General features: G+C 66.1%; 49 protein-coding genes and 1 tRNA gene (1 of these 50 running past the window's edge). 22 read left to right on the top strand and 28 right to left on the bottom strand.

Features of this window, described 5'->3' with window-relative positions; translation table 11 throughout:
- The 12 genes from gspD to WFP78_RS06740 all read left to right on the top strand — a co-directional run.
- Positions 1-1,646: the 3' portion of a type II secretion system secretin GspD gene (gene gspD / locus WFP78_RS06795; protein ID WP_336960055.1), read on the top strand. It extends 571 nt beyond the left edge of the window; 1,646 of the gene's 2,217 nt are visible here — the last part of the coding sequence; its start codon lies off the left edge, out of view; its stop codon occupies positions 1,644-1,646.
- Between the two features lie 80 nt (positions 1,647-1,726).
- Positions 1,727-3,325, top strand: coding sequence for a type II secretion system ATPase GspE (gene gspE, locus WFP78_RS06790; protein WP_336960331.1), 1,599 nt, complete (start codon positions 1,727-1,729; stop codon positions 3,323-3,325).
- Complete coding sequence (gspF, locus tag WFP78_RS06785) at positions 3,318-4,532, top strand: type II secretion system inner membrane protein GspF (RefSeq protein WP_336960329.1); 1,215 nt, start codon at positions 3,318-3,320, stop codon at positions 4,530-4,532. The genes gspE and gspF overlap by 8 nt, the downstream gene beginning before the upstream one ends.
- Positions 4,533-4,563: 31 nt before the next feature.
- Positions 4,564-5,106: a type II secretion system major pseudopilin GspG gene (gspG, locus tag WFP78_RS06780; RefSeq protein ID WP_419722936.1), complete on the top strand. Its 543-nt coding sequence runs from the start codon at positions 4,564-4,566 to the stop codon at positions 5,104-5,106.
- Positions 5,090-5,581, top strand: coding sequence for a GspH/FimT family pseudopilin (locus WFP78_RS06775; RefSeq protein ID WP_419722935.1), 492 nt, complete (start codon positions 5,090-5,092; stop codon positions 5,579-5,581). Before gspG ends, WFP78_RS06775 begins: the two co-directional genes overlap by 17 nt.
- Positions 5,568-5,972, top strand: a complete 405-nt coding sequence (gspI, locus tag WFP78_RS06770; RefSeq protein ID WP_336960048.1) for a type II secretion system minor pseudopilin GspI — start codon at positions 5,568-5,570, stop codon at positions 5,970-5,972. The genes WFP78_RS06775 and gspI overlap by 14 nt, the downstream gene beginning before the upstream one ends.
- The gene (gene gspJ, locus WFP78_RS06765) at positions 5,972-6,646 is read left to right on the top strand and encodes a type II secretion system minor pseudopilin GspJ (RefSeq protein ID WP_336960328.1); all 675 of its coding nucleotides are present in this window, start codon (positions 5,972-5,974) and stop codon (positions 6,644-6,646) included. The genes gspI and gspJ overlap by 1 nt, the downstream gene beginning before the upstream one ends.
- The gene (gene gspK, locus WFP78_RS06760) at positions 6,639-7,658 is read left to right on the top strand and encodes a type II secretion system minor pseudopilin GspK (RefSeq protein ID WP_336960046.1); all 1,020 of its coding nucleotides are present in this window, start codon (positions 6,639-6,641) and stop codon (positions 7,656-7,658) included. The genes gspJ and gspK overlap by 8 nt, the downstream gene beginning before the upstream one ends.
- Complete coding sequence (gspL, locus tag WFP78_RS06755) at positions 7,655-8,776, top strand: type II secretion system protein GspL (RefSeq protein ID WP_336960044.1); 1,122 nt, start codon at positions 7,655-7,657, stop codon at positions 8,774-8,776. Before gspK ends, gspL begins: the two co-directional genes overlap by 4 nt.
- A complete protein-coding gene (locus WFP78_RS06750) occupies positions 8,773-9,267 on the top strand; it encodes a type II secretion system protein M (protein WP_336960042.1) in 495 nt (164 codons plus the stop codon). Before gspL ends, WFP78_RS06750 begins: the two co-directional genes overlap by 4 nt.
- Positions 9,264-9,986, top strand: coding sequence for a type II secretion system protein N (gspN, locus tag WFP78_RS06745; RefSeq protein ID WP_336960040.1), 723 nt, complete (start codon positions 9,264-9,266; stop codon positions 9,984-9,986). Before WFP78_RS06750 ends, gspN begins: the two co-directional genes overlap by 4 nt.
- Positions 9,983-10,738, top strand: coding sequence for a prepilin peptidase (locus tag WFP78_RS06740; protein WP_336960038.1), 756 nt, complete (start codon positions 9,983-9,985; stop codon positions 10,736-10,738). The genes gspN and WFP78_RS06740 overlap by 4 nt, the downstream gene beginning before the upstream one ends.
- A gap of 99 nt (positions 10,739-10,837) precedes the next feature.
- Here the strand turns inward: WFP78_RS06740 and WFP78_RS06735 are convergent, their stop codons facing one another.
- The 7 genes from WFP78_RS06735 to WFP78_RS06705 form a co-directional block, all read right to left on the bottom strand.
- Positions 10,838-11,137, bottom strand: coding sequence for an HNH endonuclease (locus WFP78_RS06735; protein WP_336960036.1), 300 nt, complete (start codon positions 11,135-11,137; stop codon positions 10,838-10,840).
- The gene (locus tag WFP78_RS06730) at positions 11,134-11,391 is read right to left on the bottom strand and encodes a hypothetical protein (protein ID WP_336960034.1); all 258 of its coding nucleotides are present in this window, start codon (positions 11,389-11,391) and stop codon (positions 11,134-11,136) included. Before WFP78_RS06730 ends, WFP78_RS06735 begins: the two co-directional genes overlap by 4 nt.
- A gap of 479 nt (positions 11,392-11,870) precedes the next feature.
- Positions 11,871-11,945 (bottom strand) — tRNA-Thr (locus tag WFP78_RS06725).
- 17 nt (positions 11,946-11,962) lie between these two features.
- The gene (locus WFP78_RS06720; RefSeq protein WP_336960032.1) at positions 11,963-12,838 is read right to left on the bottom strand and encodes a hypothetical protein; all 876 of its coding nucleotides are present in this window, start codon (positions 12,836-12,838) and stop codon (positions 11,963-11,965) included.
- Positions 12,835-13,179, bottom strand: coding sequence for an MmcQ/YjbR family DNA-binding protein (locus tag WFP78_RS06715; protein WP_336960030.1), 345 nt, complete (start codon positions 13,177-13,179; stop codon positions 12,835-12,837). Before WFP78_RS06715 ends, WFP78_RS06720 begins: the two co-directional genes overlap by 4 nt.
- 8 nt (positions 13,180-13,187) lie before the next feature.
- On the bottom strand, positions 13,188-14,504 hold the full coding sequence (locus tag WFP78_RS06710; RefSeq protein WP_336960028.1) for a replication-associated recombination protein A: 1,317 nt from the start codon (positions 14,502-14,504) through the stop codon (positions 13,188-13,190).
- Entirely contained in the window at positions 14,504-15,682 is a 1,179-nt protein-coding gene (locus WFP78_RS06705) for a glycosyltransferase family 4 protein (RefSeq protein WP_336960026.1), read from the bottom strand. Before WFP78_RS06705 ends, WFP78_RS06710 begins: the two co-directional genes overlap by 1 nt.
- Positions 15,683-15,772: 90 nt before the next feature.
- Between WFP78_RS06705 and WFP78_RS06700 the strand changes: the two genes are divergently transcribed.
- A complete protein-coding gene (locus WFP78_RS06700) occupies positions 15,773-16,006 on the top strand; it encodes a hypervirulence associated TUDOR domain-containing protein (RefSeq protein WP_336960024.1) in 234 nt (77 codons plus the stop codon).
- Between the two features lie 97 nt (positions 16,007-16,103).
- Entirely contained in the window at positions 16,104-16,748 is a 645-nt protein-coding gene (locus WFP78_RS06695; RefSeq protein WP_419722934.1) for an MOSC domain-containing protein, read from the top strand.
- A 35-nt stretch (positions 16,749-16,783) separates the two neighbouring features.
- Here the strand turns inward: WFP78_RS06695 and WFP78_RS06690 are convergent, their stop codons facing one another.
- The 12 genes from WFP78_RS06690 to WFP78_RS06635 form a co-directional block, all read right to left on the bottom strand.
- Entirely contained in the window at positions 16,784-16,972 is a 189-nt protein-coding gene (locus WFP78_RS06690; RefSeq protein WP_336960020.1) for a hypothetical protein, read from the bottom strand.
- Positions 16,973-17,238: 266 nt separating this feature from the next.
- The gene (locus WFP78_RS06685; RefSeq protein WP_336960018.1) at positions 17,239-18,168 is read right to left on the bottom strand and encodes a hemolysin family protein; all 930 of its coding nucleotides are present in this window, start codon (positions 18,166-18,168) and stop codon (positions 17,239-17,241) included.
- A gap of 67 nt (positions 18,169-18,235) precedes the next feature.
- Positions 18,236-18,751, bottom strand: coding sequence for an rRNA maturation RNase YbeY (gene ybeY, locus WFP78_RS06680; RefSeq protein WP_336960016.1), 516 nt, complete (start codon positions 18,749-18,751; stop codon positions 18,236-18,238).
- Positions 18,744-19,739, bottom strand: coding sequence for a PhoH family protein (locus tag WFP78_RS06675; RefSeq protein ID WP_336960013.1), 996 nt, complete (start codon positions 19,737-19,739; stop codon positions 18,744-18,746). The genes ybeY and WFP78_RS06675 overlap by 8 nt, the downstream gene beginning before the upstream one ends.
- A 109-nt stretch (positions 19,740-19,848) precedes the next feature.
- On the bottom strand, positions 19,849-21,210 hold the full coding sequence (gene miaB / locus WFP78_RS06670; RefSeq protein ID WP_336960011.1) for a tRNA (N6-isopentenyl adenosine(37)-C2)-methylthiotransferase MiaB: 1,362 nt from the start codon (positions 21,208-21,210) through the stop codon (positions 19,849-19,851).
- An 8-nt stretch (positions 21,211-21,218) separates the two neighbouring features.
- Positions 21,219-21,881, bottom strand: coding sequence for a lysophospholipid acyltransferase family protein (locus tag WFP78_RS06665; protein WP_336960009.1), 663 nt, complete (start codon positions 21,879-21,881; stop codon positions 21,219-21,221).
- 89 nt (positions 21,882-21,970) lie between these two features.
- Positions 21,971-22,393: a Fur family transcriptional regulator gene (locus WFP78_RS06660; RefSeq protein WP_336960007.1), complete on the bottom strand. Its 423-nt coding sequence runs from the start codon at positions 22,391-22,393 to the stop codon at positions 21,971-21,973.
- 120 nt (positions 22,394-22,513) lie between these two features.
- Positions 22,514-22,933, bottom strand: a complete 420-nt coding sequence (locus WFP78_RS06655; RefSeq protein WP_336960005.1) for a Ros/MucR family transcriptional regulator — start codon at positions 22,931-22,933, stop codon at positions 22,514-22,516.
- A gap of 117 nt (positions 22,934-23,050) precedes the next feature.
- On the bottom strand, positions 23,051-23,524 hold the full coding sequence (locus WFP78_RS06650; RefSeq protein WP_336960004.1) for a GNAT family N-acetyltransferase: 474 nt from the start codon (positions 23,522-23,524) through the stop codon (positions 23,051-23,053).
- Entirely contained in the window at positions 23,521-24,165 is a 645-nt protein-coding gene (gene tsaB / locus WFP78_RS06645; RefSeq protein WP_336960002.1) for a tRNA (adenosine(37)-N6)-threonylcarbamoyltransferase complex dimerization subunit type 1 TsaB, read from the bottom strand. Before tsaB ends, WFP78_RS06650 begins: the two co-directional genes overlap by 4 nt.
- A 57-nt stretch (positions 24,166-24,222) precedes the next feature.
- Positions 24,223-24,816 (bottom strand): malonic semialdehyde reductase, encoded by a 594-nt coding sequence (locus tag WFP78_RS06640; protein ID WP_336960000.1) that lies wholly within the window; start codon positions 24,814-24,816, stop codon positions 24,223-24,225.
- 73 nt (positions 24,817-24,889) lie between these two features.
- Entirely contained in the window at positions 24,890-25,465 is a 576-nt protein-coding gene (locus tag WFP78_RS06635) for a NifU family protein (RefSeq protein ID WP_336960326.1), read from the bottom strand.
- Positions 25,466-25,584: 119 nt separating this feature from the next.
- Here WFP78_RS06635 and WFP78_RS06630 point away from each other — a divergent pair, with 119 nt between their 5' ends.
- Both WFP78_RS06630 and WFP78_RS06625 read left to right on the top strand, forming a co-directional pair.
- Positions 25,585-26,802, top strand: a complete 1,218-nt coding sequence (locus WFP78_RS06630; RefSeq protein ID WP_336959998.1) for a low temperature requirement protein A — start codon at positions 25,585-25,587, stop codon at positions 26,800-26,802.
- Positions 26,803-26,887: 85 nt separating this feature from the next.
- Positions 26,888-27,358 (top strand): pyridoxamine 5'-phosphate oxidase family protein, encoded by a 471-nt coding sequence (locus tag WFP78_RS06625; RefSeq protein WP_336959996.1) that lies wholly within the window; start codon positions 26,888-26,890, stop codon positions 27,356-27,358.
- A 131-nt stretch (positions 27,359-27,489) separates the two neighbouring features.
- Here the strand turns inward: WFP78_RS06625 and WFP78_RS06620 are convergent, their stop codons facing one another.
- The 6 genes from WFP78_RS06620 to WFP78_RS06595 all read right to left on the bottom strand — a co-directional run bounded on the left by WFP78_RS06620 (position 27,490) and on the right by WFP78_RS06595 (position 40,086).
- The gene (locus WFP78_RS06620; protein ID WP_336959994.1) at positions 27,490-29,118 is read right to left on the bottom strand and encodes a S10 family peptidase; all 1,629 of its coding nucleotides are present in this window, start codon (positions 29,116-29,118) and stop codon (positions 27,490-27,492) included.
- Positions 29,119-29,179: 61 nt separating this feature from the next.
- On the bottom strand, positions 29,180-30,916 hold the full coding sequence (locus WFP78_RS06615; protein WP_336959992.1) for a DUF885 domain-containing protein: 1,737 nt from the start codon (positions 30,914-30,916) through the stop codon (positions 29,180-29,182).
- 23 nt (positions 30,917-30,939) lie between these two features.
- Positions 30,940-33,321 carry a glycoside hydrolase family 127 protein gene (locus tag WFP78_RS06610; protein ID WP_336959990.1) on the bottom strand — a complete coding sequence of 794 codons (2,382 nt, stop codon included), beginning with the start codon at positions 33,319-33,321 and terminating at the stop codon, positions 30,940-30,942.
- Between the two features lie 238 nt (positions 33,322-33,559).
- Positions 33,560-35,365, bottom strand: a complete 1,806-nt coding sequence (locus WFP78_RS06605; protein WP_336959988.1) for a DUF885 domain-containing protein — start codon at positions 35,363-35,365, stop codon at positions 33,560-33,562.
- Positions 35,366-35,389: 24 nt separating this feature from the next.
- Positions 35,390-37,012: an amidohydrolase family protein gene (locus WFP78_RS06600; protein WP_336959986.1), complete on the bottom strand. Its 1,623-nt coding sequence runs from the start codon at positions 37,010-37,012 to the stop codon at positions 35,390-35,392.
- A gap of 77 nt (positions 37,013-37,089) precedes the next feature.
- Complete coding sequence (locus WFP78_RS06595) at positions 37,090-40,086, bottom strand: TonB-dependent receptor plug domain-containing protein (protein WP_336959984.1); 2,997 nt, start codon at positions 40,084-40,086, stop codon at positions 37,090-37,092.
- Between the two features lie 244 nt (positions 40,087-40,330).
- On the opposite strand from WFP78_RS06595, the gene WFP78_RS06590 reads away from it, so the two are divergent.
- Positions 40,331-41,797: an amidohydrolase family protein gene (locus WFP78_RS06590; protein WP_336960324.1), complete on the top strand. Its 1,467-nt coding sequence runs from the start codon at positions 40,331-40,333 to the stop codon at positions 41,795-41,797.
- Between the two features lie 11 nt (positions 41,798-41,808).
- Positions 41,809-44,139: a glucosidase family protein gene (locus tag WFP78_RS06585; protein WP_336959982.1), complete on the top strand. Its 2,331-nt coding sequence runs from the start codon at positions 41,809-41,811 to the stop codon at positions 44,137-44,139.
- A gap of 96 nt (positions 44,140-44,235) precedes the next feature.
- On the opposite strand, the gene WFP78_RS06580 is transcribed toward WFP78_RS06585, so the two are convergent.
- Both WFP78_RS06580 and WFP78_RS06575 read right to left on the bottom strand, forming a co-directional pair.
- Positions 44,236-45,477 carry a hypothetical protein gene (locus WFP78_RS06580; protein WP_336959980.1) on the bottom strand — a complete coding sequence of 414 codons (1,242 nt, stop codon included), beginning with the start codon at positions 45,475-45,477 and terminating at the stop codon, positions 44,236-44,238.
- Positions 45,478-45,593: 116 nt separating this feature from the next.
- Positions 45,594-47,819: a glycoside hydrolase family 31 protein gene (locus WFP78_RS06575; protein WP_336959978.1), complete on the bottom strand. Its 2,226-nt coding sequence runs from the start codon at positions 47,817-47,819 to the stop codon at positions 45,594-45,596.
- 202 nt (positions 47,820-48,021) lie between these two features.
- Between WFP78_RS06575 and WFP78_RS06570 the strand changes: the two genes are divergently transcribed.
- The 4 genes from WFP78_RS06570 (at position 48,022) to WFP78_RS06555 (ending at position 57,283) form a co-directional block, all read left to right on the top strand.
- Positions 48,022-49,566: a hypothetical protein gene (locus WFP78_RS06570; RefSeq protein WP_336959976.1), complete on the top strand. Its 1,545-nt coding sequence runs from the start codon at positions 48,022-48,024 to the stop codon at positions 49,564-49,566.
- Between the two features lie 11 nt (positions 49,567-49,577).
- A complete protein-coding gene (locus tag WFP78_RS06565) occupies positions 49,578-51,863 on the top strand; it encodes a S9 family peptidase (protein ID WP_336959974.1) in 2,286 nt (761 codons plus the stop codon).
- 424 nt (positions 51,864-52,287) lie between these two features.
- Positions 52,288-55,350 carry a TonB-dependent receptor domain-containing protein gene (locus tag WFP78_RS06560; RefSeq protein WP_336959972.1) on the top strand — a complete coding sequence of 1,021 codons (3,063 nt, stop codon included), beginning with the start codon at positions 52,288-52,290 and terminating at the stop codon, positions 55,348-55,350.
- Positions 55,351-55,504: 154 nt separating this feature from the next.
- Positions 55,505-57,283, top strand: a complete 1,779-nt coding sequence (locus WFP78_RS06555) for a DUF885 domain-containing protein (RefSeq protein ID WP_336959970.1) — start codon at positions 55,505-55,507, stop codon at positions 57,281-57,283.
- A gap of 55 nt (positions 57,284-57,338) precedes the next feature.
- Here the strand turns inward: WFP78_RS06555 and WFP78_RS06550 are convergent.
- The coding region (locus WFP78_RS06550; protein WP_336959969.1) for a hypothetical protein at positions 57,339-57,671 on the bottom strand (333 nt) is incomplete at its 5' end.

Here is a 57,671-nt window from a genome sequence, read left to right as displayed (position 1 = left end):
AGATGGTCACGCTGAAAAATGCCGGCGCGCGCGAAATCGCGGCGTCGCTGCAGGCGCTGATCGGCGCGGGCGGCGGTGCGGATGGCGCGGCGCGGGCGGCGACCGTCGTGCCGTTCGACAGCAGCAACAGCATCGCCATTCGCGGCGATGCCGGCACGGTGGCGCGGCTGGCCGGCATGGCGCGCGATCTGGACCGGCAGGCGGCGAGCGGCACGGAAATCCGCGTCTACTGGCTGGAACATGCCGATGCGGAAAAACTGCTGCCGGTGCTGCAGCAGCTTGTCGGGCAATCGCCTTCCGCGGCCAGCATCGCCACAACCGCCGCCGCGAGTGACGGGCGGGGGAGCGGCGCAGCGCCGTCCGCGCCCGTATCGGCATCGTCACCGGCTGCCGCGGCATCCTCCAGCGGCTCCGGGACCGGGATCGCCACGCGCGGACCGGCGGTCGTGACCCGTTATGAGGGCGCCAACGCCATCATCGTCGCGGCCAACAGCGATGTGCAGCGGATGCTGGGCGAAACCATCCGCCAGGTCGACACGCGCCGGGAGCAGGTGCTGGTGGAAGCGATCATCGTGGAGATCAGCGATGCCGCCGCCAAGAAGCTGGGCGTGCAGTTCCTGATCGGCAGCACCCAGACGGGCTTTGCCGCGACCAACTATTCCAATGCCACGCCGAACCTGCTGACGCTCGCCGGCGCCTATGGTGCGACGAGACTCGGCAACCAGACCACGACCGTCGTCGCCGCGGACGGCACCACGACCACGACGACAGTGCCGCAAAGCGGAGACCTTGCGACCACACTTCAGCAGGCGGCGGTCGATTCGCTGATCTCTGCCACCGGCGGCGTGGCCGGGCTGGGCGGCCAGATCGGCAGGAACGGCATTTTCGGCGCGATCATCAACGCGGTGAAATCCGACACGGATTCCAACCTGCTCTCCACCCCGTCGGTCATGACGCTGGACAACCAGAAGGCGTCCATCTTGGTCGGGCAGGAAGTGCCGGTGACGACCGGCGAAGCGCTGAGCCAGAATTTCGACAACCAGTTCCGCACTGTGCAGCGGCAGAATGTCGGCATCCAGCTGGAGGTGAAGCCGCAGATCAATGCGGGCGGCGCGATCAAGCTGTTCCTGCGGCAGGAAGTATCCAGCATCGCCGGGCCGGTGTCCAACAGCAGCAGCGACCTCATCATCAACAAGCGTGAAATCGAGACGACCGTCACCGTGGACGATGGCGAGATCCTGGCGCTGGGCGGCCTGCTGGACGACAATGAGCGCAAGACCATCGAGCGCATACCGCTGCTGTCCGACATTCCGGGGCTGGGCGAACTGTTCAAGTCGCGCAGCAAGAGCCGCACGAAGACGAACCTGATGGTCTTCATCCGCCCCACCATCCTGCGCAGCAAGGAAGACGCGCAGCGGCTGACGGCGCAGCGCTATGGCTATATCCGCAACCAGCAGCAGTTGCGCGATCCGCAGGGCGAGCCGACCATCGACGAGCTGCTGCGCGATTATATGGGGGCCGAGCCGCCGGTGGCGCCGCGTGCGGACGATCAGGTGATCGACGGCCGGGTCATCACCCCGGAGACGAAGGCATCCTCTTCCGTGGTGCGACCAGTCGATGTTCCAGCCAGCGAGGCAAAGCCATGATGATCCGGCCAGGCGATCAGGGCGCGCGCGATCAGGAGATGGGCGATCGGGAAGGGGGCGGTCTGGAAGGCGCTGGCCCGATGGCGCCCGAAACCGGGGGCTTCGAGGTCGCGGCGCATATCTCCCCGCGCCTGGTCGACATCCCCTATGCCTTTGCGCGCAAATATGGCGTGGTGCTGCTGGGGGACGGGCTGGCGGGCGGGCGCCTGGCGGTCGCGCTGCGCGAGGGCGGCGATCCGCGCATCCTGCTGGAAGTGCGGCGGCACCTGGCGCAGAGTTTCGACATCCAGTTCGTGGATGCCGCGCAGTTCGACGGGCATCTGTCGGCGCATTATGCGATGGATGGCAGCGCGGCGGCGATGGCCGGGTCGATGGAGGTCGGCGCGGACGAGCTGGACCTGCTTGCCACCGATCTGCCCAGTGCCGACGACCTGCTGGACAGTGCCGACGATGCGCCGGCCATCCGCCTGATCAACGGCATCATCGCGGAAGCCGCGCGGCAGGGCGTGTCCGATATCCATATCGAGCCCTATGAGACCGGCCTTGTCGTGCGCATGCGCATCGATGGCGTGCTGCGCGAGACGCTGCGCATGCCGCCGCATGTCGCGCCCGTGGTCGTCAGCCGCATCAAGGTGATGGCGCGGTTGGACATCGCCGAGCGGCGCGTGCCGCAGGACGGGCGCATCGGCCTGACCTTGGGCGGCAAGCTGCTGGACGTGCGCGTCTCCACCCTGCCCAGCCGGGCGGGCGAGCGGGTGGTGCTGCGTATCCTGGACAAGGAAAATGCGGGCATATCGCTCGAACTGCTGGGCATGACCGGCACGGCCGACCGCATCTTCCGCGAGGCGCTGGCGGAGCCCAATGGCATCATCCTCGTCACCGGCCCCACGGGTTCGGGCAAGACGACGACGCTCTATGCCGGCATCCGGCAGCTCAACGACGGCAGCCGCAACATCCTGACCGTGGAAGACCCGGTGGAATATGCGATGGAAGGCGTCGGCCAGACGCAGGTGAATGCGAAGGTCGGCCTGACCTTTGCGGCCGGCCTGCGCGCCATCCTGCGGCAGGACCCCGATGTCGTGATGGTCGGCGAAATCCGCGACCGGGAAACGGCGGAGATCGCCGTACAGGCATCGCTGACGGGCCACCTCGTCTTCTCGACCGTCCACACCAATGACGCCGTGGGCGCCATCACGCGGATGCGCGACATGCGGGTCGAGCCGTTCCTGCTCGCTTCCACCCTGCGCGCCGTCATCGCCCAGCGACTGGTGCGCCGCCTGTGCCAGCATTGCCGCGAGCCGGTGCAGGCGGACAAATCGGCCAGCGCGCTGCTGGGCTTCGACCCCGGCACCATCGTCTATCAGGCGCGCGGCTGCCCGGAATGCAACGGCACCGGCTATAAGGGCCGCATCGGCGTGTTCGAGGCGATCCGGATCGATGACACCATTCGCCGGCTGATCAACGATGGCGGCGACGAATCCCTGATCGCGCGCCATGCCTTCCTGAATGCCGCGAACCTGGGTTCCGCCGCCCGCGCGCTGGTGCGCGAAGGGCAGACGACGCCGGAGGAGGCGATCCGCGTATCCCGGCGCGAGGCGGAACCCGAGCCCGTGCCCGAGCCCGTGCCCGTGCCCGTGCCCCCACCCGCATCGCTGGTCGGATCGGCGGATGATGCCTGATTTCGACTATCTGGCGATCGACCCGGCGGGCCGCGAGAAACGCGGCACCCTGCGGGCCGAGAGCATGGACGATGCCAGGGCGAAGCTGGACGCGCGGCGGATGTTCGTCGTCCGCATGGAGCCCGGACAGGCAAGGCCAGCCCGCCGCGCCGGCCTGTCGCTGGGCGCGAAGCGTCTGTCGTCCAAGGAGCTGACCCTGTTCACCCGCCAGCTTTCGACGCTGGTGGAAGTGAGCCCGCTGGAGGAATCGCTGCGCACCATTGTCCGCCAGAGCGAGCAGCCCCATGTGCGGGAGATCGTGGGGCATGTTCATGGCGGCGTGCTGGAGGGGCGCCGGCTGGCCGACGCGCTGGGCGCCGAGCCGCGCAGCTTCCCCGGGCTCTACCGCGCGATGGTTTCCGCCGGCGAAAGCTCGGGCAGCCTGCCGACGATCATGGAACGCCTGGGCGTGCTGATGGAGCGTCAGGCCGCGATCCGCTCCAAGGTCATCACCGCCATCGCCTATCCCAGCGTGCTCGCGGTGTTCGCCGTCTGCGTGGTGATCGGGCTGATGATGTTCGTGGTGCCCAAGGTGGTGGAGCAGTTCGACACTGTCGGGCAGAGCTTGCCGCTGCTGACCCGCATCGTCATCGGCATATCCAATTTCCTGACCGGCTATTGGTGGCTGCTGGCGATCCTGCTGGTCGTGTTCGCTATTGGTGCATGGCAGGCATTAAAGCGCGATGCCGTGCGCTATCGGTTCGACGGCATGCTGCTGCGCCTGCCGGTGATCGGCCGGCTGATCCGCGATCTGCATGCGGCGCGGATGGCGCGCACCCTGTCCACCATGGTCGCCAGCCGCATGCCGGTGATGGAAGGGCTCGCGCTGACGGCGCAGACGGTCCATAATCGCGTGCTGCGCAAGGCGTCCGACGAGATCGTGGAATCGATCCGCGGCGGCGGCAGCCTGTCGGCGGCGCTGCGGCGATCGGGCGTGTTTCCGCCACTGCTCGTCTATCTGGCGGCGAGCGGCGAGGCCGCCGGGCGGCTCGACACGATGCTGGAACGCGCCGCCGAATATCTGGAACAGGAGTTCGACACCTTCACCTCGACCGCGCTTGCCATGCTGGAGCCCATCATCATCATACTGATGGGCGGCATCGTTGCCGTCATCATCCTGTCGATCCTGCTGCCTATCCTGCAGCTTCAAAGCCTCATGGGTGCCTAGAATGTTCATTTTCCGCCGTACACATCCCGCCCTGCAGCGCGCCGGTACATCGGCACCCGCCGAACGGGGCTTCGTTGCTCCGAGGGGTTCCGCCGAAAACGGCTTCGGGTCTTCAAGACGTTCCGCCGAAAACGGTTTCGTTTCTTCGAAGCGCTCCGCCGAACACGGCTTCACGTTGATCGAACTGCTGGTCGTCATCCTCATCATCGGCCTGCTGGCGACGATCGTAGCGATCAACGTCATTCCCGCGTCCGACAAGGCGCGGATCGAAAAGGCGAAGGCGGACGTCTCGACCATCGAGCAGGCGCTGGAACAATATCGGCTGGACAATATGGTCTATCCGTCCGCGACCGACGGGCTGCAGGCGCTGCTTTCGGCGCCCGCCTCGCTGGCGCAGCCCGCGCGCTATCGTCGGGGCGGCTATATCAAGAAGCTGCCCAACGATCCCTGGGGCCGCCCCTACAGCTATGCCGTGCCGGGTAAGAAAGGCGCGTTCGACATCTATACGCTGGGCGCCGACGGCCAGCCGGGCGGCGAGGATGACAATGCGGACATCTATTCCAGCGAGCTATAGCCGCGCCGAACACGGTTTCGTTTCTTCGAAGCGCTCCGCCGAACACGGCTTCACGTTGATCGAACTCATGGTCGTCATCGCGATCATCGGTTTCGTGTCCGCGACGGTTATCCTGGCCATGCCCGATCCGCGCGGCCGGGTGATCGAGGATGCGGATCGTTTCGCCGCCCGCGTCGCGGCGGCGCGCGACAATGCCGTCATTCAGGCGCGGCCGATGAGTGTGTGGATTTCCGCCTCCGGCTATGGCTTCGAACAGCGCGGGCAGGGCGCCTGGCAACCGCTGGAGGACAAGCCCTTCGTTACCACCAACTGGCGCGAGGGAACCCATGCGCTTGTGGGGGAGGAAGGCCGCGCGCAGTTGAGCTTCGACAGCACCGGATTGCCCAGCGAACCCCTGGTTTTGCGGCTGATGCGGGAGGGGGAGCGGATTTCCGTGACGGTCGATATGGCCGGGAAGGTGCATGTCGGTGGCTGACCGGGCGACGACAAGCGGCACGCGGCAGGGCCGGGAAGCGGGGTTCACCCTGCTGGAAATCCTGGTCGCGCTCGCCGTGTTCAGCCTGGCGGCGCTGGCGCTGATCCGGCTGCAGGGCATCACCGTGCGCACCGCCGCCGATCTGGACGGCAAGGCGATGAGCCGGATCGTCGCCAACAACCTGATGGTCGAACTGCAGACCGACCTTACCCCACCGCCGATGGGCGACGCGGCGGGGGACGTGGAAAATGGCGGGCGAAGCTGGCACTGGACGCGCACCGTCGCGAAGACCGACGATGCGCGGCTGACCCGCATCGACGTGACCGTCACGGGCACCGGCATTGCGGGTGCGGCCAGCCAGACGCTCACATTCCTGCGGCCGAGCGAATGATGCGCGCGCGCGATCAGGGCAGGCGTTCCGCCGAAAACGGCTTCGAGTCTTCGAGACGTTCCGCCGAACACGGCTTCACGTTGATCGAACTGTTGGTTGCTCTGGTCATCTTCGCGCTGCTCGCGGCGGCGGGTGTCATGCTGCTTGCCAACAGCGTCTCGGCGCAGGCGGCGATCAAGCAGCGGCTGGACGAGATGACCGCGATGGAGCGCACCAACGGTATCATCGCATCGGACCTTGCCCAGGCGATGCCGCGCATCAGCCGTACCGAGGCGGGCACGCTGGCCCCGGCCTTTTTCGCGCAGCCGCGGGGAGAAGGCGCGCCGATCATGCAGTTCGTGCGCGGCGGCTGGAGCAACCTGAGCGATGCGCCGCGCCCCACCGTGCAGAAGATCGAATATTGGCTGCGCGCGGGAAAGCTGGAACGGCGCAGCTATCCGCTAGTGGACGGCGCAACCGGCAGCGATCCCGCCACCATGATCGAAGCCGTGGAGCGCACGACCCTGCGCTTTCGCGACGCAAGAGGGCAATGGCTGGACATGTGGATGCCGACGCAACCCGACTTGCTGCCCAGGGCCGTCGAAATCACGCTTGTCCGCATGGGTGAGGCGCCGCTGACGCTGCGCTATCTGGTCGGGCCCGGCCCCGTTGAAAAGGCGCAACCCGGTGTTTGACGGGCGATCGGGCAAGGCGCGCGGGAAGCCGGGCGAGCAGGGCGCTGCACTGCTGACGGTGCTGCTGCTGGTGGCGGTGATGGCGGTGATCTCCGCGACGGCGCTGGAGCGGTTGACGCTGGCCACGCGCCTTGCCGCCAATGCCGGGGCGATCACGCAGGCGCGCAGCTATGCGCAGGCCGCCGAAGAGCTGGTACGGCTGCGGATCGGCGACCTGGTCGCCGCGCGGCCGGGCCGCACCACGCTGCAGGGCGGCTGGCATGGCGTGCCGATGCCGCTGCCGATCCCGGAAGGCACCGCCACGGCCATGGTCACGGACGGCGCCAACTGCTTCAACCTGAACAGCGTCGTTGCCGGATCGAATGAAGAGCAACTTTCCATCCGGCCGGTCGGCGTGTCGCAGTTGGTGGCGCTGATGCAGCTGCTGGGCATCAACGGGCGCGACGCTGCGCAGGTGTCGGCTGCGCTGGCCGACTGGATCGATACCGATGGTATTCCCCAGCCCGGCGGCGCGGAGGACGAGACCTATGCGCGCGCGAAGACACCCTATCGCACGGCCAACCGCTTCATGAGCGATCCGAGTGAACTGCGCGCGGTGAACGGGGTGACGCCGGCGATCTATGCGACCTTGCGGCCATGGGTTTGCGCGCTGCCGACCAGCGATCTTTCGCCGATCAACGTCAACACATTGCTGCCCGGTCAGGCGCCGCTTTTCGCCATGCTGCTGCCGGGCAAGATGTCGATCGATCAGGCAAGGCAATTGCTGGCGCAACGGCCTGCCGATGGTTATGGCAGCCTCAGCAGTTTCTGGGCGCTGCCGGCACGCGCCGGGCTGACGCCTTTGGGGGAGGTCGGCGAGCAGACGCGGCTGACGACCCGGTGGTTCAATGTGGGGATCAGGGTGGATCTTGGGGGCACGCAAGTGACGGAAACCGCGCTCATCGACGCGCAGGACAATCCCGCCAGGCTGGTGCGCCGGCAATGGGGCGAACCCGATGGAGGCGGCGCATGAGCGTGCGCGACGGGTTGATCGTCACGCTGCCGGCGGCGGAAGGCGATGCGCCGACATGGATGCGTGTCGTGGACGGCGGCGTGACGCAGGCCGGGGCCGGCACCGGATGGCTGGCGGCCTGCGGCCTTGCCGCGCTGCCCGCCGATGGCACGGTCATGCTGGTCGCCCCGGCGGGGCTGACCGCGCTCCACTGGATCGCCTATCCCGACATGCCCGCGCGGCAGGGACGGGCGGCGGCGCGGCTGGCGGCGCTTTCGCAAAGCATCGACCCCGCCGACCGGCTGATCGCCGCGACGGACGAGAATGACGATCCGGCGCGGCCCCATGTGGTGGCCATCGCCGCGCGGTCGGACGTGCAGCACTGGCTGCTCTGGGCGCAGCATCATGGGCTCGATCCCGACATGATCGTGCCTGCCGCGCTGCTGCTCCCCGCGCCGGAGGAGGGGTTCATCTCCGGCAAGATGGGCGGCGAGCATGTCGTGCGGGGGGTGGCCATCGCCTCGCCCGCCGAAGACCTGTTGCTGCACGCATTGTTGGCGGGTGTGGCGCCGGTCGCGCTGCCCGATGATGCGGTGCGGGCGGGGATGCTGGCGGCGCTTGCCGAACCGCCGCTCAACCTGCGCCAGGGCGACTTCGCCAAGCGTGCCCGCCGCGCCGTCGACTGGCGGCAGGTGCAGCGGATGGCGGTGTGGTGCGGCTGCATTGCATTCATCAGCCTCGCCATTTCGCTGATCGCCATCGTCAAGCTCAACGCGGACGCCGGCAAGCTGGACGCAGAGGCTGTCGCCGCCGCGCAAAGCGTGCTGCCGGCCGCCAGCGACGCCGCGCTGGCGCTGGAGGCATTGGACGCAAGGCTGGCGGAACGCGGCGCCGGGGCATGGGGCTTCACCGGCCCCGCCTCCGGCCTGTTCGGCGCCATGCAGACCGCGCCGGGGGTCAGCCTGACGTCGCTGGGGCGGAGCGCCGACGGGACATTGCGCGCCACGCTGGCGGCGGCGCGGGCGGAGGAGATCAACGGCGTGCTGCTTGCAATCCAGGCCGCGGGGTTCACCATCACCGCGACATCGTCCCAGGACCCGGGCGGGCGGACGCTGGCCGACATCACGGTGCGGCCATGACGGCGTCTTTCAAGAGTTGGTGGGCGGAGCGCAACCCGCGCGAGCGCGTGTTGGTGGCCGTGGCCGGGCTGTTGCTGGCGATCGTCATCCTGTGGCTGGGCGTGGCGCGGCCGGTGGAAAGCGGCATCCGCTCCGCCGTGGAGGCCCACGATATCGCGCTGGATCGCAACGCGGCGATCCGCAGCCGGGTCGCCGTTCTCAAGGGGGTGCCCCGTGCGCCCTCCGGGGCTTCGCTCGGCCCGATCGATCAGTTTATCGGCCAGAGCGCGGGCGAGGCCGGGTTCACGCTTGAACGCAACCAGCCGCAGGGCGCCGGACGGGTGGAGATCGCCATCGCCAGCGCCCGGCCGCGTGCCCTGTTCGGCTGGCTGGCGGCGCTGGAAGGGCAGGGGTTGTCCGTAGAGACGCTGACGGTACAGCCATCGCCTTCCGGCGGCACGGTGAGCGTGCAGGCGACGTTGAAGGCGCCGGGGAGCGAGGGCGCGTCATGATGGGGCTGGCCTTGTCGCGGCGGGCGCGGCTCGTTTTGCTTGCCGTTTTTGTGATGGCGCTGCTGGTCTTGTTTCCGCTGCGGCTGGCCCTGGGCATGTCGTCCGCCGAGCGGCTGGGCGTTTCGGCGCGTGGCGTTGCGGGTAGCATCTGGTGGGGGCGTATCCAGCAGTTGATCGTCGGCGATGTGCCAGTGGGCAATGTCCATGCCGCGCTTTCGCCCGTGCAGTTGCCGCTGGCCCGCGCCCGGCTCGACCTGTGGCGCAAGAGCGGCCTGCCGGACGATATTGCCGGCGCGCTCACCAGCGGGCCGGGGCGGATCGGGGTGGATGACGTGACCGGCGCGCTTGCCATGGGCACGGCGCTGGCACCCTTGCCCATCGGTGCGGTGTCCATGGATGATGCCAGCGTCCGCTTCGCCAGCGGCGCCTGTGCCCATGCCGAAGGGCAGGTGAAGGCGCAGGTGGTGGGGCAGGTTGCCGGGCTCAACCTGTCGCAGGGGCTGTCGGGCGCGGCGCAGTGCGAGGGGCGTGACCTGCTGCTGCCGCTGGCCAGCCAGTCCGGCCTTGAAAAGCTGATCCTGCGCATATCGGCGGATGGGCGCTACAATGCGCGGATGGTGGTGACGACCAGCGATGCCGCGACCGCGCAGGCGCTGGGCAATACCGGCTTCACCCAGGCCGGCGATGGCTATGCGCTGACGATCGACGGCATGCTGTGAGCCCGGCGGCCTGGGCGCTGGCTGGCGTGGTGCTGGGGGCGATTGCGGGCAGTTTCCTGGGGACGCTGGCGCTGCGCTGGCCCGCTGGCCGGTCGATCATGAAAGGGCGTTCGGCCTGCGATGCCTGCGGCCGGACGGTTGGCACGCTTGAACTGGTGCCGCTGCTGAGCGCCATTGCGCTGCAGTGGCGGTGCCGGGGGTGCGGCGCCCGGATCGATCCCCTGCACTGGCGCATGGAACTGGCCATGGCGGCCATCGGCGGCATCGCGCTTGCCCTTGTGCCCGATATCGGCGGTCTTGGCTGGGCGCTGCTGGGATGGCTGCTGCTGACCCTTGCGGTGCTGGACTGGCGGCATTTCTGGCTGCCCGATGCGCTGACCCTGCCGCTGGCCTTCCTTGGCTTCACCATCGGCCTGTGGGCCTCGGACGTCGCGATGACCGACCGGATGATCGGGGCCATTGCCGGCTATGCTGCGCTGCTGGCGATCTCGCTCGGCTATCGCGCGCTGCGGGGGCGTGAAGGGTTGGGGCTGGGCGATGCCAAGCTGCTGGGCGCGATCGGGGCATGGTTTGGCTGGCAGGCGCTGCCCTTTGTGCTGTTGGTGGCGAGCGCGGTTGCCCTGCTCATGGTCGCCCTGGGGAGCATGCGCGGTGGGGCGAGGCTTTCGGGCAGCACCAGGATTCCCCTGGGGACATTCCTTTGCATCGCGGCGCTGCCCGGTTGGCTGCTGATGCGCGCGCTGATCGGGTAGATCGGCCCTAGAGCGCTTTCACTATGAGTGAAAACGCTCTCGTCCTTTGTTGTCGCATTTTCCGAGCCATTGACCGTAAACGGTCAATTTGAAAATGCCCTAACGGCCCTGGCGCTGGGTGGGGGCATAAAAATCAGGCGGTTTCCGTTCCACCCATGCGATGAACCGCGCGATGCCTTCCTGGGCACGCAATGCCGCGATCGTGTTGAATTTCCGCGCGATCTCGGCGTTGGACAGCGTTGCGTGGATCGTCTTGTGGCAGATCGGATGCAGCGCGACCTTCTCCTTGCCGCCGCGATTTTTCGGGACGAGATGGTGCCACTCGACCTGCTCCCCCAGCGGCCGGCCGCACAGGGCGCACAGTTCCAGCGGGGCGGGCTCGTCGCTTTCGTCGATCATTCCTCATGGGCCTCCATCGCTTCCATGAAATCCCTGGCGGCATCCCGATCGGCAGGATCTTTGAAGGCAACGTCCAGATCGGGGGCGTCACCCAGCATGAACAGAAACGTCCAAAGCGCAAAGCGCCGCCCGCGATCCGTCTCCAACCCAAAATCCACGCGCAGCCGCTCGATGCCGGAGATCAGCGAATCGGGCGTGATTTCGGACAGGTCCGAAGTGCCGAAATAGCGCAGCAACTGATCGTCGAGGTTCATGGCACCACCGTAGCGGCCAGCGGGGCGCGCGCAAGGCATGCGCCTTGATCGGGAAATGGCGCCGGCGAATCTCCGGTTGTGAGGCTCCGCCGGCATACTGAGTATTTGTGGTGACGCGCATTACAAATCACAAATATTCCCCGTGCGTCGGTGGACGGTCAAGCTCCCTCATGACGGCTGTAAACGGGTCTCAATGACGCGCTCATGCCGGGTAGCGAAAGAGAGATGGACCGTGATGGACAATGTAATTTGGAGGGCAATCATTGCAGTATGGGCGAGCAAGCCGACCACAGGCGCAATTGTGGGGCTAATCATTATAGCATTCATCTGGCGCGTTCTTGGCCCTTTGGCGGACCAGCTTCCTCAAATTATACGGGAGTTGCGGTGATAGCTTGTGTGCAGGTTGGCCTATCGCAGCCTGCCCATCAAATGAGGATAGCGCCGATAATAACAGGCTGCGCACAGAAGAGGGGTATCAATGGTGCCGGCTGAGGGATTTGAACCCCCGACCTTCGGTTTACAAAACCGCTGCACTACCACTGTGCTAAGCCGGCGCGCGCACGCCTTTGCCTCAGATGACGCCGAAGGTCCAGCCCTCTGTATGCGCAACCTCGGCTGTCAGCAATGCGGGGGACCAGAGCGCCGGGTTCGCCGCGGCCCGCCGCATCCAGGCGGCCGTGACGATGGCGTCGGTCAGGTGATCGTCATAGCGGGGCAGGGGCATATGCGGTCTGCTGGCAAGCGCCCGCAAGGCTTCGTCCAGCGACACCGCGTCACGCATCTTCGTGCGGCCCTTCGGTCGCCCGGCGGCGCGCGCGGCAATGCTGGTGTAGATTTCGACCACCGCCGATCCATGGCCGGGCAGCGGATCGAACGGCCAGATCGGCACCCTGCCATGCAGCCCGTTGAGCAGCCGCATGCCGGCAAAGCTGGCCTTGGCGACCTGCGCCGCGCCGATGGCGTCATAGACGGTGGAGGGCTTGCCGCCACCGCCGGCATTATAATGCGCTTCGCACAGCCGATTGTGCATGAAGTCGGCCTTCACGCCATCGGCCGCACCGAAGTAAAAATGGCGACGATGCGTGGTTTCCAGGAAGCTGGCGGCCCCCAGGTCCGCGTCGTCGCAGCATTGCTCGACATAGGCCCAGAAGGCCGGGCCGGTGATGGGCACGTCATCGCCCGGCAGATAGCTGCCCCGGCCGACCAGCGGCGGCGCGAAGCTGAAATCGAAACCGAAGAGCGTGGGCATTTCTGCCGCCTGTTCGAGCAGCCACTCGCCCACGGCGGCGCGCGACCAGATCCCGCCGGGTGGTGCGACGGGAATCGGCGCTTCATCCCCGACGCCGCACAGCGCGACGGCGATGCCCCGATGGCGATGGCCCTTGGCGCCAGACCAGTCGATGGCGGCAAAGGCGGTGAAGCCCGGATGCCCCGGCGGACCGCTCATGAAGATGCCGCATCGCGCTCCGCACGTTGCGCCTTGGACGCCCGCGCCGCCCACGCGCTTTCGATCAGGCCGCGCAGCATCTCGTCATCGCCATGCCCCTCCCGCGCCAATATCCAGCGGGTGCCCTGATAATGGGGCGATTGCCAGAAGGTGTCGGGATCGATCTCCTGCAACAGCGCCACCTTTTCGGCACTGTCGCAACAGATGGTGAAGCTGCCGGGCTCATGGCTGCGGGATATGAAGGCCTTGCCGCGCACCTTGGGCACCACGGCATCGTAGAATTTCTCCATCGCCGTGCCCGGCAGCGTGAGCGCGAATGCCACAGCCTCAGCCCATGTCATGGCGGTTCCTATCCCTGCCTGCCCTTGCGCAGATCGTCCCACCAGGCGAGCCGTTCGGCAATCCGTTTTTCAAAGCCGCGGTCGGTCGGCCTGTAGAAATGCTGCGGGCTCATTTCCTCGGGCCAGTAATTGTCGCCGGAAAAGCCATGTTCCGTATCATGATCATAGGCATAATCCTTGCCATAGCCGATCTCCTTCATCAGCTTTGTCGGGGCATTGAGGATATTGGCCGGGGGCATCAGCGATCCGGTGTCGCGGGCGGATTTCCATGCGGATTTCATCGCGGCATAGGCGGCGTTGGATTTGGGCGCGGTGGCGCAATAGAGCGTGCATTGGACGATCGCCAGTTCGCCCTCCGGACTGCCCAGGAAATCATAGGCATCCTTGGCGGCGAGGCACTGGACCAGCGCCTGCGGGTCGGCAAGGCCGATGTCCTCGCTGGCAAAGCGGACCAGGCGGCGCAGCAGGTAGAGCGGCTCTTCCCCCGCCACCAGCATCCGCGCCAGATAGTAGAGCGCGGCCTGCGGATCGGAACCGCGCAGCGCCTTGTGCAGGGCGGAAATGAGATTGTAATGCCCCTCCCGATCCTTGTCATACACAGCGACGCGGCGATGGAGCAGGTTGGAGAGCCCGGCGGGATCGAGCGGCGCGGGCAGATCGACGGAAAACAGCGTCTCCGCCTGATTGAGCAGGAAGCGGCCGTCGCCATCGGCGCTGGCCACCAGCGCTTCGCGTGCATCGGGATCGAGGGGCAGGGGCCGGCCCATCAGCGCCTCTGCCCGGTCGAGCAGCAGCAGCAGCGCATCGCTGTCCAGCCGGCGCAGGATGAGCACCTGCGCGCGGGACAGGAGCGCCGCGTTCAGTTCGAAACTGGGGTTTTCCGTGGTAGCCCCGACCAGCGTCACCGTGCCGTCCTCGACATAGGGCAGGAAACTGTCCTGCTGGGCGCGGTTGAAGCGGTGGATTTCGTCCACGAACAGCAATGTGCGGCCGCCGATGCGGGCATGGTCGCGCGCGGTGGCGAATACGCGCTTCAAATCCGCGACGCCGGAAAACACCGCCGAGATCGGCTCGAAACGCATGCCGACGGCATCGGCCAGCAGCCGCGAAATGGTGGTCTTGCCGGTGCCCGGCGGGCCCCAGAAGATGATGGAGGACAGGCGGCCCGCGCTCACCATCCTATGGATCGCGCCTTCCGGCCCGGTCAGATGCTCCTGCCCCACCACCTCATCCAGGGTGGTGGGCCGCAGCCGATCGGCAAGCGGCGCATCATCGCGCAGCGACGGAGCCCCGTTTCCCGGCCCGATGCCGAACAGGTCGGCCATCAGGGGACGGGGCTGTTCATGACGAACGCGCCACGCTCGCGCTGGCGAATGATCCGCAAATAGGTGTCGACCAGCGCCTGATTGACCTCGTCCCAGCCGAAGCGCTGGGCCATTTCCAGCCCGGCATGGCCCGCACGGTGACGGGTTTCGGTATCAAGGCAATAGCGTTGCAGCGCATCGGTGAACTGATGCACCGCGCCCGGCCGGATCAGCGCGCCGTTCACGCCGTCCGTGACCAGGCATTCGCTGCCCGTGGCCCGCGCCGCGACGGTGGGCAGGGCGCAGGCCATGGCCTCCAGCGTCACATTGCCGAAGGTTTCCGTGACGGAGGGGTTGAACAGCATGTCCATGCTGGAGACCGCGCGGCCAAGGTCGGGGCCGGACTGAAAGCCGGCGAATACCGCGTCGGGCAGGCGGTTCTCGAACCATTCCCGCGCCGGGCCGTCACCCACCACCAGCACCTTGTGCTTGACCTGCCGGTGGCGCAGCTGGTCGATCGTGTCGGAAAAGACGTCCAGCCCCTTTTCCATCACCAGGCGGCCGACAAAGCCGATGGCCGGAGCGTCGTCATCGATGCCCATGGAACGCCGCCAGGCAGGATCGCGGCGGCCGGGGTTGAAGATCTCCCGGTCGATCCCGCGCGTCCAGATGCCGACATCGTAATTCATCCGCTGGTCGCGCAGCAACTGCGCCATCGAATCGGAGGGCGCGACGATCGCGTCGCACCGGCGGTAGAAGCGCCGCAGCAGCGCCTCGATCGCGGGCTCCAGAAAGGCGAGGCCATAATAGCGCGGATAGGTTTCAAACCGCGTATGCACCGACGCGACCTTGGCGATGCCATGGCGGCGGGCGTAGGACACCGCGCGATGGCCCAGCGGATCGGGGCTCGACACATGGATCATATTGGGCGCGAACCGGGCAAGATCGCGCCGCAGCCGGGCCGGCAGGCTGTAGGGCAGCCGATATTCCGCCCGCCCCGGAATCGCCACGGAGGGCGCGCTCACCAGATCGCCCGCCGGCGCGAAGGCCGGCGTATCGGTGGTGGGGGAATAGACGCGCACAGCCGCGCCCTGACGCAACAAATAGCCGACCAGCCGGTTGAGGGCCTGGTTCGCGCCGTCGCGCACATAATTATAGTTACCGCTGAAAAGGGCGATACGAAGTCCGGTGGCGTCCATCCGCTGCCCCTTAGCCCAGACCGATGGAAGAACCAAGGGAACCGCGCGCCCGCATCCTGCATTGCTGCAATGAAGGAGAGGAGGTGTGACATGAGTGAGACGGTTGTGATGCACGGCTTCCGAAAGGGGAGCCGCGTGCGGTGGAACCGGGGCACGGGCATTGGCATGGGCGTGGTGACGGACCGGTTCGAAAGGCTTGTCGAACGCACGATCAACGGCGCGAAGATCGCCCGCATCGGCAGTACGCACGATCCCGCCTATCTGATCGCGCTGGACGATGGCGGGGAAATTCTGAAGCTGGAATCGGAATTGACCGCATTATAGGCGCGTGACTTTGGGCCCGTGGGCGGCAGGGGCCATCCGCCCATGGCCGGCCCTTTTCGTGTGTCGCCGTTTCTGCCATCAGGATGCGATGCCAAGCATGTCCATCAAGGCGATCCTGACCGGCGTTGCGATGCCCTTTCGCGATGCGGAGATGAGCGCCATCGCGAAACAGCCTGTGGACGGCCCCGTGCGAGTCGGCCTGCTCGGGCTGGAGGGCGACATGCAGGCCGACCGGGTCCATCATGGTGGGGCGGACAAGGCGATCCACCTTTATTGCCAGGATCATTATGACTGGTGGCGCGCGCGCAAGCCCGGCCATCCCCTGCTGGAAGCGCCGGGCGCCTTTGGGGAGAATATCGCCTCGCTGGGCATGGTGGAGCGCGACCTGTGCGTGGGCGATCGTTTCACCCTTGGCTCGGCGCTGGTCGAGGTGAGCCATGGCCGGCAGCCCTGCTGGAAGCTGGACCATCGCTTCGGCGCGCGAGACGTGATGGCGACCATCGTCAAGACCGCGCGTTGCGGCGTCTATTTCCGCGTGATCGAGGAGGGGGCGGTCCAGAGCGGCGATGACATGGCGCTGGTTGCGCGCACCCATCCGCAATGGACGGTGGAGCGGGTGTTCGGCCTGCTCATCGGCGGCGGGCACAAGCGCGAACCGGAGGCGGTGCGCGCGCTGGCCGATCTGGCGCCGCTGGCCGAAGCGTGGAAGGCGCGCGCCCGGAAGCTGGCCGAGGGGCTATAGCGCGGCGGCGACAGGCCGCCGTTCGATCATGAAAATCAGCCGATCGCCATGCTCAGCGCCATGAAGGCGAGGATGAGCGCCGCGCCCCCGGACATGCCGCACAGCACATAGCCGAGCGCCTGGAGGACGGCGGGGCTCTTCCGGCTGCTCTTGTGATTGCGCGCCAGGGCCGACAGCACGAAGCTGACCAACAGCCCATAAGTGAGCGCCGCGAATTCGATCATTCTGTCACCCCGACATGGGCGCGGTCGATCCGACGGCATCGGGCCAATCGCGCCATATTTCCGGCTGCACGCATGTTCCGCGCCGTCAGGGGGCTCCGCCTGGCGGGAACATGCGCTGCCCCGATGCGGCGATCATGCCAGCGCGGGCGTGACTATGCCATCAATGCCGTTCGCTTATGCGGCAGGGCGAGGCAATTGCCCGCCGATTTGCGGAAATTTTCCGATGCTGCACCGCCATATATCGCCAGGCATATGTCGCCAGGGGTTCAATGCGCCTCGCCGGCCACGCTGCCGACCGGGGGGTGCAGGCGCAGGCGGGTGACGCGACGATTGTCGCCGTCCAGCACCTCCAGCTTCCAGCCGCTCTGCTCATGCTCCAGGATTTCGCCCGCTTCGGGCACGCGGCCGGCGATCACGAAGGCAAGGCCGCCCAGCGTGTCGACATCTTCCTCGACCTCGCCCAGCCTGGGGTCGATTTCCTCGGCGACATCGTCCAGCTCCGCGCGGGCATCGGCTTCCCACATGCCGTCGTCCAGCGGCACGAGCATCGCCTCCGGCGCCTCGTCATGCTCGTCCTCGACCTCGCCGACGATTTCCTCGACCAGATTTTCGAAGGTCAGCAGGCCCTCGGTGCCCGAATATTCATCCAGCACGATGGCGAGATGGGTGCGTTTCGCCCGCATTTCGGCGAGCAGGTCCAGTGCCCCCATGCTTTCCGGCACATAGAGCGGCTGCCGGATCAGCGGCGCCAGCGTGTCGGGCGGCGGGGCCTTGCCGGCCAGGATCGCAAAGGCATCGCGGATGTGGATCATGCCGACAATGGTGTCCAGCGTCTCGCGATACACCGGAATGCGGCTGTGCCCGGCCTCGGCAAAGAGCGCGGCCAGTTCGGCGAAGCTCGCCTTTTCCTCGATGGCGACGATATCCGCGCGGGGCACGGCGACATCGTCCACCGTATGTTCGCTGAAATGCAGCAGGTTGCGCAGCATCTGCCGCTCGATGGCCGACAGGTCGCCCTTGCTTTCGGGCGCGCCGTCTCCGGCTTCTTCATCATATTCGTCGATGGCCTCCTCGATTTCCTTGCGGAGGCTATGTTCGCTTTCTTCGCCGAAGATCAGGGTCTTGAGGCCCTGCCACAATCCGCCTTCGCTGCTACTGTCCGCCTCTTTCGAAGGCGTCGGGCTGTCGTCAGCCATGGTGGTCGTTCTTCCCCTGTATCCGCTGATGATTACGGCCCCTCATACCGGGCGGCGGGCTCTGGCGCTAGTCGTCGTTCGCATGGGCATAGGGATCGGCGATGCCGAGGCTGGCCAGCGCCCGGATTTCCAGCGATTCCATGGCTTCCGCCTCCGCCTCTTCCATATGATCGTGGCCCAGAAGATGGAATGTGCCGTGGACGATCAGATGCATGGCATGGTCGGTGATCGAAATGCCTTTTTCCGCCGCCTCATGGGCGCACACCCCGGCGGCGAGCACGATATCGCCCAGCAGGACCTCGCCATCGTCGGTATTGCCGAGCGTTTCGAGCAGGTCGGGCTGCACCATGGGGAAGGAGAGGACGTTGGTCGTCTTGTCCTTCCCCCGATAGTCGCGGTTGAGGGTGTGGACTTCCGTGTCGTCGGTCAGCTTGACCGCGATCTCGAAGGTCGCCGACTGCGTTTCGAAGTCCGCGTTCAGGCTGTGCCGCACGGCGGCGGTGACGGCCGCGCGGGCCAGGTCTTCCCAATCGACGCCCTCGGGCCATTTCCCCTGTTCAAGCAGCAAGGCGACGTCAAGCATCCGGGCCCTCATAGGCCTGCACGATCCGGCCGACGACAGGGTGGCGCACCACATCCGCGACGCCGAAGGGCACCACCGCGATGCCTTCGATCCCCTCCAGCTTGTTCACGGCATCGGCAAGGCCCGACACGCCCGGCTGCGGCAGGTCGACCTGCTTGGGATCGCCGCAGATGACCATGCGGCTGCCTTCGCCAAAGCGGGTGAGGAACATCTTCATCTGGGCGGCGGTGGTGTTCTGCGCCTCGTCCAGGATGATGAAGGCGTTGGCCAGCGTGCGCCCGCGCATGAAGGCCAGCGGCGCGATCTCGATTTCGCCGCTGGCGATCCGGCGCTCGACCTGTTCGGCGGGCAAAGTATCGTACAGCGCATCGTAGAGCGGGCGCAGATAGGGGTCGACCTTCTCCTTCATGTCGCCGGGCAGGAAGCCTAGCCGCTCGCCGGCCTCGACGGCGGGACGGGAAAGGATGAGCCGGTCGACGCTGCCGGTGATGAGCTGGCTCACCGCCTGCGCCACCGCCAGATAGGTCTTGCCCGTGCCTGCCGGCCCAAGCGCGAAGATGATGTCGCGCCGGGCCAGTTCCTCCATGTAGCGCACCTGCGTCGCGGAGCGCGGCACGATGGTTTTCTTGCGCGTGCGGATCATCACCTTGGGCGGCTCGGCGACATCGGTGCGGATGATGCCGTCCAGCATCGGCTCGCTCGACATCGCGATTACGGCCTCGACTGCGCCGGTGTCGATCTCCTGACCGGCGACGATGCGGTTGTAGAGGCCGGTCAGCACGTCGCGGGCACGGGCGGCGGCCTGGGCGTCGCCCTCGATCTGCAACTGGTTGCCCCGCGCCGCGATATAGACGCCCAGCCGGTTTTCGATGGCGACCAGATTCTGGTCATATTGGCCGAACAGGGCGCCCAACAGATGGGGCCGCTCGAACGTGATTTCCAGCCGGGCGCGCTCCCCGGTTTCCACGCGCGGATTTTTCTTCGCCATCAGACCTTCCCCCCCATCGTCGCAAGCGCTGCCGGTTTCGGTTGCCACCCAATCCGATCCTCCATGGAGCGCTGATACCCGGCAATGGCCGGAGCGACGGATGTTTTGGTCAAGCGGCTTTCCTCCTCGATGGTTCCCCGGCCAGGCTGTTCGGCCCGGCACTCACGATATCGACGTCTATCATGTCGCCGATGGCGGCGCCCTCCGCCACGACATGCACCGATTGCAGCCAGGGCGATTTGCCGATGAGCTGCCCCGGATGGCGCCCCTTGCGCTCCAGCAATATCCGGGTGCGCTTGCCGACGCTGGCGGCATTGAACGCGGCCTGCTGCGCATTGATGAGCGCTTGCAGGCGGGCGAGGCGTTCGTCCATCACCTCCGGCGCGATCTGGCCGTCCATCGTGGCGGCGGGGGTGCCGGCGCGCGGGCTGTATTTGAAGGAATAGGCCTGGGCATGGCCGACCTGATCGACGATGCGCAGCGTATCGGCGAACTCCGCGTCCGTCTCTCCGGGGAAGCCGACGATGAAATCGCCGGACAGCGCGATATCCGGCCGGGCGGCCCTGACCCGCTCGATCAGCCGCAGATAGGATGCGGTGTCGTGGCTGCGGTTCATGGCCTTGAGGATACGGTCATTGCCCGACTGTACTGGCAGATGCAGGAACGGCATCAGCTTTTCGACATCGGCATGGGCCGCGATCAAGCCATCGCTCATGTCGTTGGGATGGCTGGTGGTGTATCGGATGCGGGCAAGGCCGGGCAAGGCATCGAGCGCGCGGATCAGGCCGTCGAGCCCCTGCGCATGGCCCCTGGCGTCCTCGCCGGTCCAGGCGTTGACGTTCTGGCCGAGCAGGGTGATCTCCCGCACGCCGCCGTCCACCAGCGCGCGCGCCTCGTCCATGATCGCGGCCATGGGCCGGCTGATCTCCGCGCCGCGCGTATAGGGCACGACGCAATAGGTGCAGAATTTGTCGCACCCCTCCTGCACCGTCAGGAATGCGGTGGGGCGGGGCTGTTTGGGCCGGGCGGGCAGGGCGCCGAACTTGGAGATGGCCGGCATGTCGGTGTCGATCGCGTCTTCACCGCGCACGGCGCGCTCGATGAGGTCGGGCAGGCGATGATAGGCCTGCGGGCCGACGACGATATCGACGCTGGAGGCACGGCGCGGGATTTCCGCGCCCTCGGCCTGGGCGACGCAGCCGGCGACCGCGATCATCGGGCGGGTGCCATCCTCGCGGCGCAGGCGGCCGATGTCCGAATAGACCTTGTCCACCGCCTTTTCGCGGATGTGGCAGGTGTTGAGGACGACGATGTCGGCGTCCAGCCCGTCGGCGGCCGGCGTCATGCCCTGCGCGCCAAGCATCTCCGCCATCCGTTCGCCATCATAGACGTTCATCTGGCAACCGAAGGACTTGATGTGGAATGTCGCCGGGGTGATCCCGCGTGTCTCGGCGCGTTTTTCGTGAGTCATTGATGCTGCTATACAGGTGCCGCCACATCCATGAAAGGCGGCAGGCACGCCGCGATCCGATTTCTTGCTTCATTGGCCAGCGCCTTGCGATCCGGCAGGGCGCGCGGGTCGAAGGGATCGAGCAGATGGATGGTCACGTCCAGGCGCCCCTTGCGGGCGAGCAGGCGGGTGGCGTTGCCGGCGCTGCCTTCATTGCCATGCCATGCGATCTCGCAGGCGGCGGGGCCGTAATCGATGAAGACGGGCTGCACCACCATGTCGCGCGGCGGCGGTGACATCACGGCGAAGAGCGCGGGCTTGAAGGGCAGCAGCGTGTGGCCGTTGCCCGTTGTCCCTTCGGCGAACAGGGTGATCGGCTGATGCCCGTCCAGCGCGCGCCTGAGCGTTTCCAGTTGCTCGGCAACGCCATGGCGCTGGCTGCGCGCGATGAAGATCGTGTTGTTCTGGGCGGCGAGCCAGCCGATCAGCGGCCAGCCCGCGACATCGTCCTTGGAGATGAAGGCCGTGCCGGTGGCGCCGCCCAGTGCCAGGATGTCGATCCAGCTGACATGATTGGCGACCAGGAAGCAGTCGCGCGCCGGCCGGGCGCCGCGCAGATGCACGCGCGCGCCGCAGGATCGCGCCGCAAGGCCCAGGAAGATGCGCGGCCATGGCGATCGTGCCCGCGCCACTTTCCAGAGCAGATGCAGCGGCAGGCAGAGCAGCAGGGACGCCAGCAGTCCCGCAATGCGGCGCCAGCGGCGAAATGTGGCGCGCAGACTCAGCTCTTTCGGTCGATCGAGACGCCGTAAAGCTCCATGCGATGGTCCACCAGGCGGAAGCCCAGCTTCTCGGCGATCTGTTTCTGGAGCTGTTCCAGCTCCGGGTCGACGAATTCGATGACCTTGCCGGTCTCGACATCGATCAGATGATCGTGGTGCGACTCGGGCGCGGCTTCATAACGGGCGCGTCCGTCGCCGAAGTCATGGCGCTCCAGGATGCCCGCCTCTTCGAACAGGCGAACGGTGCGATAGACGGTCGCGATGGAAATGCCGGAATCGATGGCTGCAGCCCGTTCGTGCAGCTTTTCGACATCAGGATGATCTTCCGCATCCGACAGAACCTTGGCAATCACCCGGCGTTGCTCGGTGATGCGCAGTCCCTTTTCGGCGCACAACGCCTCGATATCGATCTTGCGGCCCATTTGCGCCCTTCAATAAGTGATTCACCGGATGACCGGCTTAGCGTCTTTTCTCATGACGCGGAAGGGCGAGGCACGCCATAGCGCCTCGCCCTTCCCAAAATTCTGTCGTTTGCCCTAGACTTATTTGGCCCGGCTGCGACCCTTGCTCCCCAGGCCGATCTTCTTCGCCAGCGAACGGCGCTGTTCGGCATAGTTGGGCGCGACCATCGGATAGTCGGCGGGCAGGCCCCACTTGGCGCGGTAATCGTCCGGCGTCATCTGATAATGGGTCATCAGGTGGCGCTTGAGCATCTTCAGCTTCTTGCCGTCTTCCAGGCAGACGATGTAGTCCGGCTTGATCGAGGAGCGCACGGAAACGGCCGGTTCCGGCTTGACTTCAGGCGCAACCTTGGGGTTCGAAAGGCCGGCCAGCGCAGAATGGACATTCTGAATCAGAATCGGCAGATCGGTCACTGCGACGCTATTGTTCGAGACATGTGCTGCCACGATGTCCGATGTCAGCGTGATGAGCATTTCGGCCTGTGCCGCTTCTTCTTCCATTTTTAGACTCCGTTGATGCCTTGACTGTGCGACCCGATATCGGAGTTTGCACCGATCTGTCGGTGGAGGCTCGTTAGAACCGAATATGCCTATTTTCAACCCGCGGCGACAAATTTTTCAAATGTCGCGCTGAAAACTATAGGCGTCGAATAATTTACCATCGCCGCCGCGATAATAACCGGGGCGGGTATTTACATGCGCAAATCCCAATTTCTGATAAAGTTCAACGGCGTTGTTCGTGGACCGGACTTCAAGGTGCATAGTTTTTGCGCCTTCCCGACGTGCCGAAGTGATACAATGATCGACAAGGATGGACCCGATGGATTTGTTCCGCCATTGCGGTGCGACCGCAAGCAGCAGCAATTCGCTTTCATCCAGGACGAGGCGGGTCAGGGCGAATCCAAGAGTCGCGGCGTCGAGCGAGGCGATGACGAGCGTCATGCCGGGAAGGGACATCATCCCGCCCAGCTGCGCCGCCGTCCACGCCTCGCCAAAGGCCGGGTCGAAGGCCTGGACCATCACCTCCATCGCCGCAGCTTCGGCCTTCCGGTCGGGCCGATCGTAGCTGACGAGCTTCATATTGGGTGTCATCGCGCAACGGCCATCGGCTTGGCATCCGCGCCGCGACCGTAGATCGGGCGGGGCGGCAGGGTGGCGGCGTCCGGCGGCAGCAGCGCGAACCATTGGGCGTCGGGGTGCATCGGCACGGCCTCGCCATAGCCGCGGGCCTCGACCAGCGCGGGTGCGCCGCTACCATGGACGACGGCGTCTTTCAGTGTCAGGACCAGATCGGCAATGGGCGTGGATGCGACATTGCCCATGGGCGCGAGCGTATCGGCCGCGAAATATTGCCAGAAAAGCTCGCCATGACCGCCGGTGATCGCGACGGCGATGGTCTCGCCGGCCTGCCCCTGTCCCTGTCCTTGCCGCTGCGCGCGGGCGCCGGCCGCGATCATGGTCAGGGCGCTATATCCCGCCAGCGGCACGCCCCAGGCAAAGGCGAGCGCGCGCGCGGCGGCCAGGCCGATCCGCACGCCGGTGAAACTGCCGGGGCCGATATCGACGGCGATGCGATCCGCTTTGCCACCATCGGGCAGCGCGGCGATCGCCGGCAGCAACGCTTCGGCGTGGCCGCGACCGGCCAATGTTCCATGATGGGCGACCATCTGTCCCTGGTCGAACAGCGCAACCGAGAGACGCTCGGTCGCGGTATCAATCACCAATGTCCGCAACGATTGCCCCTGCGCTCTTCCTATCGGCCCGCCTCGGCGGGCGGGCCGTGGGCAGCGTTAGTCGATCCTGTTGAATTTGCCAAATTCGGGGCGCGGCAGCCGACCGAAAATGGTGGAGGGATCGCCATAGCCCAGCGTCGAGATGAAATTGGACTTCACATTGGGCGTGTCGGCAAAGAAGGCGGCGTCCACCGCGGCATTGTCGAAGCCGGACATCGGGCCGGTATCCAGGCCCAGCGCCCGGGCCGCGACGATGAAATAGCCGCCCTGCAGCGAGCTGTTGCGCAGCGCCGCGATTTCGCGGGCCGCAACATCGGGGAACCAGTGCTTCGCGTCGGGCGCATGCGGGAACAGTTCGGGCAGCTGCTCGTGGAAATCGACATCCATGCCGATGATCACCGTCACCGGCGCCTTGCGGATCTTTTCGCCATTGGTGCCGCTGGAAAGCGCCGCCAGCTTGTCCTTCGCTTCCTGGCTGACGCACCAGACGAGCCGTGCGGGCAGCATGTTCGCCGATGTCGGCCCCATCTTCATCAGATCCCAGATCGCATGCAGCTGGTCTTCGCCGACAGGCGTGTCGAGATAGCCATTATAGGAGCGCGCGCTGTTGAAGATCTGGTCGAGAGACTGCTGGGGAAGAGGCGACGACATGCAGGATCGTTCCTTTATACGAAGGGGGAAGGTGGTGACAGTCCGGCGGTCCGGCCCTGTCGGGAAGGTGAAATCAGACCGCCCGGACTTCGGTCACTTCCGGCACATAATGCTTCAGCAGCGATTCGATGCCGTTCTTGAGCGTGGCGGTGGAAGAGGGGCAGCCCGAGCAGGCGCCCTGCATCCGCAGGAACACCTTGCCCTTGTCGAAGCCGCGATAGATGATGTCGCCGCCGTCATTGGCGACGGCGGGGCGCACGCGGGTCTCGATCAGCTCGCGGATCTGCGCGACGATTTCGGCGTCGGCAGGGTCGTCCTCGAAATCCTCTTCCTCGACCGGCACCGAGATGCCCGAGGCCGTGCCGGCCCTGAACAGCGGCATATCCGCCGAGAAATGATCGAGCAGGATGCCGATGACGTCCGGTTTCGTCTGCGCCCAGCTGCCCGTGGGTGCAAGCGTGACGGAAATGAAGCTGCTGCCGAAGAAGACCCCCGTGACATCGCCCAGCGTGAACAGCGCTTCGGCCAGCGGCGACTGCTCGGCCTCTTCGGCGCTGGCAAAATCGCGGGTGCCCGCCGTCATGACCGTGCGGCCGGGCAGGAATTTGAGCGTGGCCGGATTCGGCGTGGTTTCGGTTTCGATCAGCATGGTCGTTATGTGGGGCTGCATCCTCCAGAGATCAAGCGCGGCTTGTGCGGCGCAACGCAGTTGGCCATGGTCTTGTGGAGGCTATGGCCCGATCGAGGCATTTCAGGGGGATGAACGGCATGACGGACAGCGGCGGCGCGGCGCATGGAAGGCAGAAGGGGCTTGGCGATATCCTGCGCGGGCGCGGCGAGGCGGATGCGCGCGTGGGCTTTATCGAGCTGTTCTTCGATCTGGTGTTCGTATTCGCCGTCACCCAGCTTTCGCATTATCTGATCGCGCATCTTTCGCCGACCGGCGCGCTGGAAGGGGCGATGCTGTTTGTCGCGATCTGGTGGGTGTGGGTCTATACCATCTGGTGTACCAACTGGCTGAATACGGAAGTCTGGCCGGTCCGGCTGATGCTGTTCGCCATGATGGCCGGCGGGCTGGTGCTGGCCATGGCGATCCCCAATGCCTTTGGCAGGGCGGGGCTGGTGTTCGCGCTGGCCTATGCCGTGCTGCAGGTCGGGCGCAGCCTGTTCATGGTCGCGGTGTTGCGCGGGCGCGATTCCGGCAATCGGCTCAACTTTCTGCGCATCATGATCTGGGCGCTGGCCGCGTCGCTGCTCTGGATCGGCGGCGGCCTTGCCGCGCCGGCGTTGCGGCTGCCCCTGTGGCTGGTGGCGCTCGCCGTGGATGCGGCAGGGCCGCCGCTGCGCTTTTTCGTGCCCGGCCTGGGCGCGTCGCGCATGTCCGATTGGAATGTGGAGGCGCATCATATGTCGGAACGCTGCGGCCTGTTCGTCATCATCGCGCTGGGCGAATCCGTGCTGCTGACCGGATCGACATTTTCGGGAACGGATTGGCAGGGCGCGGGGATTCTGGCCTTTGTCAGCGCTTTCATAACCATCGTGGCGATGTGGTGGATTTATTTCCATCTGGGCGCGGAAGAGGCAACGCATCATTTCGCGCATGCGGCGGATCGCGGCAGGATCGCGCGCTTCGCCTATACCTATCTGCACATGCCGATCATTGCCGGGATCATCGTGAACGCCGCGTCGGATGAAATGGTGATCGCGCATCCCGTGGGGCATTTCGCGCCGGGCGTCGCCATGCTGCTGGTCGGCGGACCGGCCCTGTTCCTTGCCAGCGTGATGCTGTTCAAGCGGGTGACGGCGGGCGGATGGCGGTTGTCGCATCTGGTGGGGCTGGCGCTGCTGGGCGCGCTGTTCGCCGCAGGCTGGTCGGCGCATCTCGCGCCGCTGGCACTGGGCATCGGCGTGTCGGCGGTGCTGGTGCTGACGGCGTTCTGGGAAACCGTATCGCTGGGGACCGCGCCGCGCGTGGCGAATGGCTGAGATGTCGCTACGAAAGCGATAGAAACGGGAACTCTGGATCGTTCTGCGGATTGGCAAGGGACAATGGAACGGAAGGAGCCCCGCGATGACCAGCGAAACCGAAATCAGGCAGCGTTTCTGGAGGGAATTGTCGGAATCGCCTTTTCTCATGGTGGGCCTTGAGGGCGATCCCCATCACAGCCTGCCGATGACGGGTCAACTCGACCCCCATGCCAATCACTGCTTCTGGTTCTACACGACGCGGGACAACCGGCTGGTCCCCGGCGGTGCCGCCATGGCGCAATATAGCGCGAAGGGGCACGGCCTGTTCGCCTGTATCGACGGGACGCTCAGCGAAGAAAGCGATCCTGTCGTCATCGACCGCTATTGGACGAAGGACGTGGCGGCCTGGTATCAGGGCGGGCGGACCGATCCGAACCTGCTGATGCTCCGTTTCGACCTTGGGCGGGCGGAAATCTGGCTGACGGATTTAAGCGTGAAGGGCGTTTTCAGGATGCTGTTCGGCGGGAAGATCGCGGATGAAATGAAGAACAAGCATGTGGAGGTCGCACTCTGATCGACGGGCGCCGGCATTGGTCGCCCGGAAGCGATCACCCCCGGCGGCCATCCGACGCGTTGCGCCTGGGGCTGCGGGCGATGACCGGTGCCGGCGCGCCTGGAGCGATGGTCTCCGGCCTGGCGGCCGGTCTATCCGCCCGGTCGGCTCGCCATGTCGATAAAGGCGTCGATGTCCTGCTTGAATTGCTGCCGCACCTCTGGGTTGATGTACACCATATGGCCTGACTCATAATATTTGAAGGTCAGGTTCTTCCTGAGGGACGGGTCGATCTGCATGTGCTTGAGATCGAATTCGGCGCCGAAGAAGGGCGTCGCCATGTCGTAATAGCCGTTGAGGGACAGCACCTTCAGGTTCGGATTTTGCCGCATCGCGGCGGACAGGTCGAGCGCGGTGTCGGCCAGCGCCATCTGGCCGCCGGAGCCGCGCCCGCCCGGCGCGCGATGCTTCTGGTCCCACTTGTTGCCGCCGATCTGGCTGTAGAAGTTGGGCCGATAGCTGAGCTTGGTCTTGTAGCCGAGCGTGCCGAACAGATATGCGTTCTGCGCGGTGATGTAGGCGCCGCTGATCGATGTGTCGGTCGCGTCATATTCCGGGCCTTCGCCGGCATTGTCGACATCGAAGCCGGTGAAGCGTGAATCCAGGCGGCCGACCGTCTTGCTCTGGTCGCGCAGCAATTCCTTGCGGAACCGCGAGAGATCGACGCGCAGGTCGGACTGAAGGAGATATTGCACCGACAGGCCGGTATAGGCGCTCATCTGCTGGGCGATCCGGCTGCGCTCCTCGGGCGTGATGTCGCTGCCCTTCTGCAGCGCCGTCATATAGGGCCCGCGTGCCCATTCCCGCACCTCGGTGAGGAAGGGTTCCAGCGCAGCCGGGCGGTTCTGCAGCTTGTTGTGATACCAGGCGGTGGCCGCATAGCTGGGCAGGTAGGTGACGAAAATCTGGTCGAAGCCCGGCTGGCGCACGCCATAGTTCAGGATCGAGGACAGGAGCACGACACCGTTCATCTGCACGCCGCGCTCCTGCAGCGCATGGACGAGGCCGGCGGAGCGGAGTGTGCCATAACTTTCGCCGAACAGGAATTTAGGGCTGTTCCAGCGGTTGTTGATCGTCAGGTAGCGCATGATGCCGCGCGCGAAGGCGTCGATATCCTGGTCGACGCCCCAGAATTCCGGCCCCTTGGCCTTGCCGATCGGGCGCGACAGGCCGGTGCCGATCGCGTCGAGGAAAATGACGTCGCTATGGTCCAGGATCGTGCCGGGATTGGGGCCGATCGGGAAGGGGGCGTTGGGCTGGCCGGCGGCGGTCGGCGTTTCGACATGGATGGGGCCGATCGAGCCCATGTGCAGCCACATCGAGGAGGACCCCGGGCCGCCATTATAGGCGAAGGTGATCGGCCGCTCGGCCGCGCCCTTCGCCCTGTCCGCGACATAGGCGACGTAGAACATGCTCGCGACCGGCTCGCCTTCGTCATTGCGGATGGTGAGCGTGCCGGGGGTGGCGGTGTAGTTGATCGCCTTGCCGCCGACCGTGACGCTGGCGTGCTTGGGCTGCGCATCCTCGACCGCGGTGGCGCGGGCGATGTCGGCATCGCCGCCCTTGTCGGCGCGGCCGCGCGGCTGCGCCTCGCCGGCGGCGGGCTCATCCGGTTCGGCGGGGGTGGCGCCGTCCGGGCGGGCGGGCTGGCGCTGGGCGGCGAGGGGGGCGGCGGTCAGCAGGGCGGCGGTGGCGCCGAGGAGGAAGGTGCGGGCGATCATGGCTGCTCCGGAAAGATCGAGGGGGCGGAAGGGTGGACAGGCGGAAGGGCCGGGCGGGCGCTCAGTGCGCGGTCGGGTAGGGATTTGGCCCACCACGCGCGATCCAGTCGTCGAGCACGGCTTCGAGCGTCGGCAGCGGCACCGATCCCAGGCCCAGGATCGTGTCGTGGAACCAGCGCTGGTCGAATTTGGACCCGAGCGCCGCTTCGGCCTTGGCGCGCTCGCGCCGGATCAGCATCTCGCCCAGCTTGTAGGCGAGCGCCTGGCCCGGATCGTTGATGTAGCGATCCACCTCTATCGTCACCTCATGGTCGGACAGCGCGGTGTGGGTCTTGAGATAATCGAGGGCCTGGTCGCGGGTCCAGCCCATATGGTGGAGGCCGGTGTCCACCACCAGCCGGGCGGCACGCCACATTTCGTAGGTTTCGCGGCCGAACTCGTCATAGGGCGTCTCATAGATGCCCATCTTGGTGCCCAGCCACTCCATGTAGAGCGCCCAGCCCTCGCCATAGCCGGAGAAATAGGTGGTCTTGCGGATCTGCGGGCGGTTCGGGCCTTCCAGCGCCAGCGCCGCCTGGAAGCTATGGCCCGGCACGCATTCATGCGCGGTCAGCGGCGGGATGGTGTAGAGCGGACGGGCGGGCAGGTTGTAGGTGTTCATCAGGCAGCTATCGAGCCCGCCATTGCCGCCGGTGCCGAACGGCGCGACATTGGCCGGCGTCGGCACGATCGTGAAGCGGAAGCGCGGCAACAGGCCGACCGTGTATTTGAGCTGGCCGTTGATGCGGTTGGCGACATAGGCGGACTTGGCGACCAGTTCATAGGGCGTCTTGGCGTAGAATTGCGGATCGGTCTTCAGGAAGTTCAGGAAACCCTGGAAGTCGCCCGTCCAGCCGGCCTGCTTCATCGTCGCCTTCATGTCGGCGTCGATCCGCGCCACTTCCTTCAGGCCGATCGCGTGGATTTGCTCGGGGGTCAGGTCGGTGGTCGTATATTGCCGGACCCGGGCGGCGTAATAGGCCTTGCCGTCGGGCAGCGCCTCGGCCGCGGTGGCGGTGCGGGTGTTGGGGATATAGACGTCGCGGACATAGGCGAGCAGCCTGGCGAAGGCCGGGGCCGCCGCCACCACTGCCGCCTTGCCCTGCGCCGCCAGCGCATCCTGCTCGGGGGCGGCGATGCTCGCCGGCATCATGGCGAAGGGCGTATAGAGCGGGTTGGTGGCGATGTCGGGGGAGGAGAGCGGCTCGATCGGCCGCCAGCGCTCGCCCAGCGATATCTTCGGCCGGGTGAAGCCGCGCGCCGCGCCCGCCTTCATGTTGGCGATCTGCTCGTCGATGAAGCGCGGCATCTCCGACATGCGGCTGAGATAGTTGCGATAGGCCTCGACCGTGCCGAACCCCTGGCGTGGGGCGATCCATGTCCAGAAGCCGAACGGGTCCTCATATGCCTTGAAGTGCAGCTCCATGACGAAGCCTTCGAGCGCGGTGCGGAACACGGCGGCGTTGATCTTCTCTTCGGGGGAAAGCTGATCGACCGGAATCGTGTCGAGCTGCTTCAAGGCGTTCGACCAATAGGCATAGCGCCGCTGCTGGCTGGCGGCATCGACATGCTGCAGATGGGGGCCGGCGCCGCGTCCGCCTTCCGCATCGCTGCCCAGTTCCTGCGTGCGCCACGCCCATTCAGCGTCGTAGAGCGCCTTCAGCCGCGCATCGGCGGAGCCGGCGACCGGCTGCGCGGTGGCGGGAACGGCAAGGGCCATGCTGCCCAGCAGCAGCGCGAGACCGGTGATCTTTCTCATATTTCCCCCCTTATCCAGTGATATCAGGCCGATTTTGGCGACGATGACGGTGTGAAGATGCGGATGCCGAACACCGGGCCGCATCGGCTATGGTCGTTGGCCGGCTGGAAACGGACCGTCACGGCATCCTTGCGCCGGGTCAGTTCGGCCGGGATCGGATAGTCGATTTCGAAAAAGTCGCCGGGATGGCTGCCCGAAAGCGCCTGCGTCGCGATCTTGTGGCCGTCGATCAGGATGTCGAACAGCTTGTCGCGCTCGTCGCCCCAATAGGTCGCCTGCAGGATCAGCGGGCCGGGCTTCACCTTCGCCCGATATTTGAAGAAACCGAAGGTGCGCGCGTCGCGCCCGTGCCGGCCGCGATAGGTGACGGCATAGCTGTTCTTGGCGACCAGGCCATGGTCGCGCTCCGGCTGCATCTCGCCCAGGTTCATGATATCGACCGAGCGCGCCGCCAGATCCCGCAGCTGCGCCTGCTCGGCGGCGTAGCGGGCCTGCTCGCCTTGCCATCCGGCCTTGTCGAAGCTCTTGAAATAGACCGCCGTGCGCCGGTCGCGCTGCTGGAAGAACGGCGCAAAGCTCAGCGCGGCGGGTTGGGCGGTCGCTGTCTGGAAACGGCCGTTCGCCGCGTCGACGGGCACGAATCCGGCCAGGATGTCGCTGGCGACCAGGGCCGGGGCGGGGCCGTCATAGGGCCGGTCGGACGGCCCCAGGTCGGCCGCCAGCACCACCGGCCCGTGCAGCAGGGCGATGGTGGCGGGATCGTCGACCGTCGGCTCGCTGCGCAGCTGCATCGGCAGCGTCAGGGCGATGCGGTCGCCCTTGTGCCAGACGCGGCGGACGATGGCGTAACCGTCCGGCGCGTCGACCGGCACGGCGTCGCCGTTGACCGTCAGCGTCGCGCCCTGACACCAGCCGGGGATGCGCAGCGCCACGGCGAAGCTGCGCGGCCGCCCGAGTGCCTCGACCGTGATCGCGACATGCTCGTCAAAGGGATAGCCCGTCTCCATGCGGAGCGTGGCCTCCTGTTCCTTCCACGTCGCGATGGACGGGATGTAGAGATTGGCGATCAGCGTGTCGCCGCTCTGCCACCAGACGGAATCGCCATGCTTGGCGTGGCTTTCCATCCCGGTGCCGACACAGCACCAGAAATCGTCAAAGGGCCTGGAGAAGCGCCGCGCCGCGCCCGACATCAACGGCACCATATAGGCGAACATGCCGGTCCCGGGGTCTTGCTGCGCCAGGATATGGTTGATGTGCGCACGCTCATAATAGTCGAACAGGCGCGCCTCGGGCTGCCAGCCGTAGAGATGCCGCGTCAGCTTCAGCATGTTGTAGCTGTTGCAGCTTTCGCAGGTCTGCTCGGTGATATGCTTGGAAATGCTGTGGGCGCTGGGGAAATATTCCCGGTCCGCATTGCCGCCGATGACATAGCTGTAGTCGCGGGTGACTGTTTCCCAGAAGAAATGCACGGCGATCGCCTGGTCGGCCTTGCCGGTCAGTTCGTGCAGCCGCGCCAGGCCGATGACCTTCGGGATCTGGGTATTGGCATGTATCCAGGGCAGGACGTCCTGCCTGCCGCTGAGCGGGTCGAGGATCTTGCGGTGCCGGAGCCGTTCGGCAAGGCGGAGCCAGCGATCGTCGCCGCCATGGGCATAAAGTTCCGCGAAGCTTTCGTTGATGCCGCCATGCTCGCAATCCAGCACGGTCTGGACCTGCCCGTCGTCCAGCGCCGCGAAAACCCCGTCGATATAGCTGCCGAGCGCGATGGCGATGGCGAGCGCCTTTTCATTGCCGCAATGGGATTGCGCATCGAACAGGCCGGCGAACAACTTGTGCCAGTTGTAGAAGGGCACCCAGCAGCCGTTGAGATCGAAGCCCATCGACCGGATGTCGCCCCGTTCCAGTTCCGCGAAGATCGGCTTTCCGTCCTCCACGATATCGCCGCGCTTGCGCGTGAAGCCGGCGACATAGCCGTCGCCATGCGCCGCCTGGCACAGCGCCAGCTCATCCACGATATGGTCGACCCGGCGCTTGCATTCGGCATCGCCGGTTTGCGCGTACATCAGCGACAGGGCCGTCAGATAATGGCCCAGCGTATGGCCGGCGATGGTATCGCTTTCCCATCCGCCATAGACCGTGCCCCTGGGCGGCAGGCCGGCGCTGGTCCGGAAGTTGTGCAGCAGCCGATCCGGTTCGAGCGCGTGCAGATAGCGGCGATTGCCCTCCACCGCGTCGGCCCAGGGGGACGGCAGCAGCCGTATGGCGGCGAGCGGAAGGGGGGTGGGATGCGCGGGCAGGCGGGTTGCCGCCATCGGGATGGCGCGGAGCGCGGACGGCACCATCACGACCGAGGCAGCCCCCGCCAGAAACGTCCGCCGCTTCATCCGCTGCTTCACATCCGCCACGCTCAGCTCCTGTTTGGCAAAGTCTATTATACGGTATACGATATAGCAAGCCCAGGGACATGCGCGACGGGGCCCTTCACCCGCGCCGAACTGTCGTCCTATGCCATGGCCGGGCACTCTCGTTGGGCAGCGCGCGTGCGGGCCTTTCCCCCTCCATGTGAACGCGCCTGTCGGGATGGGAGAGGCGACGCGGGCCGGGGGGGCGATCGCTTCCCCGGCCCGCGACATGGTCGGATCTTCAGTCCGGCTGCTTCTCGAATTCCGGCAGCGCCGGGTTCCAGCCGGGCGGGTTGACGCCGCCATCCGCGATGAACTGATCGAGCCGCGCTTCCAGCACCGTCAGCGGCACCGAGCCGAGGGCGAGGATCGCGTCGTGGAAGTTGCGCTGGTCGAACTTCGCGCCCAGCTTCGTTTCCGCCTCCACACGCTTCTGGCGGATCACCATCTCGCCGAGCTTATAGGCCAGGGACTGGCCCGGCCAGGCGATATAGCGGTCGACCTCGGTCTCGATCTCATGCTCGCTCAGGGCCGTATGGTCGCGCAGATATTGCTGCGCCTGCTCGCGCGTCCAGCCATAATGGTGGATGCCGGTGTCGATCACCAGCCGGCATGCCCGCCAGATCTCATAGGAAAGGCGGCCGAAATTCTCATAGGGCGTGTCGTACATGCCCATCTTGGTGCCGAGCCATTCCATGTACAGCGCCCAGCCCTCGCCATAGCCGGAGAAGCCGGTCGCGCGACGGAAGGCCGGCCGGCGGATCGCTTCCTGCGCCACCGCCGCCTGGAAGGCGTGGCCGGGGTTGCATTCGTGCAGGGTCAGCGCGGTCAGCGTGTAGAGCGGCCGCGAGGGCAGGTCATAGGTGTTCATCATGCAGGATTCGAGCCCGCCGCGCCCGCCAGTGTAGATCGGCGCGAGGCTGGCCGGCACGGGGATGATCGAGAAGCGCCGGCGCGGCAGGAAGCCGATCGTGTCGGCGAGCTTCCCGTCCGCCCGCTTGGCGACATAGGAGGAGAAGCCGAGCAGTTCCCGCGGCGTCTTGGGATAGAATTGCGGATCGGTGCGCAGGAATTTCAGGAAGGCGGGCATGTCGCCCTGGAAGCCCGTCTGCGCCTTTGTCGCCTCCATCTCGGCGGAGATGCGCGCCACTTCCTTGAGGCCGATCTGGTGGATCTGTTCGGCGGTCAGGGAGAGGGTGGTGAAGGCTTCGATCTCGGCCTGGTAATAGGCCTTGCCGTCCGGCTCCGTCTCGGCGGCGAGGGTGGTGCGCGCCTGCTTCATATATTCGTTCTGGATGAAGGCGAGCAGCTTGGCATAGGCGGGGATCACCGCCTGCTGGATCGCCCGATCGCCCTCGGCCTTCAATGCCGCCTGCTGGTCCGCCGGGATGGTCGCGGGCATGGCTTGGAAGGGCGTATAGAAGGGATTGTCCTGACCGGTGGCGACATAGGGCTCGATGGTCTTGTCGCGCCCCGTCACCACCACGCGCGGCACGCTGAAGCCGCGCTTCAGCCCGGCGCGCATATTGGCGATCTGCTCATCGAAATAGCGGGGCACGTCCCGCATGCGGGCGATGTAGTTCTGATAGGCCTTGACGCTGCGGAAGCCGCCGGAACGCGGACTGAGGCTCGACCAGAAGAAGGTGTCGGCGTTGAACGGTGCCTCATAGGTCTTGAAGCGCGCGTCGTCGGCAAGCGTCTGGATCGCGCGGCGGAACACTGCTGCGTTGACCTTCTCCTCGGGTGAAAGCTGGTCGAGGGGGATCGTGTCCAGCTCGGCCAGGGCCTGCCGCCAATAGGCAAGGTGGCGTGCCTGGGTGGCGGCATCCACTTTGGGAAGATGATCCAGCCCGGCCTCGTCCCCGCCGCGCCCGCCGCGCAGCCCTTCGGCCTGCCGCCACGTCCATTCGCGCTCATAGAGCGCCTTGAGCCGGGCGTCGGCAGGGCCCGCCGCCTGCGGCGCGGGGGCGGCCTGCTGTGCCGATGCCTGACTTGCGGTCAGCGCAAGCGCAGCCGTCAGCATGGGCATGATCCGAATAATCTTCATCTAACTGCTCCTGGCTTTATCTTGTCAGTGGGTGCTGTCGCTCGCCTCGATCGGCATCGGCCCAGGGGGCAGCCCGCGATCGGCCTTGATGTCGCGCAGTTCCTTGCGGAGCTGGCGCGCGTCGTAGAGGATGCCGTCCTTGATGGTCCAGGCGACGCCGCCGATCCGCTCCACCTTGCCGGTCGCGTCATCCAGGTGGAGGGTGCCGGTGCCGAACAACAGCTTCAGGTTGGCGAGCGGATTGCCCTTGATCACCACAAGGTCCGCCTTGCGGCCGACGCGGATCGTGCCGATCTGGTCCTCATGGCCCAGCACCCGCGCGCCCTGCTGGGTGGCGGCATGGATCACTTCCAGGGGGGAGAAGCCCGCCTCGCGCAGCAGTTCCAGCTCCTGGATATAACCAAAGCCGTACAGATTGTAGATATAGCCCGAATCCGACCCCACGGAGACGATGCCGCCGCGGTTCTTATATTCGTTCACGAACTGCATCCAGAGCCGGTAATTCTCCTTCCAGGCGACCTCGTCCTCGGTCGTCCAGTCATACCAGTAGGAGCCGTGGTTGACGCGGCTGGGCCGGTAATAGTCCCAGAGGCCGGGCATGGTATAATCCGCATGCCAGAGGGCGCGGCTCATCCGCATGAAGTCCCGGCTGGTGAGATAGGCGGTGAAGGTGGGGTCGATCGCGAAGTTGCGGTCGAGCAGGGTCTGCATCACCTCCTCCCATTTCCGCGATCCGGGAGCGGCGGTCTGCGCCCATAGCCGCCCGGACTGGCCGAAGCGCATCTGCTCGTCATTGTTGATGAAGTCGCCCGGCCAGCGCTGGCTGCGCCGATCGGTGAACATCGCCTCGGGCAGGCCGTACCAATGCTCCATCGACTGCATGCCATGGGCGGAGGTGGTGAGCACATTGGCCCATGCGACGCTCTGCTGCGAATGGTGCATCGTCGTGTGCAGGCCCAGCTTGCCCGCTTCATCGAGCGCGGCCCACAGCACATCCTCGGGCACGAAGTTGATGAACTTGACGCCGTCGGCGCCGCGCCGCCTGGCGTCGCGGATCGCCGCCCGCGCTTCCTCGGGCGTGTTCGGCTGCTGCTTGGCGATCGCCGAGAAGAAGGGGTAGATGTCGATGCGTGGCGCGACGATCTCGTTGCGTGCGCTGCGCGCCTTGATGTCCGCCAGCCACTCGATCGGTCGTCGGCTGCCCAACTCGCGCACGGACGTGATGCCGTTCGCGATCCACAGTTTCAGGACATAGTCGGCCGGGACATGCTGCTCGTCGTCATCGTCGTGGAGATGCGCGTGCGCGTCGATGAAGCCGGGCATGACATAATAGCCGGTCAGATCGAGCTCATGATCCCCCCCGGCGGCGCGCGCCTTCGGATTGATCGCTCCGGGCGCCCCGATGGCGCGGATTTCGGCGATGCGATCGTTGACCAGCACGATATCGACGGGCCCCTGCGCGGGCGCGCCGGTGCCGTCGACGATCGTCACATTGCGTAGCACGGTCCGGGCGAAGGGGCCGATGCCTTCGGTTCTCCGCGGAATGGAGGATGCCTGCGCGGGAACCGCCGGAAGACTGCCGGCGGCGGTCCCGATGGCCAGGATCAGAGCTGTGACACAGATGGACAGTCGATTGCGCCGCTTCATGCCGAAATTCTCCCCGCCTGTTGCGGGAGGCGCCGGGCGCGCCTCCCGCCCCGTGATCAGAACTTGCCGCTCCGTGATCAGAACTTGATCGTCGCGCCGGCGAAGTAGCGACGGCCGGCCACGTCGTAGAGCGACACGTCGACATTGGCGTCGCCGACCAGGGTGCTGCCGAGGATCGGCGGCTGGCGGTCGCCGATATTGTTCACGCCGACGAACATCTGGAAACGCTTGTCGATGTTGAAGCTCAGGGTCGAATCCACATACCAGACCGCCGGCACCTTGGTCACATAGGCCTGCGCGGTCGGGTAGAGGCGGAGATCGCCGATCATCCGCCCGACGACCCGCCACGAGAACGGGCCGCCGCTGAAGGTGGCGTTCAGGTTCAGCTTGAAGTCCGGCAGGATGAGGCCGCCGCTGCCCGAGGAACAGCCCGCGCCATAATAGCCCGCGCAGTCCTGCGCCGGCGCGTTGCTCAGCGTCTTGAGCGACTTCTTGAACATCCAGCTCGCCACCGCCTGCAGGCTGAGCTGCGCGCTCTCGCCGTCCAGCGTGAAGGGCAGCGGCAGGCGGTAGTCGAGCTGGGCATCGATGCCCGATGTCTTGAGCGCGCCGATATTGGCGTTCTGCGTGCTGACATATTCGATCTGCCCGCTGCCGGGCAGGCGATGCACCGCCTGGCAGGTGGCGCTGTTGATATCGAGATTGGTGAAGCAGTCGTTCAGCGTCTGCTGGACGTTCACGGTGGTGATCGCGCCGTTCACCTCGACGTTGAAATAGTCGACCGTGATGTTGAGCCGCCGCAGGAAGGGCGGGGAGATGACCATGCCGATCGTGTAGGTGTTGGACTTTTCCTCCTGCAGGTCGGGGTTGCCGCCGCTGCGCTGGGTAAGACCCAGCGAGGATTGCTGGAAGGTCGCGATATCCGCCGGGTTGATGCCCTGGGCAACGCACATCGCCCGCACGGCTTCGCTGCGCGTGTCCGGCGCCGACAGGCTGGCGCGGGCGCATGGATCGGTGCCGCCGGTGAAGCCCTGGCTGATCGAGGAGTAAAGCTCGCCGACATTGGGCGCGCGCACGGCGCGGTTGAAGGCGCCGCGGACCCGCGCCCAGTGGACCGGCGCATATTCGCCGCCGGCCTTCCAGGCGAGGACGCTGCCGATCGTGCTGTAGCTGGAATAGCGGACCGCGCCTTCGGCCGAGAGGTTGTCTACGAAAGGCATGTCGGCCAGGATCGGCACGCGAAGCTCGCCGAACACCTCCTTCACGGTATAGCCGCCGACGAGCGACTTGTCCGATCCGGTGCCATAGTCGCCCGCAAGGTCGAACGGGCTGGGATTGTTGCGATAGCGGTCGCGGCGATATTCCCCGCCGATGGCGACCGCGACCGGCCCGGCCGGCAGGTTGAACAGCGCGCCCGACAGCGAGGCGCCGAGCACCGTGCGCTTGAAGTCGTTGCTGGAGTCGCGTTCCGGCGTCAGGAACGCGGCCGCGCCCGTGCTGATGGAGCCGACGCCGAAGATGTTGACGGGCACGCAGCCGCTGGTGTTGTTGCGGCACACGATATTGCCCGAAGGGTCGACTACGGCGTCCATGGCCTGGCTCAGGCGGGCCTGGTTGAAGATCGACACGTTCCGCGAATCCTCGCGGGTGCGCATGAACTGGCCGAACGCCTCCCAGCGGAAGTCCTGTCCGATGGCCTTGAAGTCGCCGCGCAGGCCACCCGTGATGTCGAATGCCTGGCGCTCGTAATAATATTGGCGGGTGCCGAATTCGTCGGCCCGGCGCCCGGCGCCGACCACGGCCGCGGTGCCGGAGCGCACGCCCGTCGATCCGCCGATCGCCGAATAACCGGGGAGCAGGCCGGTATCGAAATAGCGGGCATTGTCGGCGAAGAACTGGCGCAGGACCGCCGGCAGGACCGGGTTGTTCGCATAATTGGGCACGAGCAGCGTCTGGGAGCCGGGCGCGCCCGGCGTCAGCGGCACGAACGATTCCGGCGCAAGCTCGTAATTATTCTTGGTGTCGGCGTAGAACGCCTCGGCAAAGGCGGTGATATGGTCGGTCAGGTCGTAATGGCCGAGCGCCGATACATTATAGCGGCTCAACGGGCGCTGCAGCAGGTTATAGGGCGCGTAGTTGTACGTGTCCTCCGGCTGGCAATATTGGGTGGGGATGCCGCCCGCCAGGAAACGGATGCTGGAAACGCTGGAGCATGTCGGATTGGGCGACCGCGTGAGCCCGACCAGGCCGGCAAGCTGGCTGCTGGACAGCGGGATACGCGTGCCCGGAATATTGCCCGAGCCCGAATAGATGAAGCCGGTGCGTGTCGGATTGTCGGCAAGCGGGAGCGCCGAGAAATCGCGATCGGCCTGGGTGAAGCTGCCCTGCTTGGTGTAGGACAGGGCAAGGGCGACATTGCCGCGATTGTCCGGCGCGTTCACGCCGATGGTCAGGTCGTATTTCTGCTGCGGCGCATCCCCCCGGTCGGTGATGCCGTAGTTGACGCTCGCTTCCACGCCCTTGAAATTATCCTTGAGGATGAAGTTCACGGCGCCGGCGATGGCGTCCGAACCATAGACCGCCGACGCGCCGCCGCTGATGATGTCGACCCGCTGGACGAGCGCGTCGGGGATGCTGGCAAGGTCGACATTGCCCGCCGATCCGGTCGGGATGAACCGGCGGCCGTTGACCAGCGTCAGCGTGCGGGTGGCGCCCAGGCCCCGCAGGTTGGCGGTGAGCACGCCGCTTCCGCCGCCATTGTTGACCGCGGTGGTATTGCCCTGCGCCAGTTGCGGGAACTGGTTGATCGTGCGCTCGATGGTGACGTTGCCCGAAAGCTTGACATTCTGTTCGCCGATCACGGTCACGGGGCTTGGCGCGCTCAGATCGGGCCGCATCAGGCGGGAGCCGGTGACGATGACCTCGTCGCCGCCGGTGACGTTGGTCGGCTGGGTCTCTTGCGCCAGCGTCTGCGCCTGTGCCGGCGCGAACATCATGGGCATGCAGAGCAGCGTGGTCGCCAGCAAGGCCCGACGCAATGTGGCTGGGGGATGGAGATTTGCACCGAATGTCATGATCTGAACTCCCTGTTCTTCGTCGGCTCTTTGGCCGTTGGTGATCGTGATTATTCTCATCGGAAGATCGCCCGGCTGCGTCAGCGCAACCGCCGGCATGCGACCCCCCAGATCCGCGCAGCCCGCCTAAAACCCTTGTCAAGGCGCTCGGTATACGAAATATGATATACTCACTAATCTTGGAGTCAATGCCACAAAACCGACATGCAAAAGAGGGAATCTGCGGGTGAGACATGTGAGTCGAATGATCGCCGCCGTGCTGCTGATCGCTGGCGGCATGGCAGGTGAGGGAGCGGCGGTCCGGGCCGAGTCGCTCTCCATCGTCAACGTCACGCTGATCGACGGCACGGGCGCGCCCCCGCGGCCCGGCATGACCGTGCGGATCGAAAAGGGCCGGATCGCCGCCATCGGCGGCGCGCAGCCCCGGCAAGGGCGACAGCCCCGGCAGGGGCGCGGCAGGGTCATCGACGGGCGGGGCCGCTACCTGGTGCCGGGCTTCATCGACAGCAACGCCCACCTTACGGTCTATGGCCAGCCATCCCGGCGCGACACCTCCGCCAAATATGGCGACCGCAACGAGGAACTGGCGCTGGAGGTGGCGCAACGCGCGCTGAAGGCGGGGGTGACGACCCTGATCGACAGCTATGGCGTGCTGGCGCCCTCGATCGTGATCCGCGACCGGATCGACCGTGGCGAGGCGGTCGGCGCGCGGCTGCTGCTGGCCGGCAACATCGTCGGCTGGGGCGGGCCCTTCTCGCTGAGCTTCTCGCTGACGAAGGACAGCGATCTCTCCCTGTTCCAGGAGAAATGGAACGACCGCCTGACGCAGGACATCGGCGAAGAGATCACGGACATGACGCCGGACGAGCTTCGACAGGCCATGCGGACCTATCTCGACAAGGGCGTCGACGTCATCAAATATGGCGGCACCGCGCATTTCATGCGGCCGTCGCTGATCGGCTTTTCTCCCCGGCAGCAGCAGGTGATCGTCGAGGAGGCGCACCGCCGGGGCAAGCCGGTGCAGGTCCACGCCACCAGCCCGGAGGGGCTTCGCCTGTCGCTGGAGGCGGGGGTCGACGTCATCCAGCATCCCGAACTGCACAGCCGCGACCTACCCGAAGAACTTGTCGCGCTGATCATTTCCCGCAATGCGCTGTGCGGCATGCGCGCCAACCTCATCACCGGCGCGGCGCGGCAGCGTCACCTGGCGCAGCGCGCCGCCGTCGAGGCGCAGCAGGCGGCGCTTCCTCCGCCGACCACCGCCGCCGAACGCTGGCGCCGGCTGGAGGCGCTGGGGGAGACCGAGGACATCCAATGGCGCAACGCCAGGCGGCTGATCGCCGCGGGCTGCCGCGTCACGCCCGCGACGGACAGTTTCCTGGGCGATGCGCCGGAATTCCGCCGCGTGCCCAAGACGGATGAGGCAGAGCCGGGCATGGGCACGATCCGCGCCATCGAAGGCTTCGTAGAACTGGGGATGACGCCGATGCAGGCGATCGTCGCCGCGACAAGGAACGGCGCGGCCTCCGCCTTCCGATCCAAAGACCTGGGAACAGTTGAAGAAGGGAAGATTGCCGACATGGTGCTGCTCGACGCCGATCCGCTGGCGGATATCCACAACATCGAAAAGGTGAACGTCGTTGTCGCGCAGGGCAGGGTGGTCGATCTTGCCAGCCTGCCCGAGCACCCGCTGTTCGACGTGAAGCCATGAAGAGGCCCGGCATGGATCGCCGCCGCTTCCTGGCGGTCAGCGGCGGTGGCGTGGCGGCGGCGTCCGTGCTTGCCGCACCTGCGGCAGCGGCGGCCGACGACAGTGCGCTGCTGGCCCGCTTCGGAGGCGCGGAAGAGGCCGCCGGCGAGCCGCTGTGCAGCTTCACCGACGAGGGGTGCCGCTGGACCGTGCATGAGGATCGCGCCGGCCTGGGGCCGATCCGCTTCGTTGCCGACGACGGCGCGGTGGTGACGCTGGCCAAGCGGCTGGAGCCGGTGTTCGCCGGCCCCGAACCCGCCTATCTCGGCCTGACATTGGAGCAGGTCGCATTGGCTGACGCCGATCTGCTTGCCGATCGGCTGCTGGCGCATGGCGGCGATCCCGATCCGGAGCGGGTCCGCGTCGCGGCGCCGCCGCCGGCGTCCATGCTGAAGAGCGACGGCTGGGGCACGCGGCTGCCTTGGACCGCCTTTGTCGGCACGCGGCAGGCCGGCGACACGATGCCGGTCTTTCCCAATGGGCGCACCCGGACCTACCGGCCGGAACACGACTTCCCCGAACTGACCGACGACGTGCTCAGCCCCGGCCGGAGCGAAGGGTTGATCGGCGGCTGGTTGCCCGCCGTGCATAAGCGGATGCCCCGGCCGCAGGGCGGCGAATATGACCTGCTCACCTTTGCCGACACGGACTATTATGGCCGTTTCTATGTCCATACATGGCACAGGACGCGCCTGATCGAGGGTGGCCGCGTCATGCGCGAGACATTCGGTAATTCGCATGCGCGTTTCCCCTCCCGTCGCGCCAATCCGGGCCCGGAGGATTTCTATCGCGCCTTGCTGCGCTTCGCCCGCAGCTGGTCGGGCGAACTGGCGGGAATGGCGCGCGCGACGCTGCCCGACCCGAGCTGGACGGACATGGTCGCGCATGCCTTCGCCAAGGAACTGGTCGTGCGCCCCGGCGGCGACTATCCCAAATATGGCGTGGTGGACCGGGACTATTATGGCTCGGAATATGACGGCTTCCAGGACACGTTCACCTCGTCGCTGCTGGCCAATCTCGAATGGGGCCGCTTCGCCCAGGCGCGCGCGGTGCTCGACCAGTTCTTCACCGAATTCGTGACGCCCGACGGCCTGGTCGACATGCGCGGCCCCGAAGTGCCGCAATATGGCCTGACGCTCAGCCTGATCGCCCGCTATGCCTATGTCACCGGCGATCTCGCGACGCTCATCCGCCACCGCGACAAGATCCGCGAGAGCGCGCGCCTGCTCGCCGATCTTCATGATGCCGGGCTGGCACTTGCGCCATCCTCGCCGGGCCATGGCCTGTTGCACGGCTGGAGCGAGAGCGACGCCTGCCTCCATCCCGATCCGACGCTGTGGTGGAAGCCCTATTGGAACAACTCCGCCTTCGCGGTGCGCGGCTGGCGCGATCTTGCGGAGGTCTGGCCGGCGCTGGGCGGCAGCGAGGGGGACGTGCGCGACTGGCGCGCACGCGCCGATCGCCTGAATGCCCGGCTGGTGGAGGCGGTGCGGGCCAATATCCGCCGCGATCTCTCGCCCCCCTATCTCGGCCCGCTGCCGGGCGTGCGCGAGACATTCCGCCAGGCGCTCTCCAAGGGCGGGCGGAGCGAGCAGGGATGGCCGCATCGGGTCTATGCCGAACTGCTCCATGCCGATGTGCTGCCGGACGACCTTGCCGGCCTGGTGGTGGACTGCCTGCGCGGCCATGGTGGCACGACCCTGGGGGTGGTGGCGAATATCGGCCGGCCATCGCCCCGCAACCGTTCGATCCTGGGCTTCATTTCCTATGGCTATGCCCGCGCGCTGCTGCGGCTCGACCGGATCGAGGAATATCTGCTGTTCCTCTATGCGCATCGCTATCATGACCATACGCCCGGCGGCTGGGTGGCGGGTGAGGTTGCCGGCATCACCGGCAGCATGCCGATCTTCTGCATCCCCGCGCAGCTCACCATTCCCAAGCTGGTCCGCTGGATGCTGGCGTTCGAGGACGATGGCGGCCTGCACCTGCTGCGCGCCGTGCCGCGCGACTGGATCGGATCGGGCAAGCCTGTCGGCATCACCAGCGCGCCGACCCGCTGGGGGCGTGCGGACGTTTCGGTCCAGCTCGACCGCGCGCGTGGGGTCGTGACCGGGCAGGTCGCGCTTCACGGCAAGCCGCCACCGCAGGCGACGTTGCGGCTGCGCCTGCCCAAGGGGCTGCGGATCGCCGCCGCGCGGATCAACGGCCGGGCGGTCCGGCCCGTGGGCGAAACCCTGCCGCTGGCAGGTGCCGCGGACGGGCGCTATGCCGTGACCGTGCAGGTCAAGGGGACGGCGGCCTGATCCCTGCTGGAGCGGTCGGTCCGATGGCATCGGACCGGCCGCTCCATGCTTTCGATGTGAGGCATCTGCTTAATCCGCGTCCCGCCGCCCGTGCATTCAGGGATTCGGGCGGCGGCGGGCGGTGATGATCGTGTCGATCTCATCGGTGCGCGGGTTGATGAAGTCCAGGCGCACGCGTCCGTCGGCGGTCATCTTCACCGTCGCGGGCACCGAGCTGTTGGTGAGGACCCATCCGGCCGGCAGCACCACGGCATTGGCGGGTCGGCCGAAAGCGCGGTGCCACAGCAGTTCGCCGTTCTGGAGCAGATAGCGCGCGGGATCGGTGTAGGTCTCCGCGATCCGCAGGCGCATGCTTTCCCCCGGCTTCACCGGCGGGAAGTGGAACAGCACCGCCATGCTATCGGGCATGATGCCGCTCATGCGCGGCGCGGCCTTCCGGATGGCCTCTCCCCTGAGCAGTTCGCCCGGTAACGCCGCGCCCGTGTCGATGTTGCGGGCCGATGGATCGGAAACGGTGCTGCCGGCGCGGACCAGGTTGACATAGGTCGACACGCCCGGGCGCGTTTCCGTATAATCATGCGTCAGGCTGAAGCTGTGTGTTTCCGGCGCGTTCAGATCATAGACGATCTTGCGGTCCTGATGCGCGCGCTCGTCGAATTCCTTCACCATTGCGGATGGGCCACCCGCGCCGAAGCCGGGGACGGGGCGCGCCTTGACGATCAGCGGGGAGGGGGCGGCGCTGTCGTTCCAGAAGGCGATCCTGATGCGGCCGTCGGGCTCCTGCAGCACTTGCGAAGGCGTGTTGACGGAGACCAGCTCATATCCCTTGGGCAGCACCACCGCGTTGCGCTTGTTGCCCAGCAGCCGATCGAAGACGATCATGTCGCCATCGCTATAATAGCTCTTTGCGTCTTCGTAGGTCTTGTCGATCAGCACCCGGCCCTCGCCGCCGTCGGCGGGGACGGGGCGGGCAAGCCTGACCTCGATATATTGGCTGTCGGGCGCCGCCCCGCGCACGCCGCCGGCCCTGGCGGCGGGGCCGTCGACCACGCCGAATTTCAGCGGCTTGCCGGTCGCGCGGTCGATGACGCTTTCTTCGGTGGCGGTGCTGCCCGGCCGGATCGGGTTGTAATAGGCTGTCGCGCCCGGCGTGATGGCGGTGATCTCATAGACGATGCGGAAGCTGTGGGTGCCGGGCGCCAGCAGCTCATAACGGGTATAGGCATCGGCCTCGCGGTTCTGCGCCAGCGCCGCCGGGGATGCGCCGCCGAGCATGGCGAGCATGGCGAGCATGATGAGCGGTGCCGCACCGGTGGCCATGCCGAAATCCCTGCCCATCTCCTGTCTCCTCATCCGTCGGCTTCTGTCAGAACATCGTCCATGGCGCCGGGCGCCATGGGTTGCGGGCAGGGCGGGGATCGGCATCCCGCGCTTTTCCACCAACGCGCTTTCCCTCAAAGCGTGATGGTGGCCGATCTGCCGTCGAATGACAGCGGGCGGGTGCCTTCCTGCCCCGCCATCCGCACCGCGAACGTCCGTCGCGCCGGCGTGCCATGGCCACGCGTCACGCGAAGCGTCCGTGCGGCGTCCGACCAGTGCAGCTCGATCCGGCTGAAGGCCCCCTTGGCATAGGCGAAGCTGTCGCCGTCATCCTCATAGATGGTGGCGGTGCCGTCCGCGCCCGGATGCACCACCAGCGTCGTCGGCTGGCTCGTGCGCTCGCCGCTGTGCTGGCGGACGGGATCGAGCGGCAGGACAGCGCCGGCCCGGACATAGACGGGCATGGTGGCCAGATCGACAGGGCGCGTCACCTCGCGCCCGCCCTCCAGCGCCTCGCCGGTCCAGTGATCGTACCAGCGGCCGCGCGGCAGGTAGAGCGTCCGCGCGGTTGCGCCCTTCTCCACCACCGGCGCCACCAGAAGGTCGGCGCCGAACAGATACTGGTCGCCGCGCGCCACCGCCTGCGGATCGTCGGGGAAGTGCAGCCACATCGCGCGGATGATCGGCATGCCGGTCGTCACGCTCTCATGCGTGGCGGTGTAGAGATAGGGCAGCAGCCGGTAGCGCAGCTCCAGATAACGGCGGCAGATCGGCTCGATCCGGTCGTCCTTCAGGCTGGCGGGATCGGGCTGCCATTTGGGCGTTTCGGCATAGCCGCGCTCGCCCTTGGTGAAGCCCCATGGCATGTGCATCCGCCAGTCGCGGCCATGGCTGCGGAACAGCGGGTTGAAGGCGGCGAACTGGAACCAGCGGGCGAACAGCTCCCCGGAATATTCCTCGGTCGGCACGAAGCCGCCGATGTCGGTGCCCCAATAGGGGATTCCGCTCAGCCCGGTGTTGACGGCGATGGGCACATGGTTGGCCAGCGTCTCCCATCGGCTCTCGACATCCCCCGACCACAGGAAGGACGCAAAGCGCTGCATGCCCGCAAAGCCGTTGCGGTGAAGCGCATAGACGCGCCTGCCCGGCCGCCAGAGCTGCTGGCCCTCGAAATACATGCGGTTGCGCGCAAGCCGCGAGGGCGGATCGAGCCCGTCGCCCTGATCGGGCCACCAGCCGTCGATGCCGAGGTCGGCGAGCGGCTTGTGATGGGGCCAGTAGCAGCTCACCTGCCGGTCCGGCGGCCAGCTGCCATCGGGCAGGCGGCCGCTGGGCAGCGGCGGCGCTGTGCATGGATCGGTGACGCCGCCCGTCATCCGCTTGCCCTCGATCACGACATGCAGGACGACCTTGAAGCCCTCGTCGTGCAGCGCCTTGATCGCCTTGGGCGGATCGGGGAACGCCTTGGCGTTCCAGCCGAACTCGCCATTGTCGGTGTTCCACCCGCTGGGGCAGAAGCCGGTGCCGAGGTAGATCATCGCATCGCACGGCAGCTTGCGTTCGCGGAATTCGCGCGCTTCGGCCAATATTTCCTCCGGCGTGCCGAGCGTGCGGTGCGACTGCTGATAGCCGAGCGACCAGAGCGGCGGCATCTGGGGATAGCCGGTGATCTCGGCATAGGCGCGCAGGAGCCCGGCGGGGTCGCGGTCCACCGCCAGGAACAGGTCGATGGGCTCCTCCGGCCGTGTCGGCAGGAAGCGCCCCTCGCTGCCCGACAGGTCGAACGCGCCGACGGGCTGGTGGACGAACATCGCCCAACCCTCCGTGCCGACCAGCCACTGGATCGGCACGCGGGCGCCGTGGGTGCGCAGCTTGTAGCCGCCCTGGCCGCTCCGCATCACGTCGACATTGCCGCGCCGGTCGAAACCCGGACCGCCTTGCCCCATGCCGAGCAGCGGCGCATGGCCGAGCCGGAAGTCGAGCGCGCCTTCTTCCCAGCGCAACTCCTGAACGGTCGTGCCGGCCGCATCCGCGATGCGGATCGACAGCGGCGTGGGCTGCAACGTCAGCGACAGGCCCGCGCAGGCGATCTGCTGGTCGGGCTCGATCGCGCGCAGCTTTGCCTGCGGGGCGGGCCAGGCGCGTTCGGCCAGCGATCCGGTGGGGACGGGCTCCTGGGCGATGCCGTCCACGATCGGCAGCAGGCTGATGCGGATCAGCCCGGGCGCGATCGCCGCCAGCCGCAACTCGACCGGGCCGCTGTCCAGCGCCAGCGCCCGGGCCGGGCCCTTTGCCGCCAGCAGGGCGCTTCCGAGCGCGAGCGCCTTCAGCCCTTCGCGGCGCGTGAGCGGCTCAGTCATGCGCGCGCATAGCCTGGATGCATGGCCACGGGCGGGCACCGGCGATGGGGGGCGTGGCGGGGCGCAGGAACTGCCCGCAGCCGCTGATTATCTCGTCCGTGATGGGGGTCATGAGAGTTCCTGTTTTTTGAGAACCGAACGTCTGGACTAATCTTGTAGACTGTATACGATGATGAGTCGGGGTCAAGGGGGGTAAAACCGCATGAGCGACGACAGCGATCTGCCAAGGCCAACGCGCCGCGATCTGCTTGCCGCGGCCGGGGCATTTGCCATGGCCGGCATGTCGGGGCAGGCGTCTGCGCAGGTGCCCGATCACCCGGCGCCCCATCGCCCGGCACCCCTGCCCAGGGGCGAGGGGAAACCGCTGGTGGCGATCCAGATCGGCGGGCGTTCCTTTGTCGACGAAGGCGTGGAGCGCTGTCTCGACACGCTGCAGGCGACAGCGGGCATCAACACGATCATGGCGGCGGTGTTCACCTATGGCGGCGGTCTGGCCGGGCGCCAGGGCAGGAGCCAGCCGCTGCCCGACCATGGCGTGCAGGAATATGACCAGGTCCATGGCGGCAGCTACGCCGCGATCCATCCCGAATTCTACGAAGGTTCGGTGATACGCGACATCCGCGCGCCCGAACTGGGCAGCTTCGACATCCTCGGCGACGTGATCCCCGCCGCCAAGGCGCGCGGCATGAAGACCTATGCGCTGTTCGAGGAGAATTACAATCCGCGCCTGATCCCGAATTTCGAGAAGATCGCGGAGGTCGACCTGTTCGGCCGCGTCGGCCGCAGCAGCTGTTTCAACAACCCGAATTTCCGCAGCTTCATCGCCTCGATGGTGGCGGATTGGGTGAGCAGCAACGATATCGACGGGCTGATGTGGGAATCGGAGCGGCAGGGCCCGTTCAACAGCGCGCTCGGCATCCATTTCGGCGATGCCGCGCTCCGCCGGTCCAACATCGCTTGCTTCTGCGAACATTGCACGAGCAAGGCGCGCGAACTGGGGATCGACGCCCGTCGCGCGCGGGAGGGCTATCTGGCGCTCGACGGCTGGGTGAAGCGGGTATTGGCGGCGCCGCGCGGCGCGGACGGCGCGTTCGTGCCGTTCTGGCGCATCCTGCTCGATTATCCCGAAATCCTCGCCTGGCACCGCTTCTGGGGCGCGAGCCAGGAGGAGGCATATGGGCTGATCTACGGCACCGCCAAGCGCATCAGACCGACCATCCAGGTCGGCTGGCACATCATGCACCTCGTCACGATGAGCCCCTTCTACCAGGCGGATGTGGATTATGCGCGGCTGCTGCCATTCGCCGATTTCCTCAAGCCCTGTCCCTATAATAATTGCGCCGGCCCGCGGCTCGCCGAATATGTGCGCAACACCCAGGCCACGCTCTTCCGCGACATGACGCCCGAGCAGGTGCTCGACATGACCTATCGCATGATGGGGCTCACCGGCGAGGCGTCGCTCGACAAATTGCCGACGGCCGGCCTTTCGGCCAATTCGGTGGCCGTGGAGACGCGGCGCGCCATCGCCGATGTGGGCGGCGCGGTCCCCATCTATCCGGGCATCGACATCGATATTCCGACCGGCCGCGATCAGAAGCGGACGCGGCCGCAGGATGTGAAGGCGGCGACCGGCGCCGCGCTCGATGCGGGCGCGGCCGGTGTCATTCTCTCGCGCAAATATGCCGAGATGCGGCTGACCAACCTTGCCGGCGCGGGCGCGGCCCTGCGCGAACGGCATCTGATATGAGGGGCGTTTCGATGCGGATGACAGTTGCGGTTCTGCTGGGCCTGATCGCGGCACCGGCGATGGCGGACGTGACGGCGGTGCAGATCGAGCGATCGGTGCATCTTCGTGAGGATTGGCAATATCTCACCCGCGATGTCGCCGATCCCGCCACCTTCACCAGCGAGGGCAAGCTGCTCTACCGCAAGACGGTGGAGGGCGGCTTCGCCTTCGTCGTCTACGATCCCGCCACCGGCGCCAGGGCGCCGGCGATCGACCAGGCCCGTGTCGCCGCCGCGCTCGGCAAGGCGACGAACGAGAAGATCGCGCCGCTTCGCCTGCCGTTCCAGCGTTTCGACTTCGCCGATGGCGGCAAGGCGATCCAGTTCCAGATGGATGAGGTGCAATGGCGCTGCACGCTCACCGACTATATGTGCGGCAAGGCGCCGCGCCGACGCCAGGCGAGGGGCTTTGGCGTGGTGCGCGATCTGGACATCCCCGCCGACAATCATCCGCGCCGGTCCCCTGATGGCAAATGGGAGGCGCATGTCGAGAATTTCAACATCGCCGTCCGCCCGATCGGCGGCATGTGGAAACGCATCAGCAGCGATGGGTCCGACGGCAATTTCTACGATCCTGAATCGATCGCCTGGTCGCCGGATTCGCAGAAGCTCGCCGCCTATCGCGTGCGGCCGGGCTTCCATCGGATCGTCTACAAGGTCCGTTCCTCCCCCGCCGACCAGGTCCAGCCCGAACTGACGACCCAGCTCTATCCCAAGCCGGGCGACGCGGTGGACATCGACACGCCCGTGCTGTTCCATGTCGCCGAGGCCAGAGCACTGCCGATCGCCGCCGGCCTGTTCGACAATCCCTACGACATGTCCGCGCTGGCATGGAGCAAGGACAGCGCGACCCTCTCCTTCGTCTACGAGCAGCGCGGGCACCAGCTGGCGCGGATCGTGCAGGTGGATGCGCAGACGGGTGTTCCCCATGCGGCGGTGACGGAGGCCGCCAGGACCTTCGTCAACGAAGGCCGCCGCTTCCGCCATGATCTCGACAATGGCCGCGGGATCATCTGGATGTCCGAACGCGACGGGTGGAACCATCTATATCTGTTCGACGGCCGCAGCGGCAAGGTGACGCGCCAGATCACGCGCGGCCCCTGGGTGGTGCGCGACGTGCTCAAGGTGGATGAGGGCAAGCGCCAGATCTATTTCACCGCCAGCGGCATGCGGGCGGGGGAAGACCCCTATTTCCAGCATTTCTATCGGGTGGATTTCGATGGCAGCCACCTGACTGCGCTGACCACGGTCGACGCCTATCACGACGTGGCGCTGTCGCCCGACATGGCGACCTATGTGGACACCTATTCGCGTGTCGACCTTCCGCCGGTTTCGGAACTGCACCGCAGCAGCGACGGCGCGCTGATCGCGACGATCGAAAAGGGCGATATCTCGCGCTTGCTGGCCGCGGGCTTCAAGGCGCCCGAGCCGTTCATCGCCAAGGGGCGTGACGGCAAGACCGATATCTACGGGCTGATCGTGCGGCCCCGTGACTTCGATCCGGTGAAGACATATCCGGTGATCGAGAATATCTACGCCGGCCCGCATTCCAGCTTCGTGCCGAAGACATGGTGGCCATTTGGCTATCATGGCGGTGGCGATAAGGTGATCGGCATGCAGAGCCTGGCCGATCTGGGCTTCATCGTCGTGCAGATCGACGGCATGGGGACGCTCAACCGGTCAAAGGCGTTCCACGATGTCGCCTGGAAGAACATCGCCGACGCGGGCTTTCCCGATCGCATCCTGTGGCACAAGGCGGCGGCCGCCAAATATCCATGGTATGATATCGGCAAGGTCGGCATCTATGGCGGTTCGGCGGGTGGGCAGGACACGCTGCTCGGCCTTCTCTTCCATCCCGAATTCTACAAGGTCGGGGTGGCGTTCGCCGGCTGCTACGACAATCGCATGGACAAGATAAGCTGGAACGAACAGTGGATGGGCTGGCCCGTCGACGCAAGCTATTCGGCCTCGTCCGGCGTCGACAATGCCTGGCGGCTGCAGGGCAAGTTGCTGATGATCGTCGGCGAACTCGATTCCAACGTGGACCCGTCCTCCACCTTCCAGGTGGCCGATGCGCTCATCAAGGCGGGCAAGGTGTTCGACCTGCTGGTCGTGCCGGGCGAGGGGCATGCGGCGGGGCGCTCGACCGGCCCGATCGACTATGGCCAGCGCAAGCAGTTCGATTTCTTCCTGCATAACCTTGCCGGTCAGGAAACGCCCAACTGGAATGAAAAGCCGGTGGCGCCGCCGGCCTTCTGACAGCCGGTTTCGCCGCTTCTGGAATATTGCGGCGATTGCCTTGAAATAATCATGGGTTGCGTGATGGTCAGAATCTCTCCGGAAAAGCATCCGGAAATCTGACCGCAGAATATAGATGATGATGACAGAGTTTATAGCCGCTCCCGCGCTTCCGGGGCGCTGATGGCGTTTGCCTTCGCAAGGCGCAATTTGGTCTTCGCAGGCATAGAGAAAAGAGGAGGTCTGTGCGCGATGCCCCCTCCGGGAATCCTGATCTTCATCTGAGGAAGATGCTTTCGCGCGAAATCGAAAGAGAAGCTATTTTTGTCTTGTGCGACTCCAGATAATATGCACCGTATACGATATTCTAACGAGTAAGGTGCCGGAGACAATTCCGGAGACAATTGAAGGGTTCAGGACGGATCAACATCAACGGGGGAAAATCATGACCGAGAAGCTGACGAGGCAAGCCCTGCTCTGTACGACGATGATCGTAACGGGCCTTATCGCCGCCACACCCGCACGCTCGCAAACGACCCCGCCGCCCGAAAGCGTCGGCGCGACGGCGTCTGACAGTGACTCCATCGTCGTCACCGGCTCCCGTATCCAACGACCTGACCTGACCGTCGCCAGCCCGGTGGCCGTGATCGGCCAGGAGGAGATTGCGCTCCGGCAACCCGGCACGGCGGAAGACCTGCTTCGTGACCTGCCGTCGGTACGGCCGGCGACCGGGCCGGGTGCCAACAATGGCGCCAATGGATCGTCTACGGTGGATCTGCGTGGCATCGGCGACAACCGCACGCTGGTGTTGCTCGATGGGCGGCGGATCGTCCCCTACAGCCTCAACGGCGTCACGGACCTCAACACCATTCCCCCCGGATTGATCGAGCGGGTGGACGTGGTGACGGGCGGCGCATCGTCGGTCTATGGCGCGGATGCGGTGGCCGGCGTGGTCAACTTCATTACCCGCCGCAATTTCAGCGGGGTCAATCTCGACAGCAGCTATCGCATCACGGAACGGGGCGATACGCCTCAATTCCGCGTCAACGCCCTGTTCGGCGCCAATTTCGACGGCGGGAAAGGCAATGCGGTCCTGGGGCTTGGCTATCTGAAGCGCCAGCCGCTTTTCGCTTTCGACCGGTCGATCGGCGAGATCCCGCGCAGTTCCGCCAACGGGCTGTTCAACGGTTCGCAAAATACCGCGCCGATCCTGTTCACCAGCCCATCGCCGACCGCGCTCGGCCTGGGGGCAGGCAGCCTGGGCAGCGTGCTCGATCCCGCCACGGGCTCGCTCCGCATCGCCAACCAGGGCGATACCTATAATTCCAACGATCTGAGCTATTATCAGACGCCGCTGCAACGCTTCAGCGCCTATGCCGCCGCGCATTACGAGGTGGCGGACGGCGTCGACCTCTATTCGAGCGCCATGTTCAGCCGGAACGAAGCGGTCACGTCGATCGCGCCGAGCGGCACCTTCCAGAACATCTACCAGCTTCCCCTGAGCAATGCCTATCTGCCGACGGGCGTGCGCAACCAGCTTTGCAACGCCATCGACACCAATCCCGGCGTCGCCGGCATCCAGCCGCTCAGCGCCGCCCAGTGCGCCGCCGCCGCCACGGCCGCGCCCGGCAGCGCCAATTATCGCGAAATCGCAATTCTCGGGCAGCGCCGCTTCGTGGAGTTCGGGCCGCGGGTGAATGCGATCGACGCCAACCAGTTCCAGCTTCAGATCGGTGCCCGGGGCGACGTCCTGTCGAACCTGCATTATGACGTGTCCGCGCAATATGGCGAGACCAGCCAGTTCAACCTCTATGACGGCTGGGGTTCGAACACCCGTCTCCAGCAGGCGATCCGCTCCTATCGCAACCCGGCCGGCACGCCGACATGCAACGATCCGTCCTTCAGCTGCGTGCCGATCAACCTGTTCGGCCCCGCAGGCACGATCACGCCGGAAATGGCGCGCTTCATCGATCTCGATGCGCAGGTGCGGCGCAAGGTGCAGCTGACGGTGGTCAGCGGCAATATCGGCGGCGACCTGTTCGGCCTTACCAGCCCCTTCGCGGAAAAGCCGCTCGCCTTCTCGGTGGGCGCCGAATATCGCAAGCTGGTCGCGATCGCGCAGCCCGATGCCAATCTGCAGATCCAGAACGAGGTGCTGGGCACCGGCTCGCCGGTCACGCCCGACCGTGGCGAGATCACCGTGAAGGAGGCATTTGGCGAGCTGATTGCGCCGCTCGTGGTGAAAAAGCCCTTCTTCTATAACCTGCAGCTTGAGGCAGGCGTCCGCTATTCCGACTATAATACAACGGGCGGCAGCCTGACGTGGAAGGCCGGCGGCAGCTACGAGCCGTTCCAGGGCTTCAAGTTCCGCGGCATGTATCAGGTCGCGGTGCGCTCGCCGAACATCAGCGAGCTTTATGCCTCGCCGGTGCAGGGCCTTGCGAACCGGGCGACCGATCCCTGCCAGGGATCGCTCCCCGTGGCCAATCCTGCCCTGGCCGCGCTGTGCGTGGCGACCGGCGCGTCTGCGAGCACGATCGGCTCGATCCCGACGCCGTCGGCGGGGCAGGTGAACACCACCACCGCGGGCAATGCGAACCTCGATGTGGAGCGCGCCCGCACCTATACACTGGGCCTGGTGCTGACCCCGCCCCAGGTTCCGCGTCTCTCGGTGACGCTGGACTATTTCCATATCAAGATCCGCGACGCGATCTCCTCGCCCACGGTCGGCAACATCCTGGATGGCTGCTATTCGACCGCGCTGAACCCGCAGCTGAGCTTCAACCAGTTCTGCGCGCTGATCGGCCGCAATCCGCTGACCGGCGGCCTCAACGGCACGGGCGAGACAAGCGGCGCGCGGCTGCTCACGTCCAATCAGGGCGTGATCGAGACGGCGGGCCTGGACCTTGGCGTCTCCTATCGCTTCGACCTGTCGGACTTTGGCCTGAAAGGCGATCCGGGGTCCCTGCGGCTGAGCTTCAACGGCACCTATCTGGATTATTACCGCTTCCAGGCTTCGCCCGTTTCGATCAACCGGGATTGCACCGGCTATTACAGCAACGACTGCGGCAACCCTCGCGCCCGCTTGAAGTGGAACATGCGCGCGAGCTACACGCTCGGCCCGGCGGACCTGTCGCTGCTCTGGACGCATATCAGCCGGGTGCGGATCGAGCCCTTCCAGGCGACCGCGATCACCCCGCTCAGCACGCCGCAGACGGGCGGCCCCAACCCGACCGCCACCAGCTTCGGCACGGTGATCTACAATGGCGTCACCTATACCAATGTCCCGACAAACGGCATTTTCGAGCCGTACCGGCAGATCAAGGCATTCGATTATTTCGACCTGTCGACCACCGTGCATGTGAACCCCAATTTCGAGGTCGGGCTGCTTGTCGACAATCTGCTCGACCGCGATCCGCCGCAGGCCGCGGGCGTGGGGGTCAACATCCCGGTGATCTACGACGTGCTGGGCCGCACCTATACGATTTCGGCGCGGATCAAATTCTAGAGCATTTTCCGGTCGGGTGGAAACGCCGTTCGGCGCGGCCAATCCCCTGACGGCTCGGGACATGCGGCACATCGAACGATGCGACGACACATGATTGGAGCGCGCGGCGGTCGCCGTTGCCCGGCGGCCGCCCTGCAGATGATGGGAGAAAGAGATGCGCGCGAAGACAGCGAAGACAGGATTTCTGATGGCTACGGTGGCGCTGGGTCTCGCCTTTGCCACCCCGGCGCGGGCGGACGATCTGTCCAGCGTGCTGCACGATTTCGAGACCGGGCCGGCCGCGCAGACTGCGAGCCGGCCGGGCATGCCGGCATGGCCCGACGCCAGCCCGGCGGGGGTTGCCCGGCGCAAGGCCGCGCTGCTCAGCCTCAAGGAACGGTTGCGCACGCTGCCTGTGGCGGGCCTGTCGGATCAGGAAGACCTCACCCGCACGCTGCTCACCCGCAATATCGACGTGGCGCTGGAGGGCATCGGTTTTGACGATGAGCGCATTCCCTTCACCGGCGGCGAAGGCTTCTACACCCGGCCGAACGGCGCCGCGCGCAACGTCATCATCCATGACAAGGCGGAAGCGGAGCGCTGGATCGCGCGGCTGGAGGCCTTGCCCGCTTATTATGCGCAGGCGATCGCCAACATGCGGCGCGGCATCGCCACCGATTTCATGCAGCCCAAGCTGGTGACGCGCATCGCGATCTCGACCGCCCGGATCATCGCCGACACGCCCGCCGAGACCGATCCGCTGATGATCCCGCTGCAGAAACTGCCGCCCGCGATCGACGCGGGCGAGGCGCAGGCGCTGCGCGGGCGCGCGCTCGACGTGTTGCGCACGAAGGTCAAGCCGGCGCAACGCGAGCTGGTCGCCTTTTTCGAGAAGGATTATCTGCCGCGCGCCCGCGACAGCATCGGTGCCAGCGGGATGAAGGGCGGCGACGCCTATTATGCCTTCCTCGTCCGCAAGTTCACCACCACCGATCTCACGCCGGAGCAGGTGCATCAGATCGGCCTTGCCGAGGTGAAGCGCATCCGCGGCGAAATGAACGCCGCCATGGCCGAGATGGGGTTCAAGGGCAACCTGCAGCAATTCCTCGCCTTCCTGCCGACCCAGCAGCAATATCTCGCCAAGAGCAACGAAGATTATATGGAAAAGGCGGGCGAGATCCTGAAGCGGATCGATCATGAGCTGCCGCGCTGGTTCGGCAAGCTGCCGCGCCTCACCTATGGCATCCAGATCAAGGCGCCCGATCAGGCCAACTCTTCCGGCGCATATTATCGCGGCGATCCGCAGCTGGGCATTGCCGGCACGGTGATGACGGGGCGGAACCTGACCGGCTATCCCCTCTACAACCTGCCGGCCTGGCTGCTGCATGAGGGTGTGCCCGGCCACCATCTGCAGATCGCGCTGGGGCAGGAGCGAACCGATCTGCCCGCCTTCCGCCGCGCCGACAGCATCACCCCCTTCGTCGAGGGCTGGGCGCTCTATTCCGAGCGGCTTGGCGGCGAGATGGGGATTTATCGCAACCCCTATGAACGGTTCGGCCGCCTTGCTTTCGAGATCTGGCGCGCCTGTCGCCTGGTGATCGACACCGGCATGCATGCCAAGGGCTGGACCCGCGACCAGGGGGTGGCGTGCCTGAAGGACAATACCTCACTGTCGCAGCGGAGCATCGACAATGAGGTCGATCGCTATATCGGCTGGCCGGGGCAGGCGCTGGCCTACAAGATGGGCGAACTCAAGATTTCCGAGATCAGGCGGCGCGCGGAGCAGGCATTGGGCCCGCGCTTCGATATCCGCGCCTTCCATGATGCGCTGATCGGCGACGGTCCGCTGCCGCTGGCGGTGCTGGACGAGCGGATGGACAAGTGGATCGCGGCGCAGAAGCTGAAACCGGCGGCGGCGCCAGTGACGGAGAGCGAGGGGGAGGCGCAGCCATGAAGGGGGTTAAAGCGGGCCTGGGCAGGACGGCAAGGCCGGGTCGCGACCGAACGTTTCACGGCCCCGACCACCGCGTCGGGCGATAGCCGTCATGCGTGATGACGATCGGGGTTGCATCCATCTTCGGTGCTAAATTGTTTTCCAATTCAAACATATACGATATATGAAATATGGGTCGGTCGAGATGAAGGGCGACGGATCTGGTCATTCCTCCTTGGGTCGTTGGTAAGGAAAAAGGCCCCGGAAACAGCCATCCAGGGAAGGTGGCGGCCGGGCAGTGGATTTTATGCTGCGGAGCGAAGGACGTCATCGAAATGAAGACCGTATGAGCCTGATAATCCGAACCCTGTCCGAACAGTTGGTGAGCCTGGTGCGGGACCGTATTTTG

Origin of the sequence: Sphingobium aquiterrae (assembly GCF_037154135.1) — a bacterium.
Classification (GTDB): Bacteria; Pseudomonadota; Alphaproteobacteria; order Sphingomonadales; family Sphingomonadaceae; genus Sphingobium; species Sphingobium aquiterrae.
This window is presented reverse-complemented; position numbering and strand designations above follow the sequence as displayed.

What these genes read in the sequence shown, in the direction of transcription:
- WFP78_RS06650 (WP_336960004.1), bottom strand. Translation starts at nt 23,524, where the DNA reads ATGACACCCAATATGAAGCTCGTCAGCTACGATCGGCCCGACCGGAAG.
- WFP78_RS06555 (WP_336959970.1), top strand. Translation starts at nt 55,505, where the DNA reads ATGCGCGCGAAGACAGCGAAGACAGGATTTCTGATGGCTACGGTGGCG.
- gspI (WP_336960048.1), top strand. Translation starts at nt 5,568, where the DNA reads ATGTCGGTGGCTGACCGGGCGACGACAAGCGGCACGCGGCAGGGCCGG.
- WFP78_RS06640 (WP_336960000.1), bottom strand. Translation starts at nt 24,816, where the DNA reads ATGTCGTCGCCTCTTCCCCAGCAGTCTCTCGACCAGATCTTCAACAGC.
- WFP78_RS06575 (WP_336959978.1), bottom strand. Translation starts at nt 47,819, where the DNA reads ATGACTGAGCCGCTCACGCGCCGCGAAGGGCTGAAGGCGCTCGCGCTC.
- WFP78_RS06595 (WP_336959984.1), bottom strand. Translation starts at nt 40,086, where the DNA reads ATGACATTCGGTGCAAATCTCCATCCCCCAGCCACATTGCGTCGGGCC.
- WFP78_RS06615 (WP_336959992.1), bottom strand. Translation starts at nt 30,916, where the DNA reads ATGAGAAAGATCACCGGTCTCGCGCTGCTGCTGGGCAGCATGGCCCTT.
- WFP78_RS06655 (WP_336960005.1), bottom strand. Translation starts at nt 22,933, where the DNA reads ATGGAAGAAGAAGCGGCACAGGCCGAAATGCTCATCACGCTGACATCG.
- WFP78_RS06590 (WP_336960324.1), top strand. Translation starts at nt 40,331, where the DNA reads ATGATCGCCGCCGTGCTGCTGATCGCTGGCGGCATGGCAGGTGAGGGA.
- WFP78_RS06715 (WP_336960030.1), bottom strand. Translation starts at nt 13,179, where the DNA reads ATGACATGGGCTGAGGCTGTGGCATTCGCGCTCACGCTGCCGGGCACG.
- WFP78_RS06720 (WP_336960032.1), bottom strand. Translation starts at nt 12,838, where the DNA reads ATGAGCGGTCCGCCGGGGCATCCGGGCTTCACCGCCTTTGCCGCCATC.
- WFP78_RS06690 (WP_336960020.1), bottom strand. Translation starts at nt 16,972, where the DNA reads ATGATCGAATTCGCGGCGCTCACTTATGGGCTGTTGGTCAGCTTCGTG.
- gspN (WP_336960040.1), top strand. Translation starts at nt 9,264, where the DNA reads ATGATGGGGCTGGCCTTGTCGCGGCGGGCGCGGCTCGTTTTGCTTGCC.
- WFP78_RS06710 (WP_336960028.1), bottom strand. Translation starts at nt 14,504, where the DNA reads ATGGCCGACCTGTTCGGCATCGGGCCGGGAAACGGGGCTCCGTCGCTG.
- WFP78_RS06730 (WP_336960034.1), bottom strand. Translation starts at nt 11,391, where the DNA reads ATGAACCTCGACGATCAGTTGCTGCGCTATTTCGGCACTTCGGACCTG.
- WFP78_RS06630 (WP_336959998.1), top strand. Translation starts at nt 25,585, where the DNA reads ATGACGGACAGCGGCGGCGCGGCGCATGGAAGGCAGAAGGGGCTTGGC.
- WFP78_RS06675 (WP_336960013.1), bottom strand. Translation starts at nt 19,739, where the DNA reads ATGGCGAAGAAAAATCCGCGCGTGGAAACCGGGGAGCGCGCCCGGCTG.
- gspL (WP_336960044.1), top strand. Translation starts at nt 7,655, where the DNA reads ATGAGCGTGCGCGACGGGTTGATCGTCACGCTGCCGGCGGCGGAAGGC.
- gspJ (WP_336960328.1), top strand. Translation starts at nt 5,972, where the DNA reads ATGCGCGCGCGCGATCAGGGCAGGCGTTCCGCCGAAAACGGCTTCGAG.
- WFP78_RS06565 (WP_336959974.1), top strand. Translation starts at nt 49,578, where the DNA reads ATGCGGATGACAGTTGCGGTTCTGCTGGGCCTGATCGCGGCACCGGCG.
- WFP78_RS06735 (WP_336960036.1), bottom strand. Translation starts at nt 11,137, where the DNA reads ATGATCGACGAAAGCGACGAGCCCGCCCCGCTGGAACTGTGCGCCCTG.
- WFP78_RS06635 (WP_336960326.1), bottom strand. Translation starts at nt 25,465, where the DNA reads ATGCTGATCGAAACCGAAACCACGCCGAATCCGGCCACGCTCAAATTC.
- WFP78_RS06585 (WP_336959982.1), top strand. Translation starts at nt 41,809, where the DNA reads ATGGATCGCCGCCGCTTCCTGGCGGTCAGCGGCGGTGGCGTGGCGGCG.
- miaB (WP_336960011.1), bottom strand. Translation starts at nt 21,210, where the DNA reads ATGACTCACGAAAAACGCGCCGAGACACGCGGGATCACCCCGGCGACA.
- gspF (WP_336960329.1), top strand. Translation starts at nt 3,318, where the DNA reads ATGCCTGATTTCGACTATCTGGCGATCGACCCGGCGGGCCGCGAGAAA.
- WFP78_RS06600 (WP_336959986.1), bottom strand. Translation starts at nt 37,012, where the DNA reads ATGAAGCGGCGCAATCGACTGTCCATCTGTGTCACAGCTCTGATCCTG.
- WFP78_RS06620 (WP_336959994.1), bottom strand. Translation starts at nt 29,118, where the DNA reads ATGATCGCCCGCACCTTCCTCCTCGGCGCCACCGCCGCCCTGCTGACC.
- WFP78_RS06625 (WP_336959996.1), top strand. Translation starts at nt 26,888, where the DNA reads ATGACCAGCGAAACCGAAATCAGGCAGCGTTTCTGGAGGGAATTGTCG.
- WFP78_RS06605 (WP_336959988.1), bottom strand. Translation starts at nt 35,365, where the DNA reads ATGAAGATTATTCGGATCATGCCCATGCTGACGGCTGCGCTTGCGCTG.
- WFP78_RS06700 (WP_336960024.1), top strand. Translation starts at nt 15,773, where the DNA reads ATGAGTGAGACGGTTGTGATGCACGGCTTCCGAAAGGGGAGCCGCGTG.
- WFP78_RS06685 (WP_336960018.1), bottom strand. Translation starts at nt 18,168, where the DNA reads ATGGCTGACGACAGCCCGACGCCTTCGAAAGAGGCGGACAGTAGCAGC.
- WFP78_RS06570 (WP_336959976.1), top strand. Translation starts at nt 48,022, where the DNA reads ATGAGCGACGACAGCGATCTGCCAAGGCCAACGCGCCGCGATCTGCTT.
- WFP78_RS06750 (WP_336960042.1), top strand. Translation starts at nt 8,773, where the DNA reads ATGACGGCGTCTTTCAAGAGTTGGTGGGCGGAGCGCAACCCGCGCGAG.
- ybeY (WP_336960016.1), bottom strand. Translation starts at nt 18,751, where the DNA reads ATGCTTGACGTCGCCTTGCTGCTTGAACAGGGGAAATGGCCCGAGGGC.
- WFP78_RS06580 (WP_336959980.1), bottom strand. Translation starts at nt 45,477, where the DNA reads ATGGGCAGGGATTTCGGCATGGCCACCGGTGCGGCACCGCTCATCATG.
- WFP78_RS06695 (WP_419722934.1), top strand. Translation starts at nt 16,104, where the DNA reads ATGTCCATCAAGGCGATCCTGACCGGCGTTGCGATGCCCTTTCGCGAT.
- WFP78_RS06705 (WP_336960026.1), bottom strand. Translation starts at nt 15,682, where the DNA reads ATGGACGCCACCGGACTTCGTATCGCCCTTTTCAGCGGTAACTATAAT.
- WFP78_RS06560 (WP_336959972.1), top strand. Translation starts at nt 52,288, where the DNA reads ATGACCGAGAAGCTGACGAGGCAAGCCCTGCTCTGTACGACGATGATC.
- gspE (WP_336960331.1), top strand. Translation starts at nt 1,727, where the DNA reads ATGGCGCCCGAAACCGGGGGCTTCGAGGTCGCGGCGCATATCTCCCCG.
- WFP78_RS06660 (WP_336960007.1), bottom strand. Translation starts at nt 22,393, where the DNA reads ATGGGCCGCAAGATCGATATCGAGGCGTTGTGCGCCGAAAAGGGACTG.